The 57,671-nt window shown below is 39.7% G+C and carries 53 protein-coding genes, 5 tRNA genes and 1 riboswitch (1 of these 59 running past the window's edge); of the genes, 43 read left to right on the forward strand and 15 right to left on the reverse strand.

From position 1 onward, the window contains the following. Positions 1-57 precede the first annotated feature (57 nt). The 3 genes from H5159_RS09050 to tolC form a co-directional block, all read right to left on the reverse strand. Positions 58-630, reverse strand: a complete 573-nt coding sequence (locus H5159_RS09050; RefSeq protein ID WP_002961954.1) for a toxin co-regulated pilus biosynthesis Q family protein — start codon at positions 628-630, stop codon at positions 58-60. 41 nt (positions 631-671) lie between these two features. Beyond that, the gene (gene lpxL / locus H5159_RS09055; RefSeq protein WP_182724706.1) at positions 672-1,601 is read right to left on the reverse strand and encodes an LpxL/LpxP family Kdo(2)-lipid IV(A) lauroyl/palmitoleoyl acyltransferase; all 930 of its coding nucleotides are present in this window, start codon (positions 1,599-1,601) and stop codon (positions 672-674) included. A 111-nt stretch (positions 1,602-1,712) separates the two neighbouring features. Further along, positions 1,713-3,068, reverse strand: a complete 1,356-nt coding sequence (gene tolC / locus H5159_RS09060) for an outer membrane channel protein TolC (RefSeq protein ID WP_002961956.1) — start codon at positions 3,066-3,068, stop codon at positions 1,713-1,715. 151 nt (positions 3,069-3,219) lie between these two features. Here tolC and H5159_RS09065 point away from each other — a divergent pair, with 151 nt between their 5' ends. From H5159_RS09065 to H5159_RS09110, 10 genes are all read left to right on the forward strand, one after another. Further along, positions 3,220-3,846 (forward strand): NUDIX domain-containing protein, encoded by a 627-nt coding sequence (locus H5159_RS09065; protein WP_182780181.1) that lies wholly within the window; start codon positions 3,220-3,222, stop codon positions 3,844-3,846. Between the two features lie 26 nt (positions 3,847-3,872). Continuing rightward, positions 3,873-4,331 (forward strand): DUF1249 domain-containing protein, encoded by a 459-nt coding sequence (locus tag H5159_RS09070; protein ID WP_002961958.1) that lies wholly within the window; start codon positions 3,873-3,875, stop codon positions 4,329-4,331. Next, positions 4,318-5,103, forward strand: a complete 786-nt coding sequence (locus H5159_RS09075) for a metallophosphoesterase (RefSeq protein ID WP_002961959.1) — start codon at positions 4,318-4,320, stop codon at positions 5,101-5,103. Before H5159_RS09070 ends, H5159_RS09075 begins: the two co-directional genes overlap by 14 nt. Continuing rightward, complete coding sequence (locus tag H5159_RS09080; protein WP_002961960.1) at positions 5,088-5,648, forward strand: YqiA/YcfP family alpha/beta fold hydrolase; 561 nt, start codon at positions 5,088-5,090, stop codon at positions 5,646-5,648. The genes H5159_RS09075 and H5159_RS09080 overlap by 16 nt, the downstream gene beginning before the upstream one ends. A 107-nt stretch (positions 5,649-5,755) precedes the next feature. Further along, on the forward strand, positions 5,756-7,645 hold the full coding sequence (gene parE, locus H5159_RS09085) for a DNA topoisomerase IV subunit B (protein ID WP_002961961.1): 1,890 nt from the start codon (positions 5,756-5,758) through the stop codon (positions 7,643-7,645). A gap of 29 nt (positions 7,646-7,674) precedes the next feature. Beyond that, a complete protein-coding gene (locus H5159_RS09090; protein WP_024605067.1) occupies positions 7,675-8,769 on the forward strand; it encodes a sorbosone dehydrogenase family protein in 1,095 nt (364 codons plus the stop codon). Positions 8,770-8,779: 10 nt separating this feature from the next. Then, a complete protein-coding gene (gene parC / locus H5159_RS09095; RefSeq protein ID WP_002961963.1) occupies positions 8,780-11,074 on the forward strand; it encodes a DNA topoisomerase IV subunit A in 2,295 nt (764 codons plus the stop codon). A 162-nt stretch (positions 11,075-11,236) separates the two neighbouring features. Beyond that, positions 11,237-11,950 (forward strand): 1-acylglycerol-3-phosphate O-acyltransferase, encoded by a 714-nt coding sequence (locus H5159_RS09100; protein WP_182780182.1) that lies wholly within the window; start codon positions 11,237-11,239, stop codon positions 11,948-11,950. Next, positions 11,950-12,285, forward strand: a complete 336-nt coding sequence (rraB, locus tag H5159_RS09105) for a ribonuclease E inhibitor RraB (RefSeq protein WP_002961968.1) — start codon at positions 11,950-11,952, stop codon at positions 12,283-12,285. The genes H5159_RS09100 and rraB overlap by 1 nt, the downstream gene beginning before the upstream one ends. A gap of 610 nt (positions 12,286-12,895) precedes the next feature. Further along, positions 12,896-14,068 carry a polysaccharide lyase family 7 protein gene (locus H5159_RS09110; RefSeq protein ID WP_024605063.1) on the forward strand — a complete coding sequence of 391 codons (1,173 nt, stop codon included), beginning with the start codon at positions 12,896-12,898 and terminating at the stop codon, positions 14,066-14,068. 57 nt (positions 14,069-14,125) lie between these two features. Here the strand turns inward: H5159_RS09110 and H5159_RS09115 are convergent, their stop codons facing one another. Continuing rightward, on the reverse strand, positions 14,126-15,097 hold the full coding sequence (locus tag H5159_RS09115; protein WP_024605062.1) for a zinc transporter ZntB: 972 nt from the start codon (positions 15,095-15,097) through the stop codon (positions 14,126-14,128). Positions 15,098-15,384: 287 nt separating this feature from the next. Between H5159_RS09115 and H5159_RS09120 the strand changes: the two genes are divergently transcribed. Genes H5159_RS09120 through H5159_RS09130 form a run of 3 tightly spaced genes read left to right on the forward strand, consistent with a single transcriptional unit; the run spans position 15,385 to position 17,772 of the window. Next, complete coding sequence (locus tag H5159_RS09120) at positions 15,385-15,819, forward strand: ATP-dependent zinc protease (protein WP_002961974.1); 435 nt, start codon at positions 15,385-15,387, stop codon at positions 15,817-15,819. A gap of 2 nt (positions 15,820-15,821) precedes the next feature. After that, positions 15,822-16,727, forward strand: coding sequence for a 30S ribosomal protein S6--L-glutamate ligase (gene rimK / locus H5159_RS09125; RefSeq protein ID WP_002961977.1), 906 nt, complete (start codon positions 15,822-15,824; stop codon positions 16,725-16,727). Next, positions 16,714-17,772, forward strand: a complete 1,059-nt coding sequence (locus H5159_RS09130; RefSeq protein WP_002961978.1) for a succinylglutamate desuccinylase/aspartoacylase family protein — start codon at positions 16,714-16,716, stop codon at positions 17,770-17,772. The genes rimK and H5159_RS09130 overlap by 14 nt, the downstream gene beginning before the upstream one ends. Positions 17,773-17,876: 104 nt before the next feature. Here H5159_RS09130 and H5159_RS09135 read toward each other — a convergent pair whose 3' ends face one another. From H5159_RS09135 to recQ, 4 genes are all read right to left on the reverse strand, one after another. After that, positions 17,877-18,449 (reverse strand): mechanosensitive ion channel domain-containing protein, encoded by a 573-nt coding sequence (locus H5159_RS09135; protein ID WP_138489650.1) that lies wholly within the window; start codon positions 18,447-18,449, stop codon positions 17,877-17,879. Positions 18,450-18,513: 64 nt separating this feature from the next. Next, the gene (locus H5159_RS09140; protein WP_033021578.1) at positions 18,514-20,223 is read right to left on the reverse strand and encodes a BamA/TamA family outer membrane protein; all 1,710 of its coding nucleotides are present in this window, start codon (positions 20,221-20,223) and stop codon (positions 18,514-18,516) included. A gap of 169 nt (positions 20,224-20,392) precedes the next feature. Next, positions 20,393-20,677, reverse strand: coding sequence for a DUF3630 family protein (locus H5159_RS09145; RefSeq protein ID WP_002961372.1), 285 nt, complete (start codon positions 20,675-20,677; stop codon positions 20,393-20,395). A 7-nt stretch (positions 20,678-20,684) separates the two neighbouring features. Next, positions 20,685-22,508, reverse strand: coding sequence for a DNA helicase RecQ (recQ, locus tag H5159_RS09150; protein ID WP_024605058.1), 1,824 nt, complete (start codon positions 22,506-22,508; stop codon positions 20,685-20,687). A 133-nt stretch (positions 22,509-22,641) separates the two neighbouring features. Here recQ and H5159_RS09155 point away from each other — a divergent pair, with 133 nt between their 5' ends. Beyond that, entirely contained in the window at positions 22,642-23,097 is a 456-nt protein-coding gene (locus tag H5159_RS09155; RefSeq protein ID WP_024596241.1) for a thioesterase family protein, read from the forward strand. 51 nt (positions 23,098-23,148) lie between these two features. Further along, the gene (gene rarD, locus H5159_RS09160; protein ID WP_039488332.1) at positions 23,149-24,066 is read left to right on the forward strand and encodes an EamA family transporter RarD; all 918 of its coding nucleotides are present in this window, start codon (positions 23,149-23,151) and stop codon (positions 24,064-24,066) included. A 16-nt stretch (positions 24,067-24,082) separates the two neighbouring features. On the opposite strand, the gene H5159_RS09165 is transcribed toward rarD, so the two are convergent. Both H5159_RS09165 and H5159_RS09170 read right to left on the reverse strand, forming a co-directional pair. Next, positions 24,083-25,318, reverse strand: a complete 1,236-nt coding sequence (locus H5159_RS09165) for a response regulator (protein ID WP_024605056.1) — start codon at positions 25,316-25,318, stop codon at positions 24,083-24,085. 86 nt (positions 25,319-25,404) lie between these two features. Beyond that, a complete protein-coding gene (locus tag H5159_RS09170) occupies positions 25,405-25,779 on the reverse strand; it encodes a DUF413 domain-containing protein (RefSeq protein ID WP_024596244.1) in 375 nt (124 codons plus the stop codon). A 91-nt stretch (positions 25,780-25,870) separates the two neighbouring features. Here H5159_RS09170 and H5159_RS09175 point away from each other — a divergent pair, with 91 nt between their 5' ends. From H5159_RS09175 to ung, 8 genes are all read left to right on the forward strand, one after another. After that, positions 25,871-26,743, forward strand: coding sequence for a LysR family transcriptional regulator (locus H5159_RS09175; protein ID WP_024596245.1), 873 nt, complete (start codon positions 25,871-25,873; stop codon positions 26,741-26,743). 166 nt (positions 26,744-26,909) lie between these two features. Next, entirely contained in the window at positions 26,910-27,842 is a 933-nt protein-coding gene (locus H5159_RS09180; protein ID WP_002961381.1) for a porin, read from the forward strand. Between the two features lie 61 nt (positions 27,843-27,903). Then, positions 27,904-28,038: riboswitch (cobalamin riboswitch) on the forward strand. Between the two features lie 245 nt (positions 28,039-28,283). After that, positions 28,284-29,096: an ABC transporter ATP-binding protein gene (locus H5159_RS09185; protein ID WP_182738334.1), complete on the forward strand. Its 813-nt coding sequence runs from the start codon at positions 28,284-28,286 to the stop codon at positions 29,094-29,096. Between the two features lies 1 nt (position 29,097). Further along, positions 29,098-30,102, forward strand: a complete 1,005-nt coding sequence (locus H5159_RS09190) for an iron ABC transporter permease (RefSeq protein ID WP_165724264.1) — start codon at positions 29,098-29,100, stop codon at positions 30,100-30,102. Positions 30,103-30,106: 4 nt separating this feature from the next. Continuing rightward, positions 30,107-31,591: a cobyric acid synthase gene (locus H5159_RS09195; protein ID WP_182780183.1), complete on the forward strand. Its 1,485-nt coding sequence runs from the start codon at positions 30,107-30,109 to the stop codon at positions 31,589-31,591. Continuing rightward, positions 31,584-32,183, forward strand: a complete 600-nt coding sequence (cobO, locus tag H5159_RS09200) for a cob(I)yrinic acid a,c-diamide adenosyltransferase (RefSeq protein WP_024604202.1) — start codon at positions 31,584-31,586, stop codon at positions 32,181-32,183. Before H5159_RS09195 ends, cobO begins: the two co-directional genes overlap by 8 nt. Continuing rightward, complete coding sequence (locus H5159_RS09205; protein ID WP_182780184.1) at positions 32,183-33,043, forward strand: cobalamin-binding protein; 861 nt, start codon at positions 32,183-32,185, stop codon at positions 33,041-33,043. Before cobO ends, H5159_RS09205 begins: the two co-directional genes overlap by 1 nt. Further along, complete coding sequence (gene ung / locus H5159_RS09210) at positions 33,040-33,702, forward strand: uracil-DNA glycosylase (RefSeq protein WP_024598991.1); 663 nt, start codon at positions 33,040-33,042, stop codon at positions 33,700-33,702. The genes H5159_RS09205 and ung overlap by 4 nt, the downstream gene beginning before the upstream one ends. 107 nt (positions 33,703-33,809) lie before the next feature. Here the strand turns inward: ung and H5159_RS09215 are convergent, their stop codons facing one another. Together H5159_RS09215 and tal are read right to left on the reverse strand one after the other, a co-directional pair. Next, complete coding sequence (locus H5159_RS09215) at positions 33,810-33,998, reverse strand: DUF3545 family protein (RefSeq protein ID WP_007583746.1); 189 nt, start codon at positions 33,996-33,998, stop codon at positions 33,810-33,812. 202 nt (positions 33,999-34,200) lie between these two features. After that, entirely contained in the window at positions 34,201-35,151 is a 951-nt protein-coding gene (gene tal, locus H5159_RS09220; protein ID WP_024598990.1) for a transaldolase, read from the reverse strand. Positions 35,152-35,376: 225 nt separating this feature from the next. Between tal and yaaA the strand changes: the two genes are divergently transcribed. Both yaaA and H5159_RS09230 read left to right on the forward strand, forming a co-directional pair. After that, positions 35,377-36,156, forward strand: coding sequence for a peroxide stress protein YaaA (gene yaaA, locus H5159_RS09225; protein ID WP_002961399.1), 780 nt, complete (start codon positions 35,377-35,379; stop codon positions 36,154-36,156). 120 nt (positions 36,157-36,276) lie between these two features. Further along, the gene (locus H5159_RS09230) at positions 36,277-37,233 is read left to right on the forward strand and encodes a mechanosensitive ion channel family protein (protein WP_024596180.1); all 957 of its coding nucleotides are present in this window, start codon (positions 36,277-36,279) and stop codon (positions 37,231-37,233) included. A 574-nt stretch (positions 37,234-37,807) separates the two neighbouring features. On the opposite strand, the gene H5159_RS09235 is transcribed toward H5159_RS09230, so the two are convergent. Then, complete coding sequence (locus H5159_RS09235; protein WP_002961403.1) at positions 37,808-38,128, reverse strand: BON domain-containing protein; 321 nt, start codon at positions 38,126-38,128, stop codon at positions 37,808-37,810. A gap of 273 nt (positions 38,129-38,401) precedes the next feature. Then, positions 38,402-39,628 (reverse strand): ATP-dependent RNA helicase SrmB, encoded by a 1,227-nt coding sequence (srmB, locus tag H5159_RS09240; protein ID WP_002961405.1) that lies wholly within the window; start codon positions 39,626-39,628, stop codon positions 38,402-38,404. Between the two features lie 75 nt (positions 39,629-39,703). Here srmB and H5159_RS09245 point away from each other — a divergent pair, with 75 nt between their 5' ends. The 4 genes from H5159_RS09245 to H5159_RS09260 all read left to right on the forward strand — a co-directional run bounded on the left by H5159_RS09245 (position 39,704) and on the right by H5159_RS09260 (position 43,389). Beyond that, positions 39,704-40,402 (forward strand): tRNA1(Val) (adenine(37)-N6)-methyltransferase, encoded by a 699-nt coding sequence (locus H5159_RS09245; protein ID WP_182780185.1) that lies wholly within the window; start codon positions 39,704-39,706, stop codon positions 40,400-40,402. Positions 40,403-40,463: 61 nt separating this feature from the next. Continuing rightward, positions 40,464-42,173, forward strand: a complete 1,710-nt coding sequence (locus H5159_RS09250; RefSeq protein WP_007583759.1) for a DUF4153 domain-containing protein — start codon at positions 40,464-40,466, stop codon at positions 42,171-42,173. 164 nt (positions 42,174-42,337) lie between these two features. Then, the gene (locus tag H5159_RS09255) at positions 42,338-42,784 is read left to right on the forward strand and encodes a DUF2147 domain-containing protein (RefSeq protein ID WP_182780186.1); all 447 of its coding nucleotides are present in this window, start codon (positions 42,338-42,340) and stop codon (positions 42,782-42,784) included. Positions 42,785-42,921: 137 nt separating this feature from the next. Continuing rightward, positions 42,922-43,389: a YHS domain-containing (seleno)protein gene (locus tag H5159_RS09260; protein ID WP_182780187.1), complete on the forward strand. Its 468-nt coding sequence runs from the start codon at positions 42,922-42,924 to the stop codon at positions 43,387-43,389. A 384-nt stretch (positions 43,390-43,773) separates the two neighbouring features. Here H5159_RS09260 and fldB read toward each other — a convergent pair whose 3' ends face one another. Next, the gene (gene fldB / locus H5159_RS09265; protein ID WP_182780208.1) at positions 43,774-44,295 is read right to left on the reverse strand and encodes a flavodoxin FldB; all 522 of its coding nucleotides are present in this window, start codon (positions 44,293-44,295) and stop codon (positions 43,774-43,776) included. Positions 44,296-44,389: 94 nt separating this feature from the next. On the opposite strand from fldB, the gene xerD reads away from it, so the two are divergent. The 14 genes from xerD to H5159_RS09335 form a co-directional block, all read left to right on the forward strand. Beyond that, complete coding sequence (xerD, locus tag H5159_RS09270) at positions 44,390-45,316, forward strand: site-specific tyrosine recombinase XerD (RefSeq protein ID WP_182780188.1); 927 nt, start codon at positions 44,390-44,392, stop codon at positions 45,314-45,316. A 63-nt stretch (positions 45,317-45,379) separates the two neighbouring features. Then, entirely contained in the window at positions 45,380-46,108 is a 729-nt protein-coding gene (gene dsbC / locus H5159_RS09275; RefSeq protein WP_182780189.1) for a bifunctional protein-disulfide isomerase/oxidoreductase DsbC, read from the forward strand. A 78-nt stretch (positions 46,109-46,186) separates the two neighbouring features. Then, positions 46,187-47,908 carry a single-stranded-DNA-specific exonuclease RecJ gene (recJ, locus tag H5159_RS09280; RefSeq protein WP_182780190.1) on the forward strand — a complete coding sequence of 574 codons (1,722 nt, stop codon included), beginning with the start codon at positions 46,187-46,189 and terminating at the stop codon, positions 47,906-47,908. Between the two features lie 144 nt (positions 47,909-48,052). Next, positions 48,053-49,151, forward strand: a protein-coding gene (gene prfB, locus H5159_RS09285; protein ID WP_100218355.1) for a peptide chain release factor 2 whose coding sequence is annotated in 2 segments (ribosomal slippage) — positions 48,053-48,127 and positions 48,129-49,151 — 1,098 coding nt in all. Because the reading frame shifts where the segments join, the coding sequence is not laid out codon by codon here. Between the two features lie 26 nt (positions 49,152-49,177). Then, positions 49,178-50,713 (forward strand): lysine--tRNA ligase, encoded by a 1,536-nt coding sequence (lysS, locus tag H5159_RS09290; RefSeq protein WP_002961420.1) that lies wholly within the window; start codon positions 49,178-49,180, stop codon positions 50,711-50,713. Between the two features lie 322 nt (positions 50,714-51,035). Further along, positions 51,036-51,218: a hypothetical protein gene (locus H5159_RS09295; protein ID WP_010553261.1), complete on the forward strand. Its 183-nt coding sequence runs from the start codon at positions 51,036-51,038 to the stop codon at positions 51,216-51,218. Between the two features lie 128 nt (positions 51,219-51,346). After that, a tRNA-Ser gene (locus tag H5159_RS09300) sits at positions 51,347-51,439 on the forward strand. A 38-nt stretch (positions 51,440-51,477) separates the two neighbouring features. Continuing rightward, positions 51,478-51,554: transfer RNA gene (locus H5159_RS09305), tRNA-Arg, on the forward strand. Between the two features lie 45 nt (positions 51,555-51,599). Continuing rightward, a tRNA-Arg gene (locus tag H5159_RS09310) sits at positions 51,600-51,676 on the forward strand. A 78-nt stretch (positions 51,677-51,754) separates the two neighbouring features. Then, positions 51,755-51,831: transfer RNA gene (locus H5159_RS09315), tRNA-Arg, on the forward strand. 115 nt (positions 51,832-51,946) lie between these two features. Then, positions 51,947-52,023 (forward strand) — tRNA-Arg (locus tag H5159_RS09320). 1,269 nt (positions 52,024-53,292) lie between these two features. After that, entirely contained in the window at positions 53,293-54,468 is a 1,176-nt protein-coding gene (locus tag H5159_RS09325; RefSeq protein ID WP_182780191.1) for an exo-beta-N-acetylmuramidase NamZ domain-containing protein, read from the forward strand. Positions 54,469-54,477: 9 nt separating this feature from the next. Then, positions 54,478-56,136, forward strand: coding sequence for a penicillin binding protein PBP4B (gene pbp4b, locus H5159_RS09330; protein ID WP_182780192.1), 1,659 nt, complete (start codon positions 54,478-54,480; stop codon positions 56,134-56,136). Between the two features lie 191 nt (positions 56,137-56,327). Next, a protein-coding gene (locus H5159_RS09335; protein WP_182780193.1) for a Na+/H+ antiporter NhaC family protein crosses the window boundary here: on the forward strand, positions 56,328-57,671 show its 5' portion. It continues 33 nt past the right edge of the window; 1,344 of the gene's 1,377 nt are visible here — the first part of the coding sequence; the start codon lies at positions 56,328-56,330; the stop codon falls past the right edge of the window.

The following is a 57,671-nucleotide window of genomic DNA, read 5'->3' on the forward strand; positions in this document are numbered from 1 at the left end:
GAATTGAATTGAATTGAAAACCCAAGCGCTTGCTTGGGTTTTTGTATGTGTAAACCCTTAAACCTTTAGTTTTAAACAGTTTGTACGTACAAATTCTGATGGTAACTCGGTAATAACCGCTGCTCTTTGTTTATGGCAAAAGTAAGTATAAACCTCATGCTCAAAGTCATCATTTATAGCGCGCCCAATTTGGTACAGTGCTGAAGTAAAGTTACTGTCTACTCTAAAATGATCTTTAACTACGTAATCTTTACTTAAGTACCAGTAGAGCTCAATCCCCTCGTTTTTAGCATATTGATTAAGTACATCTTTAAGAGTCGTGCCATTTTCAAAGCGCCTAGGTTCAACTTCTCCAGTCCAATTTGTAGGCATTGGATCTACTGTTCGCGCACGTTCAGCCAATACTCTATCCAAGGTTTGTTCTGGTGTTTTAAGTTTTAAAACAAATTGATCTCGTTCTTTATTACTTTTTACTTGGTTACGAATGGAGGAGTAAAAGCGTGATAATCCTTCGGCGGCTGCATTTTTAGATTTTTTAATATCAAATACAGAACCATCACCCACTAAGAAGTATACGGCGAGTGCTATTAGCACGGCTGCAAATGATAAATGTCTAATCCAAAACCACATGATTATTACCCACCTTATTTGTTCCTATTATTGTTATACCATTACTTTTTGTAAAAAGAAGGGGTATTTTTATCCGGTCGAGTTTTAAAGCGACGGTGTAGCCACATGTATTGCTCTGGTGCTGCATTAACAGATTGTTCCATGCGTTGATTTACACGTGCAACATCAGCCTTATCATCACCACTTGGGAAGTTTTCAAGCTCAGGTACTACCTCTAAATGATACTTTCCATTTTCGTCACGACGCGAGATTAAGCTCATAGTTTCGCAGTTTTTACTGCCAGCAAACATAAGAGTACCTGTTGTCGTTGCTGTGTCAGGGACGGCGTAAAATGGCACAAACTCACAGCGGTTACGGCCGTAATCTTGGTCAGGTAAGTAATAGCATACTTTTTTGTTTTTTAATGATTTTAGTAAACCTTTTACATCTTTTCGGCCAATTAGGTATTCGTTAGAACGAAGGCGGCCATTAGTTGTAAAGTATTCCATTAGAGCGTTGTTGTGAGGGCGGTAAAAGCCTAAACCTTGGCATTTTAATCCCATTACACGACTCGCCATTTCAAGATGCAGAATATGAGGTACAAGTAATAAAACACCTTTACCAGATGCCTGTACGCGCTCAAAGTGTTCCAAACCTTTGATTGAGCCATATACACTTTTTACTCGCCACTGCGGCCACCACCAAGCCATGCCGGTTTCAACCATTGCAATGCCGGTGTTTTCCATATTTTTGAGTACAAGGTCTTTTTGATCTGCTTCGCTCATATCAGGAAAACACAGCTTAATATTTACTTCTGCAATATGGCGACGGCGCTTCATAAATTTATGGACTAAGCGGCCAAGTTGCTTACCCATTGCCAGCTGTAGCTTTTGTGGTAGCCAAGAAATTAAGTATAAAAATAAAACGCCAACCCACGTTAGCCAGTATCGAGGGCCTAAAAAAGATGCTTTAAAAGGAGATGAGGTGACCACAAAAATCTCTCTGAGAATAAAAACGATAGTTTAACGCTAAGCGCTATAAAATACAAAAAGCCAGCTACATGCTGGCTTCGAATAAATCTATATTATGTTTAGCTGTAAAAGTTAAGCTGATTTTAAACCTTGGTTTATAGCAACCAAATCTTCACTTGTTAGTGTACCCGCAGCTTGTTTTAAGCGAAGGGTAGATAACACATAACGGTAACGCACATCAGCAAGGTTACGTTTTGCATCGTATAAATTTTGCGTACTCACTAGTACGTCAACAATGGTACGAGTACCTACTTCAAAACCGGCTTCAGTTGCTTTAAGGGCACTTTGAGCTGAAACAACCGCTTGCTCTAGCGCTTTGTAAGTCGCAATATCTGAAACAACTTGATTATAAGATGTAATTACTGTGCGAGTGACTGCGCGGTAATTTGTTTCATAATCTTGGCTCGCTGATACGTAAAACGCACGCGCTTGGTTAGTTGCAGCAACCGTTGCGCCACCTGAATATAAAGGTACGCTAAAGTTAAGCCCAACAGAGCTTGAGTCTGAACGCGGTTGGTCATCAAAATTAGCGCCATTTATTTGAGTGTCTGTAAGAGAGTCACCATAACTTGCACTTAGAGTTAGTTTTGGATAATGACCTGCTTTTGCTAATTCAATTTGATCTTTTGCAATATCAACCGTTACTTTAGAGACTTGTAAGTTGATATTTTTATCTTCAGCTACTTTAACAAAGTCGCTTGAGCGCTTAGTTGGCTTAGTTGTTGAGAAAGTATCTGTATTTAAAAAGTCTAATTTTTCGTGATATTTACCAGTTATCTCACGAAGTTGCTCGCGTGCAGTTTCTACAGCATTACTGGCAATAATTTCTTGGGCTACTGAGTTATCAAACTGAGCTTGTGCTTCGTGTACGTCTGTTATAGCTGTTAAACCTACTGCATAACGTTGTTTTGTTTGCTCAAGTTGACGTGCAATGGCACGTTTTTCAGCTTCGACAAATTCAAGGTTATCACTGGCACTTAATACGTTAAAATAACCTTCAGCAACGCGTACAATTAAATTTTGTTTAGCTGCATCATATAGGCCGCTTGCTTGTAGAGCTTGCTTATCGGCAATATCTAAAGTGTTCCAAGCACCTAAATCAAATAATGTTTGGCTTAAACTTACACCGCGAGAGAATTGGTCTGTATCACTTTCAACTTTTACTTGGTTAGATAAGTCGCCAACGCTTTGGTACGACGTTGCATCGCTTTTCGTATAACCCATAGTTAAACCAATTTGAGGTAATAGTGCACTCATCGCCAAATCGCTTTGGTAAGACTGCGCATCGGCTTGGGCTTTTGCTTTTAAAACAGTAGGATCGTTAGCTGTCGCTATTTCAAAAACTTGTAGTAAATCTTCAGCTTTCACTGCTGTTGCACCTAATGCGCATGATAAACTAACTAGCGCCGCAAGAATGTTCTTTTTCATGTGGGGTTCGGTCCTTAGACAATTTTTGTACTAAAAGCATGTTAACCTGTTTTACTGCATAACAAAAAAAATAATTAGTAAAACAGTATGTTCAAGTGTAACAGAATATATTAACGCATTTTAAAGCTTTAGATAAGTAGGAGGTAGGCACGTGGTTGATAAAAAGCTCGTTCAATTTACACATAAAGATGTAAATTTAAAGCCAATAAAAAACCTTTATAAAGGTTTTTTTCAGGTTGATTTATACCAGTTTGAACATGCACTATTTGCGGGTGGAAAATCAGAGCTAATTAGCCGAGAAATATTAGAACGTGGCGATGCAATTGCAGTACTCCCTTATGACCCAATATCAGATACTGTTCTTTTAATTGAGCAAATACGTATTGGCGCTATTAAAAGTAAGCACTCGCCGTGGCTACTAGAATGTATAGCCGGAATGACTGACGGCAGTACGGATTACGAATCAGTTGTAAAAAAAGAAGCGTATGAAGAAGCTGGGCTTGAATTAACTGAACTTGAATTTATGCTTTCATACCTATCAAGCCCTGGTGGTACAACTGAGCGCTTACATTTATATTTAGCGCGTGCTGATTTAAGCCAAGTGAAATCAGGTGTATATGGTCTTGAAACTGAAGGCGAGGATATAAAAACTCATATTTTATCGGTTGATGCTGCGCTAATGCGCCTCAATAACGGTGAAATGGATAATGCGGCAACGGTTATTTGTATGCAGTGGCTTGCGCTAAATCGCGAAAAAATGGCAAGCAAATGGGCATAAACTCTTACTAATATTATGGCGGAACTTTGACAGCACAATTAGCAACAAATCGATATATTCAAAGCCTCCCAAAGTATTTAACACTTTGTGAGCATAACTATGTGCGACTATTAAAGTTGTTACCGAGCGAGCGCAATATAGGAAGCATTCGTGAAGTAAAACTTGGCAACAGTGAATTTGCTACAAAAATTGATGGCAGCGCAAAATACACTATGGATATTTCAATTAAGCAGCTAACAGGAATGGTTAAAGGGATAGCGCCGCTGTATTTAACGGCTCGCTTGTATCATGATGCGAAAGTAGCTGAAATTATTCATCACGATTACCATCAACGCATAAAACCATCGTACGGATACCCCAACCCTAAAATGCATCAAAAAGATGAAAAGTATCAACTTAATGCTTTTTTATACGACTGGTTAGTGGCCTGTGTAGAGCACGGGCAAGCAACATTAAATTGGGATGTAAATAATGGCTTGGTTTGATGATACATATACATTTGATAAATCATCTTTGTGCATTGCGCATATTACCGACAGCCATTTATTTGCAGATAAAAATGGTGAATATTTTAATGCAAATACTGCAGCTCATTTTGAACAAGCTTTGGCACACATCGCTGAGCAGCCAGTAGATTGCGTAATTTTTGGTGGTGATTTAACACAAGACCATAGTTTCGAATCGTACTTATTATTTAGTGAACTTATAAATGCCAGTGACATCACTTGCCCTGTATTTTGGGTACCAGGTAATCATGATGAACTAGTAATGCTTAATCGCATAAGTGGCGGAAAAATAAATTCGGCTAAACATATTATTGCTAACGGGGTTGAGCTGCTTCTTATTAATTCTAAAGGGCCCACGCCCGCAGGATGGGTTACTGGCGCGCATTTAGATGAAATAACTGATACTTTAGTCAACTCGAATAATAGTAAAGTTATCTTTTGTCATCATAATCCGCTGCCAATAAATGGCTATCTTGATAAGCACTTATTAGAAAATGGTCCACAGCTTTTAAATATTTTAGTTAATAGTAATAATGTATCTGCGCTTTTTCATGGTCATGTACACAACGATTATGAACAAAACTTTAGAGGCTTGCCTATATATGCAAGTCCTGCCAGTTCAGTCCAGTTTGTAAAATACACTCCAAAGTGGGAGCAAAAAAATGCAGGGCCTGCTTACAGAATGCTAAATATAAAGAGTAAAAAAGATAAAGTCGAAGTAAAAACGGAAGTGGTATGGCTAAGCGCGTAATTTATATTCATGGCTTTAATAGTTCACAAAAATCATATAAAGCTGTGCGCTTTGGTGAGCTTATGGCAAACTATGACGTTGATTATTGTGTACCGAACTTAAACCACGAGCCCCTACAAGCTATAATTGAGCTTGAACAATTACTAACGCCAGATACCGTTTTATTAGGTAGCTCGTTAGGTGGTTTTTTTGCCACGTATTTATCGCAGCGTTATCAAATTCCTGCAGTGGTCATTAATCCCGCGGTCGCACCCTATAATTTATTACAGTCGTTACTTGGGCCTAATTATAATCCGTATCAAGATTATCATTACGATTTAAATAACAGTCATATTGAGGCGCTGAAATTACTCGCTGTAGATAAATTAGCACATCCTGAGTTACTGTATTTATTGCAGCAAACAGGAGATGAAGTGTTGAACTTTCAACACGCAGTAAAATATTATTCGCAATGCAAGCAATTGATAGAGTTTGGTGGCGATCATAGCTACGTTGAATTTGAACGCACCTTTGCAAGTATTGTAGATTTTCTTAAAATCACGTAAAACTAGTTAGCCTGAACTGAGGTTAGTTACTATATTAACGCTTTAGCGCATATAACAATAAAACTAGTAAACGTATTAGAGCCTTAGCGGATATAAAGACAAAAACTATGAGTGATCAAAATTATAACGCCGAAGCCATTGAAGTACTTAATGGATTAGATCCGGTAAAACGACGCCCAGGGATGTACACCGATACCGTACGCCCAAACCATTTAGGCCAAGAGGTTATCGATAACAGTGTCGATGAAGCTATGGCGGGCCACGCTACTCGTATCGACGTAATTCTCCACGAAGATAACTCGCTCGAAGTGAGCGATGACGGACGTGGTATGCCTATTGATATTCACCCTGAGGAAGGTATCCCTGGGGTTGAACTAATCTTCACTAAGTTACACGCCGGTGGTAAGTTTTCTAATAAAAACTACCAATTTTCGGGTGGTTTACACGGTGTAGGTATTTCTGTAGTAAATGCCTTATCTACACGTGTAGAAGTAACCGTAAGGCGCGACGCTCAACAATACAGAATGGCATTTGAAAATGGCGATAAAGTAGAAGATTTGAGCGTAATTGGTACTGTTGGTAAGCGCAATACAGGTACCACCGTTCGTTTTTGGGCTGATGTTAGCTACTTTGATTCACCAAACTACTCAATTACCAAGCTTAATCATTTATTAAAAGCCAAAGCGGTTTTATGCCCAGGACTGCGTATTAAGTTTGTTAATAAGCAAACAAAAGAAACCAAAGAATGGTTTTACGAAACTGGCTTAAAAGATTACCTAATTGAAGCCGTTAAAGGGTTTGAAACATTACCGCAAGACCCATTTGTAGGTGAATTTAAAAGCTCAATTGAAGGCGCTGATTGGGCTGTTGTATGGCTACCTGAAGGTGGCGAATCAATAGCGGAAAGCTACGTAAACTTAATTCCTACTGCGCAAGGTGGTACACATGTAAATGGTCTGCGCCAAGGCTTGCTTGAAGCAATGCGAGAGTTTTGTGAGTTTAGAAATTTACTACCTCGTGGCGTAAAGCTAACACCGGATGATATTTGGGAACGTTGTAGTTACGTATTGTCGGTTAAAATGCAAGATCCACAATTTGCAGGGCAAACCAAAGAAAAACTTTCATCACGTTCATGTGCCGCATTTGTATCGGGTGTTGTAAAAGATTCGTTTAGTTTATGGCTAAATGAACATACCGATACCGCAGAATTATTAGCTGAGTTATGTATTTCAAACGCGCAAAGCCGTTTGCGTGCAGCTAAAAAAGTCGTACGTAAACGAGTTACTGCAGGGCCTGCATTACCAGGTAAATTGACCGATTGTAGTGCTGCCGATAATGACCGAACCGAGCTGTTTTTAGTGGAAGGTGATTCTGCTGGTGGTTCTGCTAAACAAGCGCGAGACCGTGAATTTCAGGCAATTATGCCGCTACGTGGTAAAATTTTAAATACCTGGGAAGTAGAGTCGGGGCAAATACTAGCATCACAAGAAGTACATGATATTTCAGTGGCACTGGGTATTGACCCAGAATCAACAGATATGTCGGGACTGCGTTACAATAAGATTTGTATACTGGCCGATGCTGACTCGGATGGATTACACATTGCAACATTGTTATGTGCACTGTTTGTTCGTCATTTTCCAGAATTAGTAAAAACAGGGCATGTGTATGTTGCAATGCCGCCATTATTTAGAATAGATATTGGCAAAGAAGTTTATTACGCCCTAGATGAAGAAGAGAAAACCGCTATTTTGGCGCGCATAGAAGCCGAGAAAAAACGCGGAAAAGTAAACGTACAACGATTCAAAGGTCTGGGTGAAATGAATCCGTTACAGCTTCGTGAAACCACTATGGATCCTAATACACGACGCTTAGTGCAGCTTACGCTTGATGAAGAAGTAGAAACCATGGAAATGATGGATATGCTACTTGCTAAAAAACGATCGCCTGATCGTCGTCAATGGTTAGAAGATCATGGTAACAAGGCGCTCGTTTAATTGCTTGTGCCTAACACTAGGAGAGACGAATGAAAAAATTACTAGGAAGTTTGCTGTTACTTGGGCTGACTAGCGCTCCTGCAATGGCTAAAAATATACTTGATAAGCTCACCGTAGCACCTGGGTTTGAAATTAGTTTATTTGCAAATGATGTAGAAAATGCACGTCAAATAGCCGTTTCAAAAAAAGGTATTGTGTATGTTGGCTCTCGTAAAGCAGGCAACGTATATGCGCTTATTGATCACAATAGCGACGGCGTAGCAGATAAAAAAATTGTTGTGGCTAAAGGCTTAAACATGCCCTCTGGCATAGCAATTAAAGATGGCGATTTATATGTAGGCGAAGTGCATCGTATTATTCGCTTTAAAAATATTGATACCCAATTAAAAGATCCAAAGTTTGATGTGGTCTATAACAAACTACCGAGTGAGCGTCATCATGGTTGGAAATTTTTACGTTTTGCACCAACGGGAGAATTAATCATTCCGGTGGGTGTACCGTGTAATATTTGTGCTGAGGATGAGCGTTTTGGTCGTATTTTTGCCCTTAATGTAGAAACAAAACAAATAAAAACAATAGCTAAAGGCGTTAGAAACACAGTGGGTTTTGATTTTCATCCTGCTACTCAAGCCTTATGGTTTAGCGATAATGGTCGCGACATGATGGGCGATGATATTCCGCCTGATGAGTTAAACCGTGCAACGCAAGAAGGTGAGCATTTTGGCTTTCCGTATGTTCATGCCGGTGCAATTATTGACCCTGAGTTTGGTGAAGGTAAAAACATTGCCGATTACACATCGCCAGCACTTGCACTTCCAGCGCATGTAGCGCCACTAGGTATTCATTTTTATAACGGTAAGCAATTTCCAGCAAGTTATAAGCAACAATTATTTGTTGCTGAACATGGCTCATGGAACCGTTCTAAAAAGTCAGGCTATAAAGTAGGCCTTGCAACAATCGAAGTAGGTCGCGTAACTAAATATACGCCATTTATTACTGGCTTTATGAAAGACGAAACAACATTTGGACGCCCTGTTGCATTTGCAGAATTAGGTGACGGCAGTCTGTTAGTAAGCGATGATTACGCCAATGTAATCTACCGTGTAAGCTATAAGAAAAACTAGGTAAGCTTTAATGAGTGATACAGATACCTTGCTAATGCAAGGAATTGAGCAACAAACAATGGGGCGTTTTACCGAAGACGCCTATTTAAATTATTCCATGTACGTAATCATGGATCGTGCCCTACCGCATGTAGGTGATGGTTTAAAACCAGTACAGCGTCGTATTATTTATGCGATGAGCGAACTGGGCTTGTCAGCTAACGCTAAGTACAAAAAATCAGCCCGTACAGTGGGTGACGTACTTGGTAAGTACCATCCACACGGCGACAGTGCCTGTTACGAAGCTATGGTATTAATGGCGCAGCCGTTTTCTTATCGCTATCCTTTGGTAGATGGACAAGGAAACTGGGGTGCGGCAGATGACCCTAAATCGTTTGCAGCAATGCGTTATACCGAAGCGCGTTTATCTAAGTTTTCTGAAGTTCTGCTTAAAGAGCTTGGCCAAGGCACTGTTGATTGGACGCCAAACTTTGATGGCACCATGGATGAACCTGTAGTATTGCCTTCTCGTTTACCGCATATTTTACTCAATGGTATAACGGGTATCGCCGTAGGTATGGCAACAGATATTCCGCCACATAACGTACGTGAAGTGGCTAGCGCATGTTGTTTATTACTTGATAAACCAAAAACAGAGCTTGAAGAATTACTTGAGCTTGTACATGCACCAGATTACCCAACAGATGCTGAAATAATTACCCCAAAAGCCGATATTCATAAAATATATAAAACCGGTCGTGGGTCTATCAAAATGCGTGCGGTTTACACCGAAGAGCATGGCGATATTGTTATTACAGCGCTGCCGCATCAATGTTCAGGTGGTAAAGTACTTGAGCAAATTGCAGCGCAAATGAACGCTAAAAAATTACCTATGATTGCTGATTTACGTGACGAGTCAGATCACGAAAATCCAACGCGTATTGTAATTATTCCGCGCTCAAACCGCATTAAAGCTGAGCCATTAATGGCGCACTTATTTGCAACCACCGATCTTGAAAAAAATTACCGCGTAAACTTAAACATGCTAGGCCTAGATGGTCGCCCGCAAGTTAAAGACTTGCGCTGTATTTTAAGTGAGTGGCTAACATTTAGACGCGAAACAGTGCGTCGTCGTTTGCAGTATCGTTTAGATAAAGTATTAGCACGTTTGCATATTTTAGAAGGTTTATTAGCAGCCTTTTTAAATATCGATGAAGTGATTGAAATCATCCGCAGCGAAGACAAACCAAAGCCTGTATTAATGGAGCGCTTTGATTTAACTGATACGCAAGCAGAAGCTATTTTAGAATTAAAACTTCGTCATTTAGCAAAACTTGAAGAGTTTAAAATTCGCGGTGAGCAAGATGAACTAGCCAAAGAGCGTGATAAATTAGCGCAAATTTTGGGCTCAGAACGTCGTATGTCGACACTGCTTAAAAAAGAAATTCAAGAAGCCGCTGAAATGTACGGTGACGATCGTCGCTCGCCAGTGATTGAGCGCTCAGAAGCGAAAGCACTTAACGAAAAAGATTTAATTCCGTCAGAGTCAGTTACTGTTGTGCTATCAGACAAAGGCTGGGCACGCGTTGGTAAAGGCCATGATTTAGATGTACAAGGCTTAAATTATCGCTCAGGTGACGGCTTTAGAGCCTCTGCTCGTGGTAAGAGTAATCAACCTGCGGTATTTTTAGATTCAGCAGGGCGGGCGTTTGCAACTGATGCGCACAGTCTACCTTCGGCGCGTAGCCAAGGGGAGCCAATGACAGGTCGTTTTAACTTAACACCAGGTGCTAATTTTGAGCACGTGGTAATGAGTGAAGACGAGCAAGTATTGCTTATGGCGTCAGATGCAGGTTACGGCTTTATTACCGACTTTAAAGACTTAGTGAGTAAAAATAAAAATGGTAAAGCGCTGGTAAGTGTCCCTAAAGGTGGAATATTACTTTCTCCTATTAGGGTGAACGATGTTGCTAGTGATTACTGTATGGCTATTTCTAACGAAGGTCGCATGCTTTTATTCCCGCTACGTGACTTACCAAAACTTAGCAAAGGTAAAGGGAATAAGATTATTTCTATTCCTGGAGCTAAAGTACAAGCCCGTGAAGAGTTTGTAAAAGTGCTTGCTGTTGTGCCACAAGGAAGCAGTGTTACGCTTCATGCTGGTAAGCGTAAACTAACGCTTAAACCATCTGATTTAGAGCATTATCATGGTGAGCGAGGGCGTAGGGGTAATAAACTACCGCGCGGCTTACAGCGTGTTGACGAAGCCGTTGTTGAGCTAACCCCACAAGATGATGAACCAATAGAAGCCATTAACGAAGAGTAACCAATTACTTTTTTGTATAAATAAAAACGGTCTGCATTTGCAGGCCGTTTTTGTTTTAAAGTAAAGAGCTTGCATATTTCAGCGTACACTTGTGCGCTATTGACTCGTCTGTGTCACAAAATAACGCTATAATAATCATAATTGATCTTTGGAGAAACTCATTTGCTAGCTGTTATACGCGTTTTTATTATGCTGATGTTTATATTATTCAGTTGTATTTTTGGTTTATTACTTTCGATTGTAAGACCATTTCATCCCAATAATGTACATATTATAGCGGGCTGGTTTGGCTCAATGGCTAAAATGATTGGCGTTAAATTAGTTTTAACACGTCATAAAGATGCAATTGATGCAGGCCCTGCAGTTTATGTTGCTAATCATCAAAATAGCTACGACTTATTTACAGTGCCTGCAATGGTGCCTAAAAACTGCGTAAGTTTGGGGAAAAAGAGCTTAAAGTGGATCCCATTTTTCGGTCAGCTTTATTGGTTGTCGGGTAATATATTAATAGACAGATCGAATCGCTCCAAAGCAGCGGGAACTATCTCCAAAGCAGCCGAAAAAATTAAAAATAATGGCTTATCTGTATGGATGTTTCCAGAAGGCACACGAAGCTATGGAAGAGGGTTGCTACCGTTCAAAACTGGCGCGTTTCACACCGCAATGAGCGCAGATGTACCCATAATTCCGGTATGTATGAATACAACACATAAAACCATTAAGCTAAATCGTTGGGATAATGGTACAATTTACATCGAAATGTTAGCGCCTATACCGCTTGATAAAGAAATTAGCGCGCGTGAGCATGCTAAAAGCGTGCATAGCATTATGGCTGCTAAAATAACTGAATTAGATCCTCAAGTGAGAGAAAAATAATGGAAAACTGGCGTGAAATAAGTGAAGACATCGTAAGTTCACTACTAGAAGATGGATCAGATCCTGAAATACTTTATGAAGTAGAACACCATTTTGTGTGTGAAGACTTCCCTAAACTAGAGCAAGCTGCATTGGCTGCTTTTAAATTAGGCTACGATGTTGAAGAGCCAGCAGAGCTTGAGCTTGAAGATGGCAGTAAAATTTGGAGCTTTGACATTGTAGTTGAAGCTGAGCTAGACGTAGACGTTATTATGGAAGACGTTGATAAGCTAGCGCAACTAGCCGTTGAGTGTGATGTTGAATACGACGGTTGGGGCACTTACTTTCAAGAGTAATTAATTACCCAGCATTAGAAAAATAGTAAAGGCGAGCATTTAACAATGCTCGCCTTTTTTTAGTTTTACTCCCTGTTTAAGCTTTAAATACACTCATTAGCCTCTATATAAATCAAAAATGTACATTACCAATTTAAATCTGGTTATTACCAATTTGAAATTAGTCTTTAATTTATCTCTATTTTTATTTTTTATTCATACTAAATTAATATTGTCCATAATTATTGGTAAGCAGTGTTATTTATTTTTTAGTACTTATGTCTGAAATTAAAATTTATTTTTAAAAATTAATTCGTTACTTAATAAAGTCTAATGTGTTGATTAAATTGAAAATTAAATTTGTTTTTAAGTGGTAATAAAGATGTAAGTAATACTTATTTGCTGTACCACACTGTGTTGACATATTGGTAACAATAAATATAACCTTTATCCCGCCTTCGGGCACGCTTTTCGGTAATGTTAATTGGTAAGTTTTATTTGCCATTTAAATTACCATTACTATTCATACACAATTAAAAACCTGTATAGCGGTAAGATCTAAGTGTTAGTGAATTTCACTAACCTAAGTAGTTAGGTTGTTTTTATGTTCAGGTTTAAAGGAATAAAGATAATGATTAACCACAAGAAATTGTTTATTTGCACTGCAATTACTGCAACCTCAGCGTTATCTCACGCTGCAACTATTAATAACCCTGGCTTTGAAAGCGGTTTTAGTAGTTGGAACGAAACTGAGCCAGCGGCTATTTCATCTGATGCATATAGCGGATCTAAATCGTTAAAAATTCAGGGTAGTCCTGCACGTGTTTATCAATTAGTAAATATTCAGCCAAACACTGAATATACGTTAAGTGCTTATGTACTTGGTAAAGGGCAGATTGGGGTTAACGACTTAAACGGTTTATTTAAAAACAAAACCTTTGATGTATCGTCTTGGACTAAGGTAACTAAAACGTTTACTTCAGCGAATACCAATTCACTGCAAGTATTTGCTAAGCATTACAATAGCTCAAGTGATGTACGCTTTGATAATTTTACATTAGTTGAGGGCAGTAATAATGGCGGTGGCACTGATGATGGTGCAGGATCTGGAGACGGTACAACGATTCCAAGCAGCATTACAAGTGGTAGTGTTTTTGATTTAGAAGGGGATAGCCCTAACCCGTTAGTGAACGATAGTACGTTAGTATTTGTACCTTTGGAGGCACAGCATATTACGCCTAACGGGAATGGCTGGCGTCATGAGTACAAGGTAAAAGAAAGCTTGCGTGTTGCCATGACACAGTCTTACGAAGTATTTGAAGCAACTGTAAAAGTTGAAATGTCTGATGGCGGTAAAACAATTATTTCACAGCACCACGCCAGCGATACTGGGACTATTTCTAAAGTGTATGTTTCAGATACTGATGAATCAGGTTTTAACGACAGCGTAGCGGGTAATGGCATTTTTGATGTGTATGTTCGTTTGCGTAATACCAGTGGCAATGAAGAAAAATTTGCGCTAGGTACTATCACAAGCGGTGAGTCATTTAACTTGCGAGTGGTAAATAATTACGGCGATGTAGATGTAAGTGCACTAGGTAATTCGTTTGGTATTCCAGTAGAAGATGATTCTGAATCTTACTTTAAGTTTGGTAACTACTTACAGTCTCAAGATCCAAATACTCTAGATAAATGCGGTGAAGCAGGTAACTCTAATTCATTCAAAAATTGCTTTGAAGATTTAGGCATTACTCAATCAAAAGTAACAATGACTAATGTTACTTATACCCGTCAAACAAACTAAGTAGTCACTTAATTATGGCCACTCAATTGAGTGGCCATATTAAATGTGCGTTTTAATTTATAGCCATTTTTTATTTTTAAAATACACACCAATACCGCCAGTAAGCACAATTAAAAATATGACAAAAGCACTAAACGCATAAGGGCTCTCTGTACCAGGAATGCCTCCTACGTTTACACCTAAAAGCCCCGTTAAAAAGCCCAGTGGTAAAAAAAGTGCTGCCACTACAGACATAACATACATTCGCTGGTTTAACTGCTCAGAAACTTGGTTAGTGATTGTTTGCTGAATAATTTGCGCACGCTCAATTGAACTATCTAGCTCTTCAAGATAACGAATTAATAAGTTGGTGGTTTCATTAAGTTTTGCTTTATCGTCATCTAGTAACCATAGGTAGTGGTTATTTACCATTGAACTAAGGGCTTCTTTTTGCGGTTTTAAATAACGTTTTAAGGCAATAGTTTGGCGTCGCAACTGTGATAAACCTTGGTTGTCAAACTTTTTACTTGGTTCATCTATTTCTTCTTCAAACTCGTCGAGTGTTTCATCTAGTGAGTCAATAACACTTTGCATACGTGAGGTTAATTTTTGTGTAATAGAGCACACTAATTCAGAAATATTGCATGGGCCTTTATTTTCATTTAAACAGGCGAGCGTATCTTGCACCGATAATAAACGGCGCTTACGGGTAGTAATAAGAATGTCTTCGCTAATAAATAAACGAATTGAAACCATGTCTTCAGGGCTTTGTGCTGGATTTAAATTTACACCACGTAAAAATAACATGTGCCCGTTAGTTGTAGCCGTAATACGTGGGCGTGTTTCATCAGCAATTAAAGACTCTAGTTCGTAATCGTTTAAATGAGGCTGTGCCTTGAGCCATTCAACTGCCTCACTTTGGCTATAATCCATGTGCACCCAAAGTTTACCTTGGCTTGGTTGCCAGCTATTTAGCTCATTAGTGCTTCCAATAGGACGAGCGCCGCCTTGTCCATCAAGTACAAGTGCATGTAGTAAACCATTAATCATAATTAGTTCTCATAATAGTGTATTTTTAATACTGTTAACTATAGTGTATCTACTTAGTTGCTTACAGGCTTACCTTTACTTTTAATAAGTTAAGCTTAAATAGCAAAATATATGCAGAGCCTCTATGTTGAGCAAAGTGGCATTAAAGTACGGCTTAGCAAGGCGTGCATTGTGTGACCAGTTGCTTAAAAAGATCAATTTAATTTACTAATCGACTAGATAAATTTATTTCGTTGGTGTTTTTTGACCTGTAGCGTATAAGTCACTTTTTTATTAAGGGCACATTTATGACAGCAAAGATCACAGTTGGTTGGCGTGAGTGGTTAAGTTTACCTGAGCTTGGTATTAACGAGATAAAAGCAAAAATTGATACTGGCGCTCGCACTTCATGTATTCATGCAATTAACATTGAAGAATACGAAGTTGACTCAGAAAAATGGGTTAAATTTACGGCCCAACCACTGCAAGATGATGAGCAAACGCAAGTCACTTGCAATGCAAAAGTTAAAAAAATGAAGTACGTAACCAGCTCAAGTGGGCAAAAAGAGCTACGCTACTTTATAGAAACGACATTACATGCAGGCGAGCATAGCTGGCCTATCGAGCTTACTTTAACAAGCCGTGCAACAATGAAGTTTAGAATGTTATTAGGGCGTACAGCCATGGAAAATCGTATAGTCGTTGACCCGGCTTTATCTCAACTATTAGGTCGTAAGGTTTAACTATGAAAATCGGTATTTTATCTCGTAACAGAAAGCTATATTCAACACGTCGCTTAATTGAGGCAGCAGAAGCACGCGGCCACGAAGTTAAAGTGATTGATGCATTGCGTTGTTATATGAATATCAACTCTGAGCAACCAGAAATTCACTATCGCGGTGAAAACTTAAAAGAATTTGACGCAATTGTCCCGCGTATTGGTGCATCGGTTACATTTTATGGCTGTTCGGTACTTCGTCAGTTTGAAATGATGGGTGTTTATCCTGTAAATGAATCAGTCGCTATTTCTCGTTCGCGCGATAAATTACGTTCACTTCAGTTACTTTCGCGCAAAGGCGTTGGTATGCCAGTAACAGGTTTTGCCAGCAAACCCGATGACGTAAAAGACTTACTAGAAATGGTAGGCGGTGCACCTGTTGTAATTAAATTACTTGAAGGCACACAAGGCATTGGTGTTGTACTTGCTGAAACACGCAAAGCAGCTGAAAGTGTTATTGAAGCGTTTATGGGCTTAAAAGCCAATATTATGGTTCAAGAATATATTAAAGAAGCGGGTGGTGCAGACATACGTTGTTTTGTACTAGGCGACAAAGTAATCGCAGCAATGAAGCGCCAAGCACAAGAAGGTGAGTTCCGCTCTAACCTTCACCGTGGTGGTAGCGCTACATTAGTTCGCATTACTCCAGAGGAACGTAAAACGGCAGTAGCAGCGGCTAAATCAATGGGCTTAAATGTAGCGGGAGTTGATTTACTTCGCTCATCTCGAGGGCCACTTGTGATGGAAGTTAACTCATCACCGGGTTTAGAGGGCATTGAAATAGCAACAGGTAAAGATATTGCAGGTATGGTAATTGATTTCATCGAAAAAAATGCCTCAAGTAAAGGAACAGCAACACGTGGCAAAGGTTAAAATTAACCGTCCTTTTTCCTTATTAGGAGAAAATGTAGGCGTAGGCGAGCGTAAAACGCTTGCCTTAGAAGCAGCTAAGCTTTACACCCATTCACCACTTAATATTCCTATTGAAGTGGTTAATGGTGTAATGGAAGGCCCTGTGCTTATGGTGTGTGCGGCTATTCATGGTGATGAGCTAAATGGTGTAGAAGTTGTGCGTCAGTTACTTGCTAAAATAGATCCAAGCCAACTGCGTGGAACAATAATCGCTGTGCCTATTGTGAATGTGTTTGGCTTTATTCACAAATCGCGTTATTTACCAGATAGACGCGATATGAATCGCAGCTTCCCAGGTTCTGAACGTGGTTCATTAGCTGGGCGTATGGCTTATATGTTTTTTAATCAAGTGGCAGTACATTGTACTCACATTATTGATTTGCATACTGGCGCTATTCATCGTACTAATTTACCGCAAATTCGCGCTAATTTAGAAGATGAAGCAACCGCTGAAATGGCTAAAGCATTTGGTACGCCGGCGGTTATAAATGCATCCCTTCGTAATGGTTCATTACGCAGTGAAGCCGCAAACTTAGGTATACCTGTTATTACTTATGAAGCAGGCGAAGCGCTACGCTTTGACCCTATCGCTATTGCGGCAGGTGTGCAGGGCGTTGATTATGTTATGCGTCATTTAAAAATGATCCGTGGCAAGCGCCCTAAAAAGTTACCAGATCCTATTATTGCAGGTTCTACTAGTTGGATACGTGCAGAGGTTGATGGCATTGTGCGTGCACAAGTATCACTAGGGGAGCATGTAACTAAAGGGCAAGTGCTTGCATATATAAGTAGCCCTCTAGGGGATTCTGAGCTTGAGCTTTTAGCGCCTAAAGGCGGTATTGTTATTGGTCAGCAAACGATGCCATTGGTAAATGAAGGTGATGCGGTATTCCACCTTGCTTACTTTGCAAACGACAATAGTTTAGTAGAGCAGCAACTAGAGAACTTTATTGATGAGATAAATGATTTAGATGACGAGCTTAAAACAGCTGAACTAAATAACTAATAGCTAAACTAGATTCTGTTTAGCTAAGCATTAAAAAGCCGCAGTAGGTAATTACTTACTGCGGCTTTTTTGTGGACATTGCTTTATCAACGATGCTTTTTAAACTATGTTTTTTTAGGACCAATAATACGCTTTATAACAGGGGTTTTAGTTGGCTTTGGTTCTTTATTTAAAACCATGACAGGACGGGTCACAAATAAATTGTTAGGGTAAATTACACGGTGCCCATCAATATGTTCAAGTACTACATTCATTAAGCCCATTTCAACAATGCGCCCTTCAACATGATTCGCACCATCAATAATTCGTACCCAATAACCAACGCGGCAATCGTTTTGAATAAACATCAGTAAAAATGCGGTGAGATTACTCAATAATGACCAAGCGGCAAAAAGCGCTACCCCTAACATGGCAAATAAAGAAGAGCCTAAAACCAATAAACCACGCAGCTCTATACCCCAAAATACTAAAACCAAACACAGTACTACAAAGGCGAGTATAATTTTTAGTAAAAGCTCTGCACGGTATTTTCGGTGTAAATCTACTTTGCCTTTAATCGCTTTTTCGAGTAGTTTTTTGGTTATTTTTAATAGAAGAGGGAAAACCAAAATAGCGATTATAGTTACAACTAACTTATATTGTGATGCAAACAATTCTAAAACTTCTATTATTTCCACATTAGGTCCTGAACTTTCATAACAATTTAATGCAATTGGTATTAGTTTAACGTGTTTGTATTATTTAAAAAGTGTTTTTAACGCTTACTAGCCACTGGACTGAGTCTACATCGTCGTAGCTATCAACAGGGGCGGCAATATCAATGTGGATCATGGTTCCTGAGTTTGCGCGACTCGGTGCCAAACGCAGACCAACGCCTACATTTTTCAATACATGTGCATTTTCACCGTTATCTTCATCGTTAAACCATGCTCTGCCTACATCTACAAAAGCTGCGCCACCCACTTTAAATAGTTGCAGTAAATCGTACTCCCAGTAATAGCGCTTTTCTAAATTAACTAAAAAGCTGCGGTCGCCATGTTGATAATCCATAGGGTAACCACGCAGGCCTGTTTCGCCACCTAAAGTAAGCTGTTGATCAGCAGTCAGGTTTTTGGCGTATTGCACGCGGGCTTTAACATACCAAGATTGGTCTTCACTGGTATTTAAATAATATTGTACTTGGCTGGTGGCCATAAAGTTTTCGAGTTTTTTCTGTTCTTTATTCCAATAGCCATCAATATCAGCACTAAAACGCCATAAAGTATTATCGTTAGTAAAGTGGGCTTTTTTAAAGTTAAAAGAATACACCGCGCGGCTGTCGTCATTACTTAATGACTCATCTGAATAGCCAATTAAGCTTTTAATATTCCAACCTAAATTTAAATCCTCAGTGCGAGATATACTGTCAAAATTGCGTACCTTTATGTAGTTATCTTCAAACCAATGGCCGCTTATAAAGGGGTAACTTAAACTTCTGTCATCGGCAAGTGGTGCAAATGTAGTGTCTATAGCTTCAAAGGTATGCTGCTCGTCGGTATAGCCTAACGTTAGACGCTGGGTCCAATTATTATTAAGCGCTTTAGAGTGTCCTATAAATACACGGTTTAAATCGGTAGTTTGATCAAATTCGCTAAACTCTTCGCCGCGTTTATATAGTGACTCTTCGCGCTGCTCAGAATAGCTTAAAATACCGTAACTAAAGGGGGTGTCAATTGCGTAAAATGGATAGGTTAGCTCAAGCAAATGGCGCTTGCCGTCGCTGTTATCGGCGTACTCTAAACGGCCTCGGTAGCGAGTAGATAAAATATTAGGATCGTCGTAAACAAATAAGTAACCGCTGCGATCGCTGTCAGTGGTACGCGAAAAAGAAAGGCGCTTACCCCACCCAAGCAGGTTAGATTCTCTAAAACCTATACTCGATTTGTTTTCTCCACCGCTTCGACTAAAGTTCACTTCAGGTAAAAGTGTCCATAAATCACGGGTAACCACTTCTACATTAACGTCGCCGTCGCAGTTTTCGGTAGCACTAATTTGTGCATCATATAAGTAGCTTTCTTTGCGAAGTAAACGCTCTGATTCTGCGAGCTTTTTAGCGTCGTACTTGTCACCTGGGGAGAATAATAAAAGGTTATTAATGACATCGGGCTCTGTTTGAATGTGAGCGCGATTAGCAAAACGGAATAGGGCAATATTTTCCTCTTCAAGCTCAGTATTAAATACATTAAGTTGCTTGAGCTTTATTGAGGCTATTTTAGCGTTACTATTACTGTGCGTGAGGGTTGTTTTGTCTTGAACTTCTCGGCGTAGGTTTTTATTTGTGCTTAAATCTGTCTGTTCTACAAGGCAGTTATCAGTTTTCATTGAAGATTGTTGTGCGAACGTATTAGGCACATAAAAGCTTAAAACCGTTAAACTAATACAACATTGTGCTATCCATTTCTTGCTCACCATTAAACCTCTTACTGCTACGTAGCAAATGACTATCGTAATATCAGCTTACATCATTGTTATTATAATGTAAGTAAAAGGTATGGATTTTGAAATTAATTAATTGTTACCCATATTCACTTTTGTTAATAGCCAGCTGGTTTGCAGCGACCTATGCGCTAAGCATTAAAAGCTAGCTTAAATAAAATGCTAAAGCGGCGAGTAAGTGTTCAGCTTCATGACCTTCGGCATTAATCCAGATGCTTTGGCTGTAATGCTCATAGTTTAAATTAAAGGTTTGATGATTATAGGTAAAGCGAACTTGATGGCGATCGGCGCCTGCAGAATATTCGTTGAGTGTTACTTCGTCTGAGTGTAAAAATAATGTACTCCACAGCTCAAAGTCTTCATCGTTTGGTAGCTCAATGGGATTAATCAAAATACATTTGTGTGTATGGTCATATTCTATTTGGGTCATAATGCTCTTAATTAGTAGCTAGGTAATGTCGAATTGCCGTTAAAAATTCGCCGCCGTACTTATTTAACTTAGTAAAACCAACACCTGAGACCTTTAAAAATTCACTGTCGTTTGTTGGCATAAGCTGCGCCATTTCGGCTAACGTTTTATCATTAAATACTACATAAGGTGGCACATCGTCGGCATCAGCAAGTTCTTTACGAAGTGCGCGCAGGCGAGCAAAGAGTTTTTTGTCGTAATTAAATTGCGCTAACTTATCTTGATAAACGTGTTTGGCTTGCAGGCGTGGCTCGGCTAATTGCAGTGCGTATTCACCTTTTAAAATTACACGCGCGGCTTCTGTTAATCTAAGTGACGCACCTTGTGTTATATCTTGGCTAAGTAAGCCTTGATGAATAAGTTGGCGTAAAATACTGAGCCAAAACTCACTGCTTTTATCTTTACCTATGCCGTAGGTACTTAATTCATGATGATTATTATCGCGGATGCGGCTCGTGTTTGCACCGCGAAGTAACTCAACAATATAACCAAGTCCAAAACGTTGTCCCGCTCTGTACACACACGAAAGTGCTTGCTGAGCGACTAACGTACCATCAAAGCTTTTTGGCGGATTTAAGCAAATATCGCAGTTGCCACAAGGTTCGCGTTGATATTCACTAAAGTAGTTAAGTAATATTTGACGACGACATGTTTGCGCTTCGGCAAAGCTTGCCATTGCGTTAAAGCGTTGTTCTTCTACGCGGCGGCGTTGTTCGTCGTCTATGTCTTCAAAAAAGCGCCTTACGCGACCTATATCAGCTGGGTCAAAATACATTATAGCTTCTGCGGCAAGTCCATCTCGCCCAGCTCGACCAGTTTCTTGATAGTACGACTCTATACTTTTTGGAATATCGTAATGCAGTACAAAACGCACATTAGGCTTGTTTATGCCCATACCAAAAGCAACGGTTGCGACCACTATCTGTATATCGTCACGGGCAAACCCGGTTTGTACAAATTGTCGTTGCTCGTTACTCATACCAGCATGATAAGCGGCAGCGTTTAGTCCTGCATCTGCAAGCTTTTCAGCAATGTCGTCTACGCGTTTACGGCTGGTGCAATAAATAATACCGCTTTGGCTTTTTTGCTCCTTTAGGTAGCGAAGCAATTGCACCATAGGTTTAAATTTTTCTTCTATGGTGTAACGAATATTGGGGCGATCAAAGCTGCCTGTATGAATATAAGGCTGTTGTAGTTTTAATTGCTCAACTATATCAAACCGTGTGGCTTTATCGGCGGTGGCGGTTAATGCCATCATTGGGACATGTGCAAAACGTTGCTTTAATTCGTTTAAGCGAAAGTAATGAGGTCTAAAGTCATGACCCCAATGCGACACACAGTGCGCTTCGTCAATAGCAAATAAACTCACATTTAAATGCGATAAACGCTCTAAAAATTCGTGTTGTAATACTTTTTCAGGCGCCACATATAAGAGCTTAATTTGCCCCTGATGAAGCTGTTGATACACCAATTGCTGTTCTTCTCGTGCTAAGCTGTTATTAACGTAAGCGGCTTTTACCCCAAGAGCTTGCAGTTGCGTTACCTGATCTTGCATTAGCGATATAAGCGGAGATATAACAATGGTTACGCCTTCGAGTACTAAAGCAGGGATTTGGTAGCACACCGATTTTCCGCCGCCAGTAGGAAGCAATACAAGCGAGTCTTGACCGTTAATAGCGGCATCAATAACTGCTTTTTGACCGTCGCGAAATTCACTGTAGCCAAACACTTGTTTGAGGACAGTTTCGGGTTTACGCACAAGGGTGCTAGAAGGTGGAGTTGATGTATTCATTGGCGGGTATTTTAGTGGTTTTTTAGTGAGATGTCTTTAGCTGAGTTACTTGATAAATTATTTAAGTGGAGTCTCGTAGTTTTACACTATGTATGTTTTACTCATCTTACCTGTTTTGACATAGAGAATAATAATGAATAAAGAAATGTTAATTGAACAAGTGGGCGCGTTATTTGTAAATGGCATGCCATTTAACCAGTTTTTACAAATATCGGTTGAGTCGTTAAGCCCTGAACAGGCCAAAATTACGTTCCCGTGGCAGGATGTACTCATTGGTAACCCTGCGCAAAAAATACTCCATGGTGGTGTTATTTCAGCCGTACTTGATAATGTAGGCGGTATGCTCGCTGCAGCAAGTGTAATTGATAAACTCACCGATTTAGATATTACAAGCGTGCAAACAAAATTAGCCACGCTTGGGACTATCGACTTACGTACTGATTATTTGCGCCCTGGTAAAGGAGAGAGCTTTACTGCCAGCGCAACACTTATTCGTTCAGGTAATAAAGTATGTGTATGCAGAATGGAATTACATAACGAACAGTCTGTTCAAATTGCTTTTGGAACCGGCACGTATTTAGTTGGATAAAACGCGTATGGCAAGTAAACTAGCGGCCTTTTAAATCACTAAGTGTGTATTATGTCGATTGATACTGAGCAGCGTAAAGGTGCTATTTTTGCTTGTCTTGCTTTTTTAATGTGGGGCCTTGCGCCAATATACTTTAAGTTGATTCAGCATGTTTCTGCTTTTGAAATTTTAATGCATCGGGTTATTTGGTCGGTTGTGTTTTTAGTATTGGTAGTAAGTGTTTTACGGTATTGGGGTAAAATTAAACGCATTATCGTTCAACCTAAGCTTTTGCTTATGCTTGTTATCACCTCTGCACTGCTTGGGTTTAATTGGGGTTTATTTATATGGGCTATAAATAATAACCACATGCTTGATGCAAGCTTGGGCTATTACATAAATCCTCTTTTAAATGTATTACTGGGTATGCTTTTTTTAGGCGAACGCCTGCGTAAGTTCCAAGGCGTAGCAGTAGCCCTTGCCTTTAGCGGTGTAGTGCTGCAGCTAATTAGTTTTGGCTCGTTTCCGGTAGTTGCCTTTTCACTGGCTATATCATTTGCACTTTATGGTTTATTACGTAAAAAGTTACCGGTTGAAGCCTTGCCTGGCATTTTACTCGAAGCACTTATATTACTGCCTGTCGCACTTATTTATTGGTGGTTAATGGTGCCTACAGCAACATCAAGCCTGCCAGCTAATGATTGGCATACTAATGTACTACTGATTAGTGCAGGTATTGTAACTACATTACCCCTGCTGTGTTTTACCGGTGCAGCTAAGCGTTTGCAATATACTACACTTGGCTTTTTTCAATACATTGGGCCAAGCTTAATGTTTATACTAGCTGTGGTGTTTTATGGTGAAGTGTTTGATGCAGAGCGTGTAGTAACATTTGCATGTATTTGGAGTGCACTGGCTATTTTTAGTTGGGACTCTTACCATCAATCACGCAAACGTAAAAAAGCGGCTATTACAGCCGCAGAAGTATAATTAACTAATAAAATGGTTAACTAACTACTTTATTACGACCAGATTCTTTAGCGTCGTAAAGCTTTAAGTCGGCCTGTTTTAAAAGTTCATCAATTTGATAAACAGGCCCGTTTGCAAAGCCAATAGAAATGGTGAATTTTATTTTAGCTTTACTAAACTCTTGGCTATTCATTTCTATAAAATACCTAAAGCCTTCAAGGCGTTTAAGGGCTTCTTGTTTATCTGCATCTATAAAATAAACTGCAAACTCTTCACCACCTAAGCGCGCTACTAAGTGCTTTTTAAAGTATTTACTGAAGCAAATAGAGAGCCCTTTTAATACTTCGTCGCCAACATCGTGTCCGTATGTATCGTTAATTGATTTAAAGTGATCAATATCAAGCATAGCTAAAGCACCGTCACCTTTAGTATGTTTTATTTGCTTTAATGATTTTTCAGCTTCTTCAAAAAAGTAACGACGATTTGGTAAATTAGTTAAATAATCCGTGTTGGCTTGTCGCCTTATGGTGGCTATAAGGTCTAACATATCGACGTTTTGACTAAGCCTGCAGTAAAACTCTTCGCTATTAAAAGGTTTGTGCAAATAATCGTTTGCGCCATTTTTTAAAAATAAACTAGAAAGCCCTACAGAGTCAGAACCCGAAATACCAATAATAGCTTTTTCATCATTGCTGTATAAGCGGCGAATCTCGCTACATAGTTCATCGCCATTCATATTGGGCATTTCATTATCAGTAATAATAACTGAAATATCAGGTGAAGCTTCAAGCAGGTTTAACGCTTCTTGTCCGTCTTGTGCTTCAATAATTTGATACTTATGGCGCACTAATAAACTACAAATGTATCGTCGGGTCGATTTAGAGTCGTCAACAACGAGTACTTTTACATTTTCGTTGCGAGGCAGGCGCTGTAACTGTTTTTCGAGGTACTGATAAGCTTGTTTATTTTCTTTAATGATGTAATCGATGATTGGGTATTTTTCTACAGTGTCGCGAGTTTTTTTATCAATATTGCCCGTCATTACAATAGTTGGAATGTCTGCATTAATAGTACAAGGTATTGCCTCACCTAATGGGGCATCAGGTAATATGAAGTCAACTACAGCGCAAAAATAGCTATTTTTACTTATAAGCTCTTTTGTTTGCGCTAATGACTCAGCTATATCAACTTCATAACCAGCCTTAAGCGCGATGTGCTTTTGCACTCGCGCCATGGCAGGTGTATCTTCAACTATTAGTATTTTTCGCGTCACGGAACAACCCTATATATATTTTGCAAAAATATTTGCTTATACAAGTTGTAACTGTTAAAACGCAAAAAAGCAAATAACTTAAATACTTACAGATTATCCGCTTCTGAATAATACTCTTGGCTAATCGGCGCCGGGCTCGACATTTTTGAACGGCCAAATAAAGTATGAAACTTAGTTTTGCAGGTCGTTAGTTTTAAGTATTTTACCCAAGCTCGTTCGATTGGGTTGGTAGGTTCTTGTGAGCCAGTTACGACTGCTACAAACTGTTCTTGGTGTTCGTTTTGCGGCTCAATTGTTTTACTGTATAAGCCTTTTAAAACAACTCCGTGTTGTTCAAGTATGCTGGCTTCTAATAAGGTGAAGTTTCCGCTGCGGCTAAAGCCTCGTGGAAAGTTTTGATCATCATAAAATTGACGTTGGCTAACAAATGCTTGGCGTAGTAATGAAATGTTATTGCTCATAGCTTTATCCTCATACCTTAGTAATTAGCTGGAGTATGATGCAAGTTTGGCAATTTATTAAACAAATTATTTTTATCGTGAGGATAAAAAATTGGATATCGATTTATTAAAAACATTTGTTGAGGTAGTGCGTACGCGTCACTTTGGTAAAGCGGCCGAAAACCTTTATATTACGCAGTCTGCAGTGAGCTTTAGAATTCGCCAATTAGAGCAAGGACTTGGTGTTAATTTGTTTATTCGCCAGCGTAATAACATTCAACTTACAGCACCTGGCGAGCGTTTATTACCCCATGCACAAATGATTATTACGGGCATGCAACGCGCCAAAGTGGATGTTGCGCTTGCCGATAATATGCATAAGCAAATTAGCTTAGCAGGAACGCCCAATATTTGGGATGCTTTTTTACAGTTTGGTATAACAAATATTGTATCAGCGATGCCGGGCGTGTCATTAGTCGCAGAAGTTAAAGCACAACAAGAAAGCACTCGGCTGTTATTAGAACGCACGCTTGATTTGGCAATATTGTTTGATCCACCAAAAGTAGACGAGCTAGTGGTAGAGCGAATCTGTGAGTTGCCAATCATTCCCGTAAGCGGATACGACACTGCAACGAACGAAAACTTTTTTGATAATCAGTATGTATATGTTGATTGGGGAACTACTTTCTCACTTTGGCATGCGCGTCAGTTTACCGGTAAAACACCGCCTTATTTTAGAACCAGCACAGGACGTATTGCACTTGATTTAATACTGCAATGTGGCGGCAGTGCATTTATACCTCAAGTATTGGTAGAAGGGCATTTAGAAAAAGGTGAACTGTTTCATGTTAAAGATGTAGAAAATACCTCGCGAGACGTGTTTATAGCGTATCACAGAGACAACGAGCAAAAAGAGTTAATAGAAACCTTAGTTAATTTACTATCGCAAATGACCCCAAGCTTGTCATTAAAGAAAAGTAAGTAAGTTCGGCCGTTTATTAGGCTTTCATGTTATTTTGATTTCAAATTTAATGCATTTTTATTAATAAAAAAAGACATTAATATTTCCATTGTAATATTACTGTCATTTAGCGGTGACAAAATGCAGCAGTTTTAAAAATTAGTCTTTTGTGATTATCCAAGGAAATAACATGAAATTTGTAAAATCGAGCTTATGCTTAGCACTATTAAGTGGTTTATCTTTTAATGCACTTGCCGATGTAGACATTTACGGTAAAGCGAATGTAACAGTGCAATCATCTGATGACGGCGAAGGATCTTTTACTGAGATAAAAAGTAATGCATCTCGTCTTGGTGTTAAAGGTTCTGAAAAAATAAATGATAGTTTAGAAGCGGTATATAAGTTTGAGTTTCAAGTTGATGTGTCTGATGCTGATTCAAAAGGCGATAACGACGACAATATTTCTGCGCGTAACCAATACGTTGGTTTAAAAGGTGCGTTTGGCCAAGTGGTTATTGGTCGTAACGATACTGCGCTTAAACAATCTCAAGGTAAGTTAGACTTGTTTAACGACCTTGAAGGCGATATTAAAAATGTATTTAAAGGTGAAAACCGTTTAGGGAATACTGTTAGTTATTCATCAAACTCATACGAAGGTTTTAAAGTACTTGCTACTTTTGTAGCTGAAGATGATGTAGACGCTGATAACGGTTACTCAATGGCGGTTACTTACGGTGACGTGGCACTTAAAAAGAGCGCAGTATATGCCTCTATCGCAGCCGATAGTGAAGTAAATGGCTACGATGTAGTACGCGCGTCAATCCAAGGTAAAGTTGAAAACTTTAAGTTAGGTGCAATGTACCAAACACAAGAAAAAGTTGACGGCAGCGCAGAAGCGGATGGTTATCTATTAAATGCAGCTTACAGCATGGGTAACAACACATTTAAAGTACAATACCAAGACATGGACTTTGACGACAGCGACGATAAGTCAGCAATATCAGTTGGTCTTGATCACAAATTAAATAAAAACATTAAAGTATTTGGCTTTTACTCAAGCTTCGACATGGACAACAACGTTGACCAAGACTACGTAGGCTTAGGTATGGAATACAAGTTTTAACTATTCGCTAAATTAGTTAAAACACTCCCTTTTTAACCGCGCTCTTTTGAGTGCGGTTTTTTTTGCTTTAAATTATTTACTTAGCCGCCCATAATAGAGCTTCATTTGGAATGAGGTGCGAGTCCTCGACTGTTCCCGCAACTGTAATTAGCGCAAAGCTTTAAGTCAGATACAAATGGTATAATACCAATTTTATTAAAAACATGATCTTTCTAGCGAATTAAATAACTTACTAACTTCGTTAAAAATTATTCATATAGAACAAGTATATGTCATAATTTCCGCTTTGTTATTAAGCTATTTCTTTGTCGCTATAATAAATCACTAATTTAGTGCAATTGGTATAAATTCTTTTAACGAGCGGGTTTACTCATTTTTTCTTGTAGTGCATTAGTATTTTTATCGCATTTTAGTGAGTTTAATCCCGTCTAGGACTGACTATTGCACACTCAAACGCCATTAAATATACCATTACTAAACGTTAAAAACGTATCGTGGGGTATTGGCAATAAAACGATCCTCAAAAAAATAAACCTTAAAATAACCACAGGTAAATTTGTTGGTTTAATTGGACCTAATGGCGCAGGTAAATCGAGCTTATTGCGTTGTTTATATCGTTTTAATAAACCCAGTGATGGCGTTGTAGAGTTTAACAACACCGATATTTGGCAGCTAAAAAGCGATGAGTACGCAAAAAAAGTAGCGGTTGTTTTACAAGAAACCCCGTCGCAATTTAACTTAAGCGTATTTGATGTTATTGCACTTGGGCTAACGCCTCATAAATCGCTATTTAGCTCAGTAACTAACATTGATAAACAAAAAATTACCCAAGCTATCAACACTGTAGGGTTGGCAGATCATATCGATCAAAGCTTTGAGTCACTTTCGGGTGGTGAAAAGCAACGTGCCTTGATAGCCCGCGCCATAGTTCAGCAACCTCAGTTGTTAATAATGGACGAACCAACTAGCCATTTAGATGTTAAATACCAAATACAGGTAATGGAGCTTGCTAAATCGTTGGGTGTAACGGTGTTTGCATCGTTTCACGATTTAAACTTAGCTTCTGCAATGTGCGATGAACTAGTGATTATTAAAAATGGTGAAATTACACATACAGGCACGCCAAGTGAGGTATTAACCGAAAACATGCTAGGCGACGTTTTTGGTGTCTGCGCTCAAGTAAATAACCACCCGCAAATATCGGAGTCGGGAAATAGCATCCCTCATATCACTTACTTTTATGGTTACGAATAATATGAGCGCAGTTAATACTCGCCAATCACTTGCGCTATTTATCAGTGCTGCAGCTGCTTTATTTAGCTTATTTGCAGCACTTAGTTTTGGCGCAGCAGAGACCTCACTTCAAGATGTATTTAATAGCTTTTTACTCTCAAATGATGCGTCTTTTAATTCGCGTATTATTTTTGAACTAAGAATGCCACGCACATTACTCGCCTTTTTAGCCGGCTCTGGCTTAGCAATTGCGGGGCTTATTTTACAAACGGTAACGCGTAACCCTTTAGCCGATCCTTACTTATTTGGTATATCGTCGGGTGCCTCATTTGGCGTGGTGTTACTTATGGCATTAGCAGGTATTAGCGCTGGTTTTATGTTATCGGCAGCAGCGTTATTAGGTAGCTTACTCGCTATGAGTTTATTAATACTTATTGCAGGTAGGCAGCAAAGTGCACAGGTAGAATCAATGTTATTAGCTGGTGTTGCTCTGTCGTTTTTATTTAGTGCATTTACCAGCTTGCTGCTTTATTGGAGCGACCCTCAGGCGGTAGCCGCTATTTTATTTTGGACACTGGGCAGCTTTTCGCGTGCGCAGTGGGCTACGCTTTGGTTGCCTTTATTGGTAATTACATTGTGTACGTTTGTAATGCTGAGCTTTAGAAGGCAGCTAAATGCTATGTTACTGGGCGATGAAAGCGCAATTACATTAGGTGTGAGGGTTCAGCGCTTTAGAATACTTATGCTGGTTTTAAGCTCATTAATTACCGCTGTGCTGGTGGCTATGTGTGGTGGTATTGGGTTTGTAGGATTAATGGTGCCGCATATTGTGCGCTTTTTTATATCCCAAGGCACCATCGCTGGCTTACTGGTAACCAGCTTGGTGGGCGGTACATTTATGGTGTGGGTTGATGTACTTTCGCGCTCATTGCTGAAAAACCAAGAACTGCCCGTAGGTGTTATTACTGCAGCTATTGGTAGCGTGTTCTTTTTGAGTTTATTGTTTTTTAGAAAGCGAAGGGTGTAATTCCATGAAAACCTTAATGGTGCAAGGCACTACATCAGATGCTGGTAAAAGCACTTTAGTTGCTGCCCTTTGCAGGGTGTTTGCTAAGCGTGGGGTAAAGGTTGCGCCTTTTAAACCACAAAATATGGCACTTAATAGCGCAGTAACAAAAGATGGCGGCGAAATTGGTCGTGCGCAAGCTTTGCAAGCAATAGCAGCTAAAGTAGAGCCAGAAATAGACTTTAACCCTATATTACTTAAACCTAATAGCGATACTGGCGCACAAGTGATTATTCACGGAAGAGCCATTAGTAATATGGAAGCGGGCAAATATCACGACTATAAAAAAGTGGCGATGGATGCAGTAATTACTTCACATAACCGCTTAGCTAAACGCTTTGATTTACTCCTCGTTGAAGGGGCAGGTAGCCCTGCTGAAATAAACCTGCGTGAAAACGATATTGCTAATATGGGCTACGCCGAAGAGGTAGATTGCCCAGTAATTATAATTGCTGATATTGATGAAGGCGGCGTATTTGCACACTTGGTAGGTACGCTTGCGTTGTTAAGCGAGTCAGAACAAGCGCGCGTAAAGGGTTTTGTTATAAACCGCTTTAGAGGCGATATAGGTTTGCTGCAAGGCGGGCTTGATTGGCTTGAAGAATACACAAACAAACCCGTACTTGGCGTATTACCTTATTTACACGACCTTGCGCTTGATGCTGAAGACGCCGTCGCAATTGATAATAACGTAACTAACGCCACAATTAATATTGCAGTGCTGCTTGTACCCCACATTAGTAACCACACCGATTTTGACGCACTGCGTTTGCACCCAAACATTAATATAAATTACGTGCGCCATACGCAAACGATCCCAGACGTTGATCTGATAATTCTTCCAGGCAGTAAAAACGTGCTGGGCGATTTAACCTTTTTGAAAAATGAAGGCTGGGAGACTCAAATTAAACGCCACTTACGCTATGGTGGTAAAGTACTTGGCATTTGTGGCGGCATGCAAATGCTGGGCAATACGCTTAACGATCCCGAGGGTATTGAGTCATCATTAAAGCAAGTAAATGGGCTTGCTCTGTGCGATTTTGAAACCACGCTAACAACACAAAAAGTATTAACTAAAATAACCGCTACACTGCTTTTAAATAACCAATCAACACCCTGTAGTGGTTACGAAATACATGCAGGGATTAGCCAAGGTGCAGCGCTTAATAAGCCATTTTTAACCTTTGATGAAAGCCACCCACATGGCTTTACGTTTGATGGCTTTATTAGCGATGATAACGCCATTGCGGGCACTTATTTACATGGCTTATTTGATGAAGCCGATGCTACATCGCAAATTTTAAAATGGGTAAAACCAAGCGCCTCAATTAACCCAATTAGTATTGCCGCTCACCGCGAGCAGCAGTTAGAACGATTAGCAACCATGTGCGAAACGCATTTAAACATACAGCAAATTATCTCGATTTATGAAGGGCACAATAATGACTGAACAAAACAACGATAAGCATAAGCAGCGCCAACAAAAAGTAAAAGAACAAGTGGATGCACGTGTTGCCGCCGCACAAGATGTAAAAGGTATTTTTCAGGTAATTACCGGTAATGGTAAAGGTAAATCAACCTCAGGCTTTGGCGTTGTAGCACGCTGCGTTGGACATGGTAAAAAAGCAGCCGTTTGCCAATATATTAAAGGTACGTGGGAATGTGGCGAGCGTAATTTATTACAAAGTGCAGGTGTTGAGTTTGTTGTAATGAACACCGGTTTTACCTGGGATACACAAAATAAAGAAGCCGATACTGCAGCCGCCCAAGCAACATGGCAAGAGTCAAAACGCATGCTTGCTGATAGCAGTATTGATTTAGTATTACTCGATGAGCTTACGTATATGGTGACATACGGCTATGTTGATTTAGATGAGGTAGTAACAGCCCTTAATAACCGTCCACCAATGCAGTCAGTTATTATTACAGGGCGTGCAGCACACCGCACTTTAACTGACCTTGCCGACACGGTAAGCGAAGTGCGTAATGTAAAACATGCATTCGACTCAGGCATAAAAGCGCTTGAAGGGTTTGATTACTAATGTTTAAAGCGTTTTTTATTGGGCTGCTGCTTTTTAGTGTATCGGGTAGTACACTTGCAGAGCTGGCTAATGATTCTAAAAAACTGCGAATAATCGCGCTTGCACCGCACATTGTCGAAAACCTATTTGCCATAGGGGCGGGCGATAATATTGTGGGCACGGTTGATTACGCCGACTACCCAAGTGAAGCCCAAAGTATTGAGCGCATAGGGGGTTATTACGGCATCTCGCTTGAAAAAGTATTGGCACTTAAACCCGACTTAGTTATTGCGTGGAAAAGCGGAAATCAAAGCGAAGATTTAGCCCAAATAGAGCGTTTAGGTATAAAAGTGTATTTGAGTAACCCCGTCACAATCGCGGGTGTAGCCGACGAGTTACTTACTTTTGGTGAATTTACAGGGAATATTGAGCAAAGCCAGCAAGCGGCAAATGCATTTACACAAAAACTAAACGCGATTATTAAAAGCCAGCAAGATAAAAAAAATATTACCGGATTTTATCAGTTATGGGCTGAGCCGATGATGACAGTAAGTAAAAATACGTGGATAAGCCAACTGATTGAAACATGCCATGTAAGTAATGTATTTGCACAGAGCGTTACAGATTACCCGCAAATTAGTATCGAAAATGTCATTGTTACTAAGCCACAAGTTATTATTATCCCTGATGAAAAATCAAAAACACCACAGCCGATTGTTAATTGGCAAAAGTGGCCAGAAGTACCAGCAGTTAAAAATGATCAATTTATTAGCGTAAATGCCGATTTATTACATCGTTTTACCCCGCGCATGCTAGATGGACTCGCGGATATGTGTGATAAAATAGACGCATCACGTAAACAGATTAAGAGTACACAATGAGCGATTGGGCTACATTTTTAGAAAGTGAATTACAGCAATCTTACATGCAGGAAACGTTAGAGACTGTGGCTAATCGCCGCAATGAAGGTGTTGCTGTTTATCCGCCTGAACCTCAAGTATTTAGCGCTTTTGATGCCACAGCGCTAAATGACATCCGCGTTGTAATTTTAGGACAAGACCCATACCACGGAGAAGGGCAAGCGCATGGCTTGTGTTTTTCGGTATTGCCTGATGTAAAAAAGCTGCCGCCGTCGCTTAAAAATATGTATAAAGAGTTAGCTACCGATATTAGCGGGTTTATTACTCCTGAGCATGGTTACCTGCAAAGTTGGGCAGATCAGGGTGTATTTCTACTCAATACAGTATTGACCGTTGAGCAAGGGCAAGCGCATTCTCATAAGCATTTAGGATGGGAGCAATTTACCGATAATGTAATAGCGCATATTAATAAACACTGCGAAGGTGTGGTATTTATTTTATGGGGTGCACATGCACAAAAAAAAGGTAAAGGCATAGATAGCGCTCGCCATCATATTTTAAAAGGGCCACACCCATCGCCGCTTTCGGCGCATAGAGGCTTTTTTGGCTGTCAGCATTTTTCAAAAACGAATGAGCTATTACTAGCCCAAGATGAAAAACAGATTAACTGGCAGGTGTAAATAACCTGGGCTCTGAATAATAAATTTATCTCATGCAGCTATTTTCAGCGCATTAAAAAAGGCTTCCATATATCGGAAGCCTTTTTGTTTAGTTGGGGCGTATTGAATTAAAAATCGAGCTCTTCAATCGCAATACTGTCTGTAAAGTAGTCTAGTTCTTGTAGTTCTTTACGTAGGCGTTGTTTGTCTTTTATTGCTTCTATTTCACGCCATTTTCTTTTTTTATTTTTCTGGGAGGTTTTCCTTGTTGTATCTGGTCCTTCTAATATCTCTAATATATCGTTTAGGCTATCCATGAACTTCTCCTATTGATTTTATTGACCTCAAGAATACCTATACCACAGGCATAACTAAAATAGAACAAAAAAGTGACAGTTATGTTACGGGGATGTGATGAGTTGATGAAGGTTTATACAAAGATTATATGGAGGAGTAGCGTATTTTAGGCATAAAAAAACGCCGCTATTGCGACGTTTTTTAAAACACGATTATAGCAAATTACATTGCTTTAAAGCGCGCCTCTAGTTGTTCTTGTGCATCAGCAAAAGAGCGAATACCTTCAGCCAGTTTTTCAGTAGCCATAGCATCTTGGTTATGTAACCAACGGAACTGTGCTTCTGTAAGTGGCTCTGGTTTTGGCTCTTGTGGAACATCGCTTTCAAGCAAATATTCTTGTGCGCCTTCAAGGTTACCTAAATCTTCTAAAAGATTAGGGCTAATAGTTAGCTTGTCACAACCTGTAAGTGCTATAATTTCGCCTGTATTACGGAAACTTGCACCCATCACAACTGTTTTGTAGTCATGGCGTTTGTAAAATTCAAAAATGCTGCGTACAGACTGAACACCTGGATCTTGTAGCGGATCGGTTGGTTTTTCCATACCGTTAGCAACGTGCCAATCTAAAATACGACCAACAAATGGCGAAATTAGAAATACGTTTGCATCGGCACATGCGCGAGCTTGGGCATCGCTAAATAATAAAGTAAGGTTACATTTAGTACCTTCTTTTTCTAGCTGCTCAGCGGCTTTAATGCCTTCCCACGTAGACGCTACTTTGATTAAAATTTTATCTTTGCTTACACCTTCTTTTTCGTAAAGGCTAAGTAGAGTATGTGCTTTATCAATAGTCGCTTGCGTATTAAACGAAAGGCGTGCATCTACTTCAGTAGAAATATAACCAGGAACAATCTCACTAATTTCTTTACCAAGTAACACGGCAAAGTAATCACATGCTAGTTCAAGTTGTTTAGCTGGCTCTTGCTCGGTTTCTTTTGCATAGCTCCAAGCTTTATCTAGGTAAGGCTTATATGCTTCAATCTCGCTCGCTTTTAATAAAAGCGACGGGTTTGTAGTTGCATCTTCTGGTTGATGCTTTTTAATAGCTTCAATATCACCAGTGTCGGCTACGATAGATGAATGTTGTTTTAGCCTTTGTAGAGCTGAAGTCATTTGCTTTCCTCATTCCAAGCAAGTTAAAAGAAAAATCTAATCACTCTTAATATATACAATCCATACTGCAACAGTGTGACAATGCTTGATAGGTCTTATGTCCTTATCAATAGAAAAACGGCAATGCATGGGTTATTAAGAGAGGATTTATTTAAACAAAACGTGCTTTTCGTTTCATTTAATGTTGAAATTGACACTAAATAAATTACAAGTCAATAGCTAACTATGATCACTGTTATTTCACCTGCAAAAAATCTTGATTACGAAACGCCACCCGCAACAGACAAGTTCACTCAGCCTGAATTACTAGAGCACAGCGAAGAGCTCATGAAAGTATGCCGTGAACTAACACCAGCGCAAATTGGCAGTTTAATGAAAATTAGCGATAAGCTATCTGGGCTTAACGCAGCACGCTTTAGTGAGTGGGCACAGCCGTTTACACAAAGTAATGCTAAACAAGCAGTGCTTGCCTTTAATGGCGATGTATACGGCGGTTTAGATGCAAGCACGCTTAAAGCTAGCGAGCTTGATTACGCACAAAACCATTTGCGTATTCTCTCGGGTTTATACGGCTTATTAAAACCACTTGATTTAATGCAAGCTTACCGTCTTGAAATGGGCACCAAGCTTGAAAACTCGCGTGGCAAAAACTTATACGAGTTTTGGGGCAGCGTAATAGCGAACAAACTAAACGACGTATTAAAAGCACAAGACGCACAATACCTCGTTAACCTTGCTTCAAACGAATACTTTAAAGCGGTAGATAAAAAAGCATTAAATGCACAAATTATTACCCCACACTTTAAAGATTGTAAAAACGGTCAATACAAGGTAATTAGCTTTTACGCTAAAAAAGCACGCGGCATGATGGCGCGCTACATTATCGAAAATAAAGTAACGCAATTAAGTCAGCTTAAAGAGTTTACTGTGGCGGGTTATTACTTTAGCCCTGAGGCAACAGTTAAAGAGCTTGAGCCGGTATTTATGCGCGACGAACAAAATTAGGTCATAAGCTTAAATAAACAATTGAAAAGCCATGCATTGCATGGCTTTTTTGATACTGGCGTTATATTTGCAACTATATCTAATATTAATGAGATTATTAATTAAATAGGTGCAAACAAAATGATCAGTATTCCGTCAGTTGGCGAAGCCGAAAAACTAATAGAGGAAAAGCTCGGAGGGTGGTTTGATGTTGTTATCAGCCATATCCCTAATTTTATAGTGGCAATAGTAATTGCCATAGTATTTTCAATATTGGCGCGCTTTGCTGGCAAGCTGATGAAAAACGTGTTGCGCCGCTCTCTCGATTCAACGCAAATTGCCGACTTAATGGCGTCAATATTTAAAGTTATTGTGTTGTGCATAGGTTTATTTATAGCGCTCGATTTTGTTGGCTTAAAAGGCACTGTTACTTCGCTACTTGCTGGTGCGGGTATTGTGGGTTTAGCCATTGGTTTTGCGTTTCAAGACATGACCGAAAACCTAATTGCAGGTATAGCAATGGGTGTACGTAAGCCATTTAAAACAGGTGATGTAATAGAAACCGATGATGTGTTTGGTTCGGTGCATTCTATAAACCTACGTAACACGCTAATAGAGAGCTTTTACGGGCAACTAATACTTGTACCAAACAAAGTATTATTTAGAAATGTACTAAAAAATTACACCACGCTAGGTATAAGACGTATAGAAGTACCCGTAGGTATTTCGTATGGCGACGACATAGAAAAAGCAAAAGACGTTATAGTCGATAAGATTAACGAATTTGACTTTGTAATACGTAAAGACGAAACCGCTGTATACGCTGAAGGTTTTGGCGACAGCAGCATTAACTTACTGGTGTGGTTTTGGATTAAATACCCAGGCGAGCCTGACTTTATGACGGTACGCCACAAAGGTGTTGTTGCCGTTAAGCAAGCATTAGACGAAGCTGATATTAGTATTCCTTTCCCAATTCGTACTTTAGATTTTGGTATTAAAGGCGGTGAGAAACTCGATGCCATGATAAGCGATAAAATAAGCCAGCAGTCATCCAATAAAGACAGTAGCGACGGTGCTGACTCTAGCCAAAGTGAGTAATTTAGTTAAAACTCATTAGGCAAAAGCATTGGGAAATAGTTACTTACCAACAGCGCAATTTTACAGAGTAAAATTGCGCTTTTTTATAAATGGATTATTAGCTAAAAGTTTAAATACCTAGTTTTGTGTTTATTGAATATCAATTCTAATTAGTTGCGTTTGGCCATGGGAGTATTAACAAGTAAGATTAGTGTTTACCCAGCGATTTTTTTACTGCCTTGCCGCACACTCTGAAAAACGCTCTCATCTATTTCAATAACTAAATAAATCATCCTTTTTAAGCCCGTTAGGTCGGCTTAAGAATCTGTGTAAGCTTTTTCAGTATCAATTGGGTTAACTTAAGGGTTAAAAGAGCAAAGACAAACACGCTAGCGTCAATTCTAAATCTATCTTCTTAAGTATAAGTGTGAGCTATCGTTTTAGGGGGAGGAATAATCGTATTGCTTAGGCTTTATTTTATCTTCTTAACAGCTGCAAAATTTGCCTTAAAACAGAATATAAAAAAGCGCAGCTTGTGTTGGAGTAACAAGCCGCGCTTATGAATTAGTTATACAAATAGGTTTTGTGGTGCGTATTAAATAACGCTAATTTTGTTACGAATGATTTTAACCCCATCTATATTTTCTAGAAATTTTTGAGCTAGTGCGCGCTGAAAACCAGTTTGTGCTTCACCGTATAAATCTACTTCACCATTTTTTACCTGCACACGAATATCACTTAACGCTAGGTTAGGGTTAGTTCGTAGGGTGTTGGTGATAGTTTGTTGTAGGTTAGGTTGAGTGGCTACACTGCTTACTACGGCCATATTGGTTGCTGCACTTACCTTTGTAGCGCAAGCTAATAAAAATAAACAACAAAATGATACTAAAGCGATAGTTAACTTGAAGCGGTTCATAACTTAATCCTTACATTACGGTGAATAGTGCAGCCACAAAATGGAAATTCCATCGGCTAGGTTATCTTTGTAATTACAATTTCGGTGCCAATATTAACGCTATGAAATATAAGGTAATTTTATTAAGTGGGAATTAAGGTGGGCAAAAATTACATTTAAATGAGTATGAGTTACATGCTTGGGTTACATATGTAACAGGTACAAACACCAGAGCCTGTAAGGCTTGCATTAAAAAAGCCGACAAAAGTCGGCTTAGAATAAAAATATGTTAGGTTACTTTTTCTTTTTAACCTTGGCCTTTTTCTTGGCTTTCATTTTTACTGGATCTTTACGCTTTTTAGCCGGTGGCTTAGCTTCTTTATGCTGTGGCTCAACACCTTTAATTACACGGCGTTTTAGTTTTTGTTCAACGTAGCGCTCTACTTTATACAAAATACCAATGTCGTGTGCTTCAACTAACGATATTGCAATCCCTTTTTTACCAGCACGGCCAGTACGACCAATACGGTGTACGTATACGTCGGCAGTGCGCGGCATATCAAAGTTAATAACGTGGCTAATGTCAGATACGTCAATACCACGTGCAGCTACGTCGGTAGCAATTAAGATACGTGTTTTGCCACTGTGGAAGTTTTCCATGGCTTTCATACGTTTGTCTTGTGGCATTTCGCCGCGTAACCAAGCTGCTTTAACGCCATTATTGGTTAGCTCGCCAATCAGTGTTTCTAAACGCTCACGGGTTTTAACAAACACAATTGCTTTAGTCACATCTGGACCATTTAAGGTATTTACTAAAAGCTCTAGTTTGTGATGATAGTCATCGGCTAAATGTACCCACTGGTGAATTTTAGCTTTTTCTTTACGTGACGATTCAGCTTCTAATAGAGCAGGGTCGTTTAATGTTTTTTCAGCAAACCTTTCTACGCTGTCACCTTCGAGTGTTGCTGAGAATAAAAAACATTGGCGACGATTTTTAGCTTCGTCACAAATACGGCTCATTTCTTTTTTGAAACCCATATCTAACATGCGATCTGCTTCATCGATAATAAGCATTTCTACGTGTTCAGCATGAAAGTTTTCGGTTTCTAGGTATTCCATTAATCGACCTGGTGTGGCGATTAAAATATCGTTATTTTTTTCAAAAATTTCTTTATGCGTGCCGTAGTTAATACCGCCTGTTACTACACCAATTTTTAGGTGTGTGCGTTTAGCTAGCAGTTCACATTGTTCATGAATTTGATAAGCCAACTCACGAGTCGGGGTCATAACGAGGACGCGCGCAAAACCAGGATCACGACGTGGGAAATCCAGTAAGTACTGAATAGCCGGAATTAAAAATGCCGCTGTTTTACCTGTACCAGTAGGCGCAGATGCTAAAATATCGCGCCCCTGTAGTGCTTCAGGAATAGCTTGTTGTTGAATGCTGGTTGGCGTCTCGTAGCCCATTTTATTAATGGCATCGAGTAGCTTGTTATCAAGATCAAATTCAGAAAATTGCATAGAGTGTCTAAAATAAGGGACAATTACCCTGATTATACGCGCTATGCTGCGCTTGGTGAATGAAAAGGTGAAAAAATGTCTGGTTTTGTATTTAAACAATTTAAAGTTGAACACGACCACTGTGCAATGAAAGTTTCTACCGATGGCATTTTGCTTGGCGCATGGGCTTATTTAAGCGGTGCAAAGTCATTACTTGATATAGGCACAGGCACCGGCTTACTAGCATTAATGTGTAAGCAGCGCAGTAATGAGCTTGATATAACTGCGGTAGAAATTGACGAAAGCGCCTATACCCAAGCATTGCAAAATGTAGCTAATAGTCCGTGGCCAACAATAAGTATTAAGCACCAAACTATTCAAAGCTTTAGTAGCGAAGTTAAGTTTGATGTTGTTATCTCTAATCCACCGTATTTTAATCACAGTTTAAAAGGCGATAATGCTGCGCGTAATACCGCGCGCCATACCGACGGCTTAAGTTTTGAAGAGTTAATAAATGCGTTTAAACGTTTAAGCCATAGTGGTTCTCGCTTTAGCTTAATACTCCCAAGCGTTGAAGGCGCATTATTTATTGAGCTTGCTACTCAAAATGGTCTTTATTTAAATGCTCATTGCCAAGTAAAAGCCACGCCTAATAAAGATATTAGCCGCAGTTTAATGGCATTTAGCTACGTAAAAAGCGATTTAGAAACATCAATTCTGTGTATTAGAAACTTAGATAATACCTACACCGCTGATTATATAGCTCTGTGCAAAGCATTTTATTTGAAAATGTAAAGCAATTGTAAAATAGGAACGAATAACGCAAACTGACTAAAACCTATTGTTGAGAACAGATATGGATAGTCAGTTACCAAAATCTTTTATAATTATACTTGCCGTATTACAGGCTATTGCTCTTACCCTTTTGTATAGCAGTATAGAAAATAATGTGTGGCCAGCAACAAGCCCTACATGGTTAGTCTCACTTATTACATTTTCTATGAGCTTTCCTTTATTAATGCTAATGACCGTTAATAAAAATAATATAAAAACGTCGTTGCTTTTAATCCTTCCTTTTTCCTTGTTGTTATCTTTATTGGGGGCGTATGTTGGCTTTCAGCAAGAGCCTCAAGAGTACGTAAGTAATAACACTTTAATGTCAGTTTTTATTTTTACTAGTTTAATAGCTGGCTTTAAAGGCCTTATGTACATACAACAATTTGGTAGCTCAGAAAATGTTAGTTACAGTCGTTTATTTAAGCTCTCTTGGCGTAATTTTATAATATTTGGAGAATGCTGGCTGTTTGTACTTATTTTTTGGGGAATTCTAAATTTAGGTGCGGCTTTATTTGATATTTTAGATATAGAATTTTTCTCTGAGCTACTAAGAAATGAATGGTTTTGGATCCCAACCTTAACGCTCGCATTTGCCTTTGCGAGTGTCATATTTAGAAAGCTTTTGAACATTGAAGATAATATCGCTTTTTTACTACAAACTTTAATTAAGTTTTTATTGCCTGTTTTATCAGTTATTTCTCTCGGTTTTTTAGCAACACTTCCTTTTACCGGACTCAATAAATTATGGGAGACCGGAAGTGGCAGTTTATTAGTAATGTGGCTGCAGGTGCTCACGTTGTTTTTTGTTAACACTGTTTATAAAGATGACTCATCAGTTCGCCCTTATCACATGCTCTTGCACCGACTCGTTTTTATAAGCGTTGCGTTACTTCCAGTTTATAGTGTTATTTCTGCCTATGGAATTTACTTACGGGTAGAGCAGCATGGGCTAACAGTAGATCGTTGTTGGGGCATTTTAATTTGGTTTTTATTGGCGTGTTTTTCGTTTAGTTATCTTGTTGGAATTATAACAAAGCGAGACAATTGGCTAGAGCCGCTTAGCAAAATAAATATTGTGATGGGGTGGGTGGTGCTCGTTAGTATGCTTGCTGTTAACTCCCCTTTATTAAATTTTCAAAGCTTATCTACAAACAGCCAAATAGCGCGTTTAGATGCAGATAAAGTAACAATAGAAAAGTTTGACTATTACTATTTTGAGCACAGCTTAGGTCGCCAAGGTTATTTAGCTATGCAGTTATTAAAACAGAAAATTGAAACGAGTCACCCAGAGCAATACGCTATCATCGATAGGATGTATGTAAATAATGAGTTTGCTTTAACGCTTGAACACACAGTCGATGATTTTATTGAGCGCAGTGTATTTTGGCCATCACAAGCGCTAATACCTCAAGGTTTAATAGAGGCAGTATTTTCTGAACAACATTTTTACGATCGTAACTCTTTAAAAGAACATACTTACTATTTCATTGGCATGGATTTAAACAAAGATGATGAACTCGATTTTATAGTGATTGACGAAAGTAATGAAAATATATCCGCATATTTCTGGTTATTCGACATGGGTAAGTGGCGCTCAAGGTATATGAATGTCGAAAATCCTGAAGAGATTAGATACCTTAAAAGCATGATTGATAATAACGAATTATCTTTAGTTGAGCCTGAATATTCAAATCTAAAAATAGGGGATGTTGTTTTTAAAGTGAGGTAATACGTAACTTTTTTTTATGCTACTGCCCCTTAAACCTAAACTAATGATTATTAGTTTAGGTTTTTTCTTTTAGTTTTTTATTTTATGTACAGCGCTTTAATAGTGTGTTTATAAATCACCTGATATGATTTAGCCATTGGCCACTTGATTTAAAAGGCAACACAATGAAAAAGTTAAATAAATTAGCATTACTTAGCACGTTAGCAGCCACCATTTTTGCAAGCCAAGGTGTGTTTGCTGCCATGACCCCAGTTGGGCTTTGGAAAACGATTGAAGAGGATACAAACCAAGCTAAGTCGTATGTACGTATTACCCAAACCAACGGTACTTTAAGCGGCAAAGTTGAAACCATTCTAGACCCTACAAAACAAAATGATATATGCAGTAAGTGTGATGATGAGCTAAAAGATCAGCCTATTTTAGGAATGACCATAATCACTGATGTAAAAGCACAAGATGATGGCACCTGGGGAGACGGAGAAATACTCGACCCAACAAATGGTAAAACCTACACCTTACAATTAACCCCGCAGGATGAAGGTAAAAAGCTCGAAGTACGCGGCTACATTGGCTTTTTTTACCGAAACCAATATTGGCTAAGAGTTGAGTAAGTTTAACTACTTACTTAATTACTAAACGTTAAATAATTAAGCATTAACTGAAATCATTTTTGCGCTTTGCCTTTCTTACTCACTAAGCCTGCCATATTTAATTGGCATAAAATTTTGAGTAAATAAAAGGGTAAAATATGATTAAGTACATAGTTGCTTTAATAATGCTTAGCACACTGTTAATAAGCGGTGCGGCAAACGCAAAGGATGATGCGGTAAACACTGGCTGGTTTAATAACACGGCTATTAAAGGGTACGACAGTGTTGCTTATTTTACCCAAAATAAAGCCGTTAAAGGCAATGACAAATATACGTTTAGTTATTTAGGTGCCGACTGGCATTTTTCGAGTGAAGAAAACAAAACGGCATTTGCAGAAAACCCAAAGCGTTATGCTCCGCAATATGGTGGCTGGTGCGCTTATGCAATGGCTGATGAGGGGAATGCCGTAGGGATAGACCCAGAAGCATTTTATATTCACGAAGGTAAGCTTTACTTAAATTACAGCCAAAGCGTACAACAAAAATGGTTAAGTAATTTATTGCCGTACATTGTGATGGCTGATGGATATTACCCACAAACGACCAATGTTATGACGTTTCAATAAATTACTCATATTATTAGGGTCTGTTGAACTTTGCGGATTAAAATTTGTTCAAACTAGGGGCTATTTAATCGCGGCGCGAGATTTGTAACCTAGTGGGCTAAGTAAAAACCGAGCAAAGCTTCCGCGTCCTGCTCATGCCCCTTACCTACATCCATGTAGGCAACAAAGAGTTGATCGCCCCTAGAAAGAACCCAGAGGGCAGTGCATGTTTGGCATTTATGCTGCGTTATCGCCCATTTATGGGGAATAACCACACTGCATAGGCTCTGTCTTGCCTAAATACCAAACAGACTGCTGCAAATTTAACCTTGAAAGATCAACAGACCCTAGTTAAAAAGCCCGCAACTAAACTAGTTGCGGGCTTTTTACTTATTAGCTAATTAATTAAAGCGTTTCGCTATATTCAGTCATTACCAGTTCAACCCATGTTGCAATACGCTCATCGCTTAGCTCGTATTGGCTGTCTTCGTCGAGCGCAAGACCAACAAAATGTTTACCATCAGGGGTTAATGCTTTTGAGGCTTCAAACTCGTAGCTACTGTCATTTGGCCAAAAACCAAGTTGAGTAAATGTTTGCGTATTTATTTCATCGTGTAGCATGCCTAGGGCATCTTGAAACCATTGCCCGTAACCTTGTTGATCGCCCATGCCAAATAAAGCAATGGTTTTACCATTTAGGTTTACGTCGGCTATGTCGTCCCACTTTGACTCCCAGTCTTCTTGTATTTCACCAAAATCCCATGTTGAAATACCAAAGATGATAAAGTCGTACTGCTCTGCATTTTTTAGTGGCTCGTCTTTAATATTGTGCAGGGTAACTATATCGGCACCAATAATGTCGCGAATCTTTTCTGCTGCCATTTCGGTGTAGCACGTAGTAGAACCAAAAAATAAACCAATTTGCATCGTATTTATCACTGTGTAATTGCCTGATATGATAGGCTCAAGTTTACCGTAAGGTATTTTTAATTGATACCTTAGCAAAGCATGAGAGCATAATGTGACAACGCTATCTGACGATTCTTTTGAAAATAACAGCAGTATGAGCAGTAATAGCGACTACCTAGAAACCTTTTTAGATAGCCTGTACTTAGAACAAGGCGTAAGCGAAAACACATTAAGTGCTTATCGCAGTGATTTAGATAAGTTTTGCCTATTTTTAAAGGGCGAAAATTTAATGACGGTAACGGGGCTAGACATAGAAAGCTATTTAGCGCATCGAGTTGATTTAGGTTTAAAACCACGCAGTACAGCACGTAGCATTAGTGCGCTAAAGCGTTTTTATCAGTACTTTGTGCGCGAAAAAATAATTAGTGATTCGCCCATGCTTAACATAGCTCAACCAAAAGCCGGACAGTCGTTACCTAAAACACTCTCAGAAGCTGAAGTTGAGGCATTGTTAGATGCGCCCAACACAGAAGAAGCGATGGGACTGCGCGACAAAGCCATGCTAGAGCTACTTTATGCAACGGGGTTGCGTGTAAGTGAGCTTGTTGGGCTTCGTATGGAGCAAATTAATTTGCGCCAAGCGGTGGTGTTTGTAAAAGGTAAAGGTAATAAAGAGCGCTTAGTGCCATTGGGTGAAGAAGCCATGTATTGGCTGGAGCAATTTTTAAAGGGTGGGCGTGCACAAATGATAAAACACGCCACCGATTTTGTGTTCCCATCTAAGCGCGGAGTAGGCATGACGCGACAAACCTTTTGGCATAGAATTAAACACTATGCTATTTTGGCATCAGTTGAGTCTCCATTATCGCCCCATACCATGCGCCATGCTTTTGCTACGCACTTATTAAATCATGGGGCAGATTTACGTGTGGTACAAATGATGTTGGGCCATAGCGATTTATCAACGACGCAAATTTATACCCATGTTGCCAATGAACGGTTAAAGTCGGTACACGCAGAGCATCATCCGCGAGCGTAAGTTTGAAAGTAAATATTATTAAGCCGGTCAATATATTAAGTATTTTTAGGATAGAGAGAAGTTATGAAAAAATTAATGTTAGCAGGTGCCATGTTGTGCACAAGTATTAGTGCATTTGCAAATGGCGTTGCTGTAACACCAGATGCTAATGATCCTATTATTACTAAATTTGCCGAGCTTGGTGTAACTGTAAAGCAAATTAACCCAAGCCCAGTAGCGGGTTTAAAAGAGTTGATCACTAATAAGGGCGTGCTTTACGCAAGTCCAGATGGTCAATTTTTAATGCAAGGCACGTTAATCGATTTAAATAATCGTAACAACTTAACAGAGCAAGCATTAAACGCCGTGCGTGTAGAGGGCATTAAAGAATACGAAGATTCGATGATTGTGTACAAAGCACCAAACGAAAAACACAGTATTACCGTATTTACCGACATTAGCTGTGGTTACTGTCGTAAATTACATCGCGAGTTAGACGATTTACTTGATGCGGGTATTACCGTTAAGTACCTTGCGTTTCCACGTGGTGGCTTACAAGGTTCAGGCTACGCCGATTTAATGAACGTATGGTGTGCACGCGATCAGCAAGAAGCACTAACAGAAGCTAAGTCGGGTACAAGCACTAAAGTAGTTGCAGGCTGTAGCGCACCGGTTGCAGAGCATTACCAGCTTGGTCAAAGCTTTGGTATTAGCGGCACACCTGCCATTATTTTAGAAGATGGTACGATGATCCCAGGTTACCAGCCAGCAGCAGCACTAAAAGCAGCATTAGATGCTAACAAAGCGTCGTAATACGTTTTATAGCTAATAAAAAGGCCTTAATGGCCTTTTTTTGTCTTTTTAATACGACCCAATAAGTTAAAACTCTGCATGAAAAAATTGATCATTGCGCGTGAAAACGTTGACGACTCGCATCTACCGAGTAATTTACACCCTGTAATTAAACAAATTTATGCTAACCGCAATGTATTTAATGCCGACGAGCTAAATAACAGCGTAGCTACGCTTCACGACTTTAAATTGTTTAAAGATATCGACAAAGCCAGCGATTTATTAATTGAAGCATTAAAAGCGCAAAGCCAAATATTAATAGTCGGCGATTTTGATGCTGATGGCGCAACAAGTACTGCAACATTAATGCAAGGCCTTGAGATGTTTGGCTTTAAGCATTTAGATTACTTAATTCCTGACCGGTTTAGCTTAGGTTATGGTTTAAGCCCCGCACTTGCAGAGCAAATAGTACAAATAAAGCCTGATTTAGTGATCACCGTAGATAACGGCATATCGTGTATTGCTGGTATTGAAATTTTAAAAGCGGTTGGTATTAAAGTGCTGGTAACAGATCATCACTTACAAGGTGAGCAGCTGCCAAATGCCGATGCAATAGTAAATCCAAATAGGCACGAATGTAACTTCCCGTCTAAATCTATAGCAGGCGTTGGCGTTGCTTTTTACTTACTAATAGCACTGAGAAGCGTAATGCGAGACCTTGGTTATTTTGAGCAGCAACCGCCGCCTAATTTAGCTAACTTGCTCGACATTGTAGCGCTTGGTACGGTTGCTGACGTGGTCGCACTTGATGCAAATAACCGCACCTTAGTACATCAAGGTTTAGCACGTATTCGCAGTGGTAAAACACGCCCAGGCATCACCGCGCTTATTGAAGTGGCTAACCGCAATGCTGCCCGCTTAAGCGCAAGCGACTTTGGCTTTTCACTTGCGCCGCGTTTAAATGCAGCAGGGCGATTAGACGACATGAGTTTGGGTATAGCATGCTTACTTAGCACCGATATAAATCAAGCACGTAGTATTGCCAGCGAGCTCGATAGCTTAAACTTTGCAAGGCGCGAAATAGAACAAGGCATGCAAGCCGAGGCGCAAGCCGTGCTTGATAGACTCGCATTTAGCGACGATAACGTCCCTGATGCAATCTGCTTGTTTCAAGACGATTGGCATCAAGGTGTTATTGGCATTTTGGCTGGTCGCTTAAAAGAAAAATACCACCGACCAACCGTTATATTTGCTGGTGGCGAAAACGGTGAAATAAAAGGTTCGTGCCGCTCTATAGAAGGGTTGCACATGCGCGACTTACTCGAAGGGCTAAATACAGCCGACCCACACTTAATTAATAAGTTTGGTGGCCATGCAATGGCCGCTGGTTTAAGTATTAATGAGCAACACTTTAATGACTTTAAAAAAGCATTTGATGCTGCCGTGAGTGCGCAACTGAGTGAAGAAAGTAAACGCTGCATTGTATTTACCGACGGTGAGCTGCCAAACGACTGCTTTACGATGGAGTTTGCTCAGCTATTAAAGCAATCGGGCCCGTGGGGGCAGCAATTTCCTGAGCCGGTGTTTGAGCACACCTTTGAAGTAATACAGCAGCGCATAGTCGGCGAAAAGCATTTAAAGCTGGTGCTAAAGCATCAATCAGGGCGATTAGTTGACGCCATTGCCTTTGGTATTGATGTAAAAGAATGGCCCGACACAGAAGCGAAGTTTGTAAAAGTAGCCTATCAACTCGATATAAATGAGTTTAGAGGTAAATTTACGCTGCAATTAATAGTTAGAGAGCTTGAAAAAGTGCACTAAAAAATATGCACAAATCATGCATAAAAGGCTAATAAAGCGCGCGGTTTTTTGTTAAAATCGGGCGTTTTTATCATTTGACGATAATTTGTTGCGAAAATCCCATGTAAAGGGGCGCAATTACCTAGCCATTTTGGAGTGATGTACATGTTTGAAGTGAATCCTGTGATTAACCAAATCAAGGAAATTCGCGAACGTACTGAATTGCTTCGGGGGTACCTTTGACTACGCTCTTAAACAAGAACGCCTAGAAGAAGTTAACGCCGAACTTGAAGATTCAGCCGTATGGAATGAGCCTGAACGCGCACAAGCGCTTGGCCGTGAAAAATCAGCATTAGAGGCTGTTGTTGAAACAATCGACAACCTTGTAGCCGGTACTGACGACGTTGAAGGTCTACTTGAACTTGCTGTAGAAGCCGAAGATCAAGATACCTTTGATGAAGCACAAAGCGAACTTAGCGATCTAAACGAGCAGTTAGAAGGTTTAGAGTTTCGTCGTATGTTTTCAGGTCCTCATGACTCAAACGATGCGTACCTTGATTTACAATCGGGTTCTGGCGGCACTGAAGCACAAGACTGGTGTAATATTCTACTTCGTATGTATTTACGTTGGGGCGAGGCTAAAGGCTTTAAAGTTGAGCTAGTTGAAGCAACCGACGGTGATGTTGCCGGTATTAAAGGCGCAACAGTTCGCTTTGTTGGCGAATACGCTTACGGTTGGTTACGTACAGAAACAGGCGTTCACCGTTTAGTGCGTAAAAGCCCGTTTGACTCAAGTGGTCGTCGTCATACCTCATTTGCTTCTGCGTTTGTATACCCAGAGATTGACGATAATATTGAAATTGATATTAATCCGTCAGACCTACGTATAGACGTTTACCGTGCATCAGGCGCGGGTGGTCAGCACGTTAATACCACCGAATCGGCGGTTCGTATTACTCACGTACCAACCAATACCGTAGTGCAGTGTCAAAACGAGCGTTCACAGCATAAAAATAAAGCCCAAGCGATGAAGCAATTAAAAGCTAAATTATTTGAGCTTGAGCTACAGCAGCAAAATGCTGAAAAACAAACGCAAGAAGACGCTAAATCTGATATAGGTTGGGGTAGCCAAATACGTTCATACGTACTTGATGACGCACGTATTAAAGATTTACGTACAGGCGTTGAAAACCGCAATACCCAATCGGTACTTGACGGTAACTTAGATAAATTTATTGAAGCCAGCCTTAAATCTGGCCTATAACCACCAAGCTAATAAAGAGCTAAAAAATGACTGATAAAATCCAAGACGAAAACAAGTTAATCGCTGAGCGTCGCGGCAAGTTAGACGCGATACGCGAAAATTGCCCAGCCAACGGTCATCCAAACCAATTCCGTCGTGAGCATTACACGGCTGATTTGCAAGCCCAGTTTGGTGATAAGAGCAAAGAAGAATTAGTTGAACTACAAGAAGTTGTGTCTATTGCTGGGCGTATTTTAGCAAAGCGTGGACCATTTTTTGTAATTCAAGACATGAAAGGTCGTGTACAAGCGTATGCATCTAAAGATGTTCAAAAAGACCTTAAAGAAAAATATGGTCAGCTAGACACTGGCGATATTATAGGTGTTAAAGGTGCGTTAAATAAATCGGGTAAAGGCGATTTATACGTAGAAATGACTGAGTATCAATTACTAACTAAGTCACTTCGTCCGTTACCTGAAAAATTCCATGGCTTATCAGATCAAGAAACAAAGTACCGCCAACGTTATGTTGACTTAATTACTAACGAAGCAACGCGCGAAACATTCCGCATTCGCTCACAAGTAGTTGAAGGTATTCGTCGCTTTTTAGCAGACCGTGACTTTATGGAAGTAGAAACACCTATGCTACAGGTTATACCTGGTGGTGCATCTGCGCGTCCGTTTGTGACTCACCATAACGCGCTTGATATCGACATGTACCTACGTATAGCGCCAGAGCTTTACTTAAAGCGCTTAGTGGTAGGTGGTTTTGATCGTGTATTTGAAATTAACCGTAACTTCCGTAACGAAGGGTTATCTACACGCCACAACCCAGAATTTACAATGATTGAATTTTACCAAGCATACGCTGATTACATCGACCTGATGAACATCACCGAAGATATGCTACGTACTGTTGCAGAAAACGTACTAGGTAGTGCAATTGTAGTTAATACAACTAAGGACGAAAACGGCGAAGTTATCGATTCAGTTGAATACGACTTTGGTCAACCGTTTACACGTTTAAGTATGGCGGATGCTATCTTAAAATATAACCCTGAGTTTGATGCTGCGGTATTTAACGACCCAGAAAACCATTTTGAAGAGTTAAAAGCGTACGCTAAACAAGTGCACGTTAAAATTCCTGAAAACTGTGTTTGGGGCCCAGGTAAGTTTCTTTGTGAAATATTTGAAGAAACAGCAGAGCACATGCTTATTCAACCTACGTTTATTACTGGTTACCCGTGGGAAGTATCACCACTTGCACGCCGTAACGACGAAAACCCATTTGTTACCGACCGTTTTGAGTTTTTTGTTGGCGGCCGTGAACTTGCAAATGGTTTCTCTGAGCTTAACGATGCACAGGACCAAGCTGAGCGCTTTACTCGTCAAGTTGAAGAGAAAGACGCAGGCGATGATGAAGCAATGCACTACGACGAAGACTACATACGCGCACTAGAGTACGGCTTACCGCCAACGGCTGGTGAAGGTATTGGTATTGACCGTTTAGTAATGTTGTTTACTGATTCATCAACAATTAAAGACGTTATTTTGTTCCCGCATATGCGTCCACAAGCTGACTAAGCTTTAGTAAAACAAAGTAAGTTAATAAACGCCGCTTAATAGCGGCGTTTTTTTTACTTATAATTAGTGTTTTAATTAATAAGTACTACACTAAAAATTAAAGGTAATTATTAGTGCTGATTAATGTGCAATTCAGCTTCACTAACTTATTGTTATTGGAAGTTTTTAATATTAAAACTAACAGTGCTATAACTTTTTATTATGATTGTTTTTTAAACATATGTTGTGTTTGTACAAAGGTTTTAGCTAGAATACGCACGAAATTTACACTGCTGGTATTTAGCAGTTAAATATAGATTCTTAAAGGACTTAGAATAATAGTATGAAAGACAAACGAGTAGATGATTTATCAGAAGAGTGCACATCAGAGCAAGAACGAAACGCTTACTACCGTGCTTGTATCGCTGAATTTCAACAATTAGGTTACCAAGAACAGTATTTGGCTCAGTTAACTGATGACTTAGTTCCCGTGCTAGGTGTTAATCCTTCAAATAAAAATACGTAACCCGCTTAAATTTCAAACTAATTACACTTTTAAACCAAGCATATGTGCAATCTGTAACCATATAGTCGTTTTTGGTAGAAAAGTGTTTGACATATTTTCTGAAATCTTTATTATACGCCCCACAAGACGGAGAGGTGTCCGAGTGGCCGAAGGAGCTCCCCTGCTAAGGGAGTATAGAGTTTGTAGCTCTATCGAGGGTTCGAATCCCTCCCTCTCCACCATTTCTTTTAATGGCGTGTTTTGTAAAATTTTAAAGTATGGGTGCATAGCTCAGCTGGATAGAGTACTCGGCTACGAACCGAGCGGTCGGAGGTTCGAATCCTCCTGCGCCCACCATACTTTAATAACTCGCTTAGAGTCTAAATAAGCAAACTATAAAGCGGGTGCATAGCTCAGCTGGATAGAGTACTCGGCTACGAACCGAGCGGTCGGAGGTTCGAATCCTCCTGCGCCCACCACTTTATAAACTCTACTTAGAGTATAAATAAGTAAAACTCTCACTTAGAGTAAAAACAAGTAATAGTAAAAATGAAAGTGGGTGCATAGCTCAGCTGGATAGAGTACTCGGCTACGAACCGAGCGGTCGGAGGTTCGAATCCTCCTGCGCCCACCACTTTCATGTTTTCATACACTTTTAAGTGTAAGAAAAATAAACCGATGGAAATCGGTTTTTTTATGCCTGAATTAATACGCTCTGCTTAGAGTTTAAATAAGCAATCTATGAAAGTGGGTGCATAGCTCAGCTGGATAGAGTACTCGGCTACGAACCGAGCGGTCGGAGGTTCGAATCCTCCTGCGCCCACCACTTTCATAAATAAGCCGACATTAAGTCGGTTTTTTTGTGCCCGAAATAAAGTAAAGTGAAGTGTAGGTTTAGCCGAATTGAGAACCAGGCAGTCGGAGGTTCACTCTTACAAGATACGTCCTGCGCCTACCACTTTCATAAACAAGCCGACATTAAGTCGGTTTTTTTGTGCCTAAAATAAAGTGAAATGTAAACTACCACTCCTGTAGCCGCAGAGCTTGCTCGCGTGAGAAGCGCCAGCTTCTAATCACTTACCACCGATATAACTGATACTTTATTTACGAGCTTCGCTCGTCGCGTCAGCAAGCTGTATGCCTACAAGTAAAACCAGTGCTAATCGTTAAATCTAAACTCCGAGCTTATTCATCTGTGGTAGACGCTGAGTTTGCTCGCGTGAGAAGCGACAGCTTCTATTCCCCCCTCAAAAATATAATTTATAAGATTTTATTTGTTGGCAACGCCAGAAATAAGTAATTTATTCACAAAGAGGTTAAGAGGCGCTGCGCTTTTAGAGGTAGTAATAAAGCAAAACTAATAAACCCGGGTTTATGTCTTCTCATTTACTTCTCTTTCGCTTCTCTTTGTATAATAGATCTTTAAGTGGTTCATTGACCAAGAAACTAAATAACTAGATGCGTTTAGCTCTAAGAAGGTTAAATACGGTCTTTAAGCTTAAAATGAGAGGTGGTATTTTCAAGTAAAGCTATCCCTAATCGTTAAATCTAAACTCCGAGCTTATTCATCCGTTGTAGACGCTGAGCTTGCTCGCGTGAGAAGCGACAGCTTCTATTCCCCCCTCAAAAATATAATTTATAAGATTTTATTCGTTGGCAACGCCAGAAATAAGTAATTTATTCACAAAGAGGTTAAGAGGCGCTGCGCTTTTAGAGGTAGTAATAAAGCTAAGCTAAACTAATAAACCCGAGTTTATGTCTTCTCATTTACTTCTCTTTCGCTTCTCTTTGTATAATAGATCTTTAAGTGGTTCATTGACCAAGAAATTAAATAACTAGAAGCGTTTAGCTCTAAGAAGGTTAAATACGATCTTTAAGCTTAAAATGAGAGGTGGTATTTTCAAGCAAAACCATCTCTAATCTTTAAATCTAAACTCCGAGTTTATTTATCCGTTGTAGACGCTGAGCCTGCTCGCGTGAGAAGCGACAGCTTCTAATCACTATATCTACTCAAGCCCACTTAACCCTTTTCTAAAGCTGCTCTTTATTATTACCTATGTTATTTTAAACGCCTTGTTTAAAAGGATATTGCAGTATGTTTAAAACCCTATTTATTACGTTGTTTTTTATTTTTAGCGCCATTTTTATTGCAAGTGTGCAAGCCAACGAAGCTAATAACTCACTTGTAGTAGGTGCGCAGCAATATGCTAAATATTTACCGCAGTTAAAAAATAAACGTGTAGGGCTAGTAGTCAATCAAACATCAAGCGTAGGGGAAACTCACTTAGTAGATACTCTACTGACTAAAAACATAAACATAACTAAAATTTTTGCTCCTGAGCATGGCTTTCGTGGCGATCACGATGCGGGCGCCCATGTGAAAAATGCTGTTGATGGTAAAACTGGTATTCCGCTTATTTCTATTTACGGTAAAAATAAAAAACCAAGCCAAGCTGCTTTAGCCGATGTTGATGTCATTATTTTTGACATTCAAGATGTGGGAGTGCGTTTTTATACCTACATAAGCTCTATGCACTACATGATGGAAGCCGCTGCAGAGCAGGGGATAGAATTTTTAGTACTCGATAGGCCCAATCCAAATATTGCCTACGTTGATGGGCCAATATTAGAGTCAGAATTTAAATCGTTTGTAGGCATGCACCCAATTCCTGTTTTACACGGCATGACCGTTGGCGAACTTGCCAAAATGATCAAGGGCGAGGGTTGGATCAATAAAGCGGCCGATTTAAAATTAACGGTGATCCCTGTTGATCATTACACTCGCAAAAGTACTTATAGCTTGCCTGTAAAACCAAGCCCTAACTTACCTAACGATCAAGCCATTGCGCTTTACCCATCACTTTGCTTTTTTGAGGCAACGCCTATCAGTATTGGTAGAGGCACCGACTTTGCATTTCAAGTAATTGGCTATTCGCCAGTAGCATTAGGTGATTTTAATTTTACACCGCGTGCAATTAAAGGCACTGCTTTAAACCCTAAATTTAAAAACCAAACCGTACAAGGGCTCGATTTAAGACAAGCAAATATCACAGGTCTAAATTTAACTTACTTAATAAATGCGTACACGGAGCTTAGTAAAAATAACATCTCGTTTTTTGAGCGCGCTGACTTTATGGATAAGCTAGCGGGTACTAATAAATTGCGCTTAGCTATTGAAGCAGGGCAATCAGAGGCGCAAATAAAACAAAGCTGGCAGGCGGGACTTGCGCAATTTAAAGCGCAAAGAGCGCATTACTTGTTATATAAATAAGGGCTAAGCATGTTTATTGCTTTAAAAAATCAAAGGTATGGTTATATCAAACAAGCTTTTATAGTGGCATTGAGCTTTATTATTGTGGGTTGTAGTACACCACCTGAGCCTATTAGCTCGGTGCTACCACTTACAAAAAGCCAGCTTGTAGAGCTACCTAATGCACAAGTGGTTGTAACGTTTCCTGAGGTAAATCCAAGTAGCCGGTTTTATGTAAATAACCGAGGCACGTTTAAAGCTTACAAAGGGCGCGGGCAATTATTAATACAAAACCATAACGCACAAAGCGCCGATATTTACATTAATAATAAAAAGCTCGACGTTAACCAACTAAGCGCCAACACCTTATATAATTACAGTTTGGCAAAAAATACTCACAACGGTGTTAATACCTTTAAAGTTGAAAATATTCTCCCTGCTGGCGCAAGTTTAACGCTGCGTTTTGCATTTCCTACTTTAAGCGATGAACCAAAAAAGCATATAGATTTTACTGAAGTAGACGAATTAATTGAGCGTGATGTAAAAGCGGGTTTTCCTGGGGCTGTATTGGCTGTTGTTAAAAATGGTGAGCTAATAAAATTAACCGCCTATGGCGATGCAAAGCAATATCAGCAAAGTGATTTAATGCTACTACGCCCAGAGCCAATGCAAACTAATACTTTGTTTGATCTTGCCTCAAACACCAAAATATTTGCCACAAACTTTGCACTTATGAAATTAGTAAGCGAAGGGTTATTAAATATTAATAAACCCGTACAAAGCTACCTAAGCGAATATAAAGGTGAAGGGCGAGCAAAGCGCACAGTAAAAGACTTACTCACACACAGCGCTGGATACCCGCCAGTATTTGACTTTCATCGTAAAGATGGCAGCTACGGCGACGCGTTTTATTCGCAAAACAGTAAAACCACCAAACAGCTATTACTTACCAGCGTGCCTTTTAGTAGTAAATCATCTGGGCAGCATGTTTACTCAGATATTGATTACATGATTTTAGGCGTACTCATTGAGCGCATAACTGGGCAGCCCCTTGACGAATACCTAGAGCAGCAAGTGTACGCGCCATTAAAATTAACTAACACGTTATTTAATCCACTTAAAAAAGGCTTTAAGCCGCAGCAATTTGCAGCCACTGAGCTTAGCGGCAACACACGAGACGGGCGCATTAAGTTTGATAATGTTCGTACCACTGTTTTACAAGGCCAAGTGCATGATGAGCGCGCTTACTACTCACTTGATGGCGTAGCAGGGCATGCAGGGTTGTTTAGTAACGCTCACGACTTAGCCGTGCTTTGCCAGCTATTACTAAATAATGGCGGCTACGGCGATCAACAATTATTTAGTGCCAGTGCCTTAGCACAATTTTTAACGCCGCAATCAAGCGATGAAACCTACGGGCTTGGCTTTAGGCTTGCCGGTAATAACCAAGCAAGGCGTTGGCACTTTGGCCCTTATGCAAGCGCGCAGGCTTATGGGCACACCGGTTGGACAGGCACAGTAACCGTAATAGACCCCGCTTACGACTTGGCTATTGTTTTACTTACTAATGCTCGCCATAGCGCAATTAAAGGCTCGCTAAAACGTTACGAATTTACAGGCAAACAATTTGAAACCGCGCAGTACGGATCGGTCGTCTCGCTTATTTACGAAGCGTTACTAAATCAATAAGCTATCGTATAGGTTAAAACGTACTAACTGTGCCACCTTAAGTGATTTATTTACAGGTGACTTGAGTAAGCCAATCCATTAAGCTAAGCGGTCTATAAAACTAAGCCGGTTTATGTTGTTAGGCTTAACAAATAAGCGTTAAAACGCGTACAAAGCGAGGTTTACTCGCTAATAACTAAGGTTAACTTTTTATGCATTGGTATTCTATTTTACCGCCGCTAATTGCGATTGCTATCGTGTTTTGGCGAAAAGAAGTGATTATGGCACTACTTGTTGCCGTTGCTTCTTCTGAGTTTTTACTTGCCCTTCAGGGCGAAGGTAATAGCTTGTTTGATACTTTTTTAAATACCATTGAACGCATTATTTCGGTAGCTAGTTCGCCAGGTAATACACGCATACTAATATTTAGTATTTTAATTGGTGCATTGCTTGCCTACATTCGCGAATCTGGCGGCGTTGCAGCAACTGTCAATATGCTAATGAATAAAGGTATTGCAAAAAGTAAACGCCAAGTGGGCTTTTTAACCATGTTTACCGGCATTGCGGTGTTTATAGAATCTAACTTGAGCGTACTTACCTCAGGTATTCTATCGCGTGGCTTATTCGACAAATTTAAAATGAGCCGAGCTCGTCTAGCTTACATTATTGACAGCACCAGTGCGCCAGTGTGTATTTTAATACTACTTAACGGCTGGGGTGCATTTGTACTTGGTTTGTTAGGTAACTACGAGCTAGGTGAGTCGGCTGTATCGGTATTGTGGGGCAGTGTAGGGTATAACTTTTACGCCATAATTACCCTTGCCATTGTTTTTTACACAATCGCGTTCGATAAAGTGCATGGCCCAATGAAAGAAGCCGAAGAAAAACTAGAGCTTCAAACAACTGACTTAAAAGAAGAAATAAAAGCCTCTAAAGCGCGTTACATGTTAATCCCGCTTATTACGCTAATTACCAGCATGGTTGGCTTTATGTATTACACCGGTAATGGTGTACTTGCCGAGGGCAGCGGTTCTAAATCAGTATTATACGCAACGGTTTTAGCCATTGTTGTGGCTTACTTTTTAATGATTGGTTCGCGTAAATTTACGCACCATCAATTAGTTGATACAGGCTTTAAAGGTATGGGCGAATTAATGCCATTGGTCGCCATTGTACTGCTTTCGCTTACACTCGGCGCAAGTCTTAAAGAGCTTGGCACTGGCGTATTTGTAGCGTCACTTGTTGGCGACTACTTACCTATTTACTTAATAGTACCGGTGCTGTTTTTAACTGGCGCGGTAATGTCGTTTACTACAGGTACATCGTGGGGTACTTTTGCTATATTAATCCCAATTGGTGTGCCACTTATTCAAGCGCTAGGTTTACCGCCGTCGCTTGTTGTTGGTGCTATTTTGGGTGGTGGTATATTTGGCGATCATTGCTCGCCTATATCCGACACCAGCGCTGTATCGGCTATTGCATCGGGGTGTGACTTACTCACCCACGTTAAAACGCAGCTACCGTATGCCTTATTTGGTGGTGGCCTTACGTTTTTA

This window comes from Pseudoalteromonas sp. SG43-1, from assembly GCF_014164415.1.
GTDB lineage: Bacteria > Pseudomonadota > Gammaproteobacteria > Enterobacterales > Alteromonadaceae > Pseudoalteromonas > Pseudoalteromonas distincta.

Excerpts from the sequence above, each read along its gene's own strand:
- H5159_RS09050 (WP_002961954.1), bottom strand. The coding sequence starts at position 630 with ATGTGGTTTTGGATTAGACATTTATCATTTGCAGCCGTGCTAATAGCA.
- tolC (WP_002961956.1), bottom strand. The coding sequence starts at position 3,068 with ATGAAAAAGAACATTCTTGCGGCGCTAGTTAGTTTATCATGCGCATTA.
- H5159_RS09075 (WP_002961959.1), top strand. The coding sequence starts at position 4,318 with ATGGCTTGGTTTGATGATACATATACATTTGATAAATCATCTTTGTGC.
- H5159_RS09080 (WP_002961960.1), top strand. The coding sequence starts at position 5,088 with ATGGCTAAGCGCGTAATTTATATTCATGGCTTTAATAGTTCACAAAAA.
- parE (WP_002961961.1), top strand. The coding sequence starts at position 5,756 with ATGAGTGATCAAAATTATAACGCCGAAGCCATTGAAGTACTTAATGGA.
- H5159_RS09090 (WP_024605067.1), top strand. The coding sequence starts at position 7,675 with ATGAAAAAATTACTAGGAAGTTTGCTGTTACTTGGGCTGACTAGCGCT.
- parC (WP_002961963.1), top strand. The coding sequence starts at position 8,780 with ATGAGTGATACAGATACCTTGCTAATGCAAGGAATTGAGCAACAAACA.
- rraB (WP_002961968.1), top strand. The coding sequence starts at position 11,950 with ATGGAAAACTGGCGTGAAATAAGTGAAGACATCGTAAGTTCACTACTA.
- H5159_RS09110 (WP_024605063.1), top strand. The coding sequence starts at position 12,896 with ATGATTAACCACAAGAAATTGTTTATTTGCACTGCAATTACTGCAACC.
- H5159_RS09115 (WP_024605062.1), bottom strand. The coding sequence starts at position 15,097 with ATGATTAATGGTTTACTACATGCACTTGTACTTGATGGACAAGGCGGC.
- H5159_RS09120 (WP_002961974.1), top strand. The coding sequence starts at position 15,385 with ATGACAGCAAAGATCACAGTTGGTTGGCGTGAGTGGTTAAGTTTACCT.
- rimK (WP_002961977.1), top strand. The coding sequence starts at position 15,822 with ATGAAAATCGGTATTTTATCTCGTAACAGAAAGCTATATTCAACACGT.
- H5159_RS09140 (WP_033021578.1), bottom strand. The coding sequence starts at position 20,223 with ATGGTGAGCAAGAAATGGATAGCACAATGTTGTATTAGTTTAACGGTT.
- H5159_RS09145 (WP_002961372.1), bottom strand. The coding sequence starts at position 20,677 with ATGACCCAAATAGAATATGACCATACACACAAATGTATTTTGATTAAT.
- recQ (WP_024605058.1), bottom strand. The coding sequence starts at position 22,508 with ATGAATACATCAACTCCACCTTCTAGCACCCTTGTGCGTAAACCCGAA.
- H5159_RS09155 (WP_024596241.1), top strand. The coding sequence starts at position 22,642 with ATGAATAAAGAAATGTTAATTGAACAAGTGGGCGCGTTATTTGTAAAT.
- rarD (WP_039488332.1), top strand. The coding sequence starts at position 23,149 with ATGTCGATTGATACTGAGCAGCGTAAAGGTGCTATTTTTGCTTGTCTT.
- H5159_RS09170 (WP_024596244.1), bottom strand. The coding sequence starts at position 25,779 with ATGAGCAATAACATTTCATTACTACGCCAAGCATTTGTTAGCCAACGT.
- H5159_RS09180 (WP_002961381.1), top strand. The coding sequence starts at position 26,910 with ATGAAATTTGTAAAATCGAGCTTATGCTTAGCACTATTAAGTGGTTTA.
- H5159_RS09190 (WP_165724264.1), top strand. The coding sequence starts at position 29,098 with ATGAGCGCAGTTAATACTCGCCAATCACTTGCGCTATTTATCAGTGCT.
- H5159_RS09195 (WP_182780183.1), top strand. The coding sequence starts at position 30,107 with ATGAAAACCTTAATGGTGCAAGGCACTACATCAGATGCTGGTAAAAGC.
- cobO (WP_024604202.1), top strand. The coding sequence starts at position 31,584 with ATGACTGAACAAAACAACGATAAGCATAAGCAGCGCCAACAAAAAGTA.
- H5159_RS09205 (WP_182780184.1), top strand. The coding sequence starts at position 32,183 with ATGTTTAAAGCGTTTTTTATTGGGCTGCTGCTTTTTAGTGTATCGGGT.
- ung (WP_024598991.1), top strand. The coding sequence starts at position 33,040 with ATGAGCGATTGGGCTACATTTTTAGAAAGTGAATTACAGCAATCTTAC.
- H5159_RS09215 (WP_007583746.1), bottom strand. The coding sequence starts at position 33,998 with ATGGATAGCCTAAACGATATATTAGAGATATTAGAAGGACCAGATACA.
- tal (WP_024598990.1), bottom strand. The coding sequence starts at position 35,151 with ATGACTTCAGCTCTACAAAGGCTAAAACAACATTCATCTATCGTAGCC.
- yaaA (WP_002961399.1), top strand. The coding sequence starts at position 35,377 with ATGATCACTGTTATTTCACCTGCAAAAAATCTTGATTACGAAACGCCA.
- H5159_RS09230 (WP_024596180.1), top strand. The coding sequence starts at position 36,277 with ATGATCAGTATTCCGTCAGTTGGCGAAGCCGAAAAACTAATAGAGGAA.
- H5159_RS09235 (WP_002961403.1), bottom strand. The coding sequence starts at position 38,128 with ATGAACCGCTTCAAGTTAACTATCGCTTTAGTATCATTTTGTTGTTTA.
- srmB (WP_002961405.1), bottom strand. The coding sequence starts at position 39,628 with ATGCAATTTTCTGAATTTGATCTTGATAACAAGCTACTCGATGCCATT.
- H5159_RS09245 (WP_182780185.1), top strand. The coding sequence starts at position 39,704 with ATGTCTGGTTTTGTATTTAAACAATTTAAAGTTGAACACGACCACTGT.
- H5159_RS09250 (WP_007583759.1), top strand. The coding sequence starts at position 40,464 with ATGGATAGTCAGTTACCAAAATCTTTTATAATTATACTTGCCGTATTA.
- H5159_RS09255 (WP_182780186.1), top strand. The coding sequence starts at position 42,338 with ATGAAAAAGTTAAATAAATTAGCATTACTTAGCACGTTAGCAGCCACC.
- H5159_RS09260 (WP_182780187.1), top strand. The coding sequence starts at position 42,922 with ATGATTAAGTACATAGTTGCTTTAATAATGCTTAGCACACTGTTAATA.
- fldB (WP_182780208.1), bottom strand. The coding sequence starts at position 44,295 with ATGCAAATTGGTTTATTTTTTGGTTCTACTACGTGCTACACCGAAATG.
- dsbC (WP_182780189.1), top strand. The coding sequence starts at position 45,380 with ATGAAAAAATTAATGTTAGCAGGTGCCATGTTGTGCACAAGTATTAGT.
- recJ (WP_182780190.1), top strand. The coding sequence starts at position 46,187 with ATGAAAAAATTGATCATTGCGCGTGAAAACGTTGACGACTCGCATCTA.
- lysS (WP_002961420.1), top strand. The coding sequence starts at position 49,178 with ATGACTGATAAAATCCAAGACGAAAACAAGTTAATCGCTGAGCGTCGC.
- H5159_RS09295 (WP_010553261.1), top strand. The coding sequence starts at position 51,036 with ATGAAAGACAAACGAGTAGATGATTTATCAGAAGAGTGCACATCAGAG.
- H5159_RS09325 (WP_182780191.1), top strand. The coding sequence starts at position 53,293 with ATGTTTAAAACCCTATTTATTACGTTGTTTTTTATTTTTAGCGCCATT.
- pbp4b (WP_182780192.1), top strand. The coding sequence starts at position 54,478 with ATGTTTATTGCTTTAAAAAATCAAAGGTATGGTTATATCAAACAAGCT.